This is a genomic window from Streptomyces sp. NPDC056835, assembly GCF_042789485.1.
GTDB lineage: Bacteria > Actinomycetota > Actinomycetes > Streptomycetales > Streptomycetaceae > Streptomyces.
In genome coordinates this window covers 1-56,126 of record NZ_JBHUBB010000031.1, presented here as the reverse complement: position 1 = coordinate 56,126, position 56,126 = coordinate 1, and the positions used below count along the sequence as shown (strand labels likewise).

The following is a 56,126-nucleotide window of genomic DNA, read 5'->3' as shown; positions in this document are numbered from 1 at the left end:
CCGCGAGGTGGTCAAGTTCGGCGCGGTGGGCGGCGCGGGGCTGCTGGTCAACCTGCTGGTCTTCAATCTCGTACGGCACACCACCACGCTCCCCGTGGTGCGGGCCAGCATCCTGGCCACCGTCGTCGCGATCGCCTTCAACTACGTGGGCTTCCGCTACTTCACCTACCGGGACCGGGACAAGAGCCGCCGCACGAAGGAGCTGACGCTCTTCCTGCTGTTCAGCGTGGTCGGCCTGGTCATCGAGAACGGTGTGCTCTACGCGGCGACGTACGGCTTCGGCTGGGACAGTCCGCTCCAGAGCAATGTGTTCAAGTTCCTCGGTATCGGGATCGCGACGCTCTTCCGCTTCTGGTCGTACCGCACCTGGGTCTTCCGTGCCCAGCCGGCGGCGAGCACGCGGCTGCCGGACGAATCGTTCCTGGAGCGGAAGCGCACGCGGCCCGACCGCGTCCGCGGCTGAGAAGCCATACCCCCGGGCTGAGAGAAGCCGTACACCCGGGCTGAGAAGCCATACACCCGGAAAGCCGTGTCCCCGGTCAGCGGACCGGTCGCTCCGGGGATTTCGGCGCCTTGCGGGTGACGGCCTCCCGGCTCAGGAAGAGCGCGAAGACCGGCGGCTGCTGCTGGAGCAGTTCCAGCCGGCCGCCGTCCGCCTCCGCCAGGTCGCGGGCCACGGCGAGGCCGATCCCGGTGGAGTTGCGGCCGCTGATGGTGCGCTCGAAGATCCGGGCCCCGAGGTCCGCCGGTACGCCGGGGCCCTCGTCGGTCACCTCGATGACGGCCTGGTTGCCGGTGACGCGGGTGCGCAGGGCGACCGTACCGCCCCCGTGCATGAGTGAGTTCTCGATCAGCGCGGCCAGCACCTGGGCGACCGCGCCCGGCGTGCCGACGGCCCGCATCCCCTGCCGCCCCGAGCAGACGATGGCCCGCCCGGCACTGCGGTAGGCCGGGCGCCACTCCTCGATCTGCTGTTTGACGACCTCGTCGAGATCGAAGGCGACGGCGGAGCCGGTACGCGGGTCGCGCGCGTTGGTGAGCAGCCGCTCCACCACATCGGTCAGCCGCTCGACCTGCGCCAGCGCGACCATCGCCTCTTCCTTGACCGTGTCCAGGTCGTCGGTGGCGGAGATCTCCTCCAGCCGCATGGACAGGGCGGTCAGCGGCGTACGGAGCTGATGCGAGGCGTCCGCGGCGAGCCGCCGCTCGGCGGTGAGCATCCGGGCGATGCGCTCGGCGCTGGAGTCGAGGACATCGGCGACCCGGTCCAGCTCGGGCACCGCGTACCGCTTGTGCCGGGGCCGCGGATCGCCGGAGCCCAGGCGCTCGGCGGTCTCGGCGAGGTCGGTGAGCGGGGAGGCCAGCTTGTTCGCCTGGCGTACGGCGAGCAGGACGGCGGCGATGACCGCGAGCAGCGCCACAGCGCCGATGATCAGGAGGGTGCGGCCGACCTCACGGGTCACGGAGGAGCGTGGCTCCTCGACGATGACGGTCTCGCCCTCCTCGCCCTTCGCCTTGCCACGGATGACGCTGCCGGTCGGCCGCTCACCGATCTGGACGACGGGCCGGCCCGGGATCTCGATCCGGGCGTACCGCGTCTGGTTGATCTGTTCGACCAGCACCTTGGCGCTGATGTGGTCACCGCCGAGGAGACGGCTGTCGACAATGCTCACCAGCCGCACCGCCTCGGAGTCCACGCTCTCCTGGGCGCTGCTGCTGATCGTGCGGGTCTCGACGATGACGAGCGAGACCCCGAAGACGGCGATGACGACGAGCACCACGGCGAGCGTGGAGTTGATCAGACGACGGCGCAAGGTGCCTTGGGCCCTAACTCTTCTCGAACCGGAAGCCGACACCCCGCACGGTGGCGATATAGCGCGGGTTGGCGGCGTCGTCACCGAGCTTCTTGCGCAGCCAGGAGATATGCATGTCGAGGGTCTTGGTCGACGACCACCAGGTGGTGTCCCAGACCTCGCGCATCAGCTGGTCACGGGTGACGACCCGGCCCGCGTCCCGGACGAGGACCCGTAGCAGGTCGAACTCCTTGGCGGTGAGCTGAAGTTCCTCCTCGCCCATCCAGGCGCGGTGCGACTCGACGTCGATCCGTACGCCATGGGTGGCGGGGGCGGGTACGGGGTCGGAGGCGCCGCGCCTGAGCAGTGCCCGTACGCGCGCCAGCAGCTCCGCGAGCCGGAAGGGCTTGGTCACATAGTCGTCGGCGCCGGCGTCCAGGCCGACCACGGTGTCCACCTCGTCCGCACGGGCGGTCAGCACCAGGATCGGCACGGCGTGGCCCTCGGCGCGCAGCCGGCGGGCGACTTCGAGGCCGTCCATCCCCGGTAGGCCCAGGTCGAGTACGACCAGGTCGACACCGCCCTGGAGGCCGGCGTCCAGCGCGGTCGGACCGTCTTCGCGGACCTCGACCTCGTAACCCTCCCGACGCAGGGCGCGGGCCAGCGGCTCCGAGATGGAAGCGTCGTCCTCGGCGAGCAGTACACGGGTCATGGGGTGATGGTAGACCGCACGGGGCGACGCTTGGGCCCTCCTCGACAACGCCTTCGAGTTCATGTGCGATCCGATGATCCACCTTCGAATATAAGAGCCCTGCTTCATCAAAACCTATGATCCATCTCTCAAATCCTTCCATATGGGCCTCTGTCATGTCGTATGGTGTCGAGACGCCTGTAGTACCACTAGGAGACCTTTGGCCTGCCGAGCGCCGGGGGTCTCCTCTCCGCGTCTCCGCGCCGGGGACGGCATGTCCCGATCCGGCCCGCCCCCCACACCGGGCGCGTCGCCGCTGACCAAGCGCCGCGTCCCGAGCAAGCAAGGATCGACCCATGGCGTCCAGCCTGACGAAGGACTCGCCCAGCGCACCCGCCGGACCCGAGAAGACCTTCTTCGGCCACCCCCGCGGACTGGCCACGCTCTTCATGACCGAGATGTGGGAGCGCTTCAGCTTCTACGGCATGAGAGCCCTGCTCACCATCTATCTGATCTCCGGTGGTCCCGATGCCTCGAAGGGGCTTCAGGGCGGCGGGCTCGGAATAGATCTGGCCACCACCACGGCCGTCTACTCCATCTATCTGTCCATGGTCTATCTGCTGGCGATGCCCGGCGGCTGGCTGGGCGACAGGCTCTGGGGGCCGCGCAAGACCGTCACGATCGCGGCCTGCACGATCATGCTGGGCCATCTCACCCTGGCCCTGCCGGGAACGGGAAGCTTCTTCGCCGGTCTGGCGCTGGTGGCGCTCGGCTCGGGTCTGCTGAAGGCCAATATCTCCACGATGGTCGGCCATCTCTACGACGGCCCCGACGACCCGCGCCGTGACGGCGGGTTCACCATCTTCTACATGGGCATCAACATCGGTGCCTTCTTCGCCCCGCTGATCATCGGCACCGTGGGCGAGACCTACAACTGGCATCTGGGCTTCGCACTCGCCGCCGTCGGCATGGGCATCGGCCTGATCATGTTCCTGCTCGGTACGAAGCATCTGAGCCCGCGGAGCAGTCGCGTCCCGACCCCGCTCTCCCGCGAGGAGCGCGTCACCTGGCTGCGCAAGGGCATGACCTGGCTGCTGATCGCCGCCGTCTTCTACGGCGCCGTCGGTCTCAGCGGCAACTTCACCCTCAACTGGGCGATGGTCCCGCTGACGCTCGCGGGCATCGTGATCCCGGCCACCGTGCTGATCAGGATCAAGCGCGACAAGGAGCTGTCGGAGACCGAGCAGACCAAGATGTCCGGGTACATCTGGTTCTTCGTGGCCGCGGCCGTGTTCTGGATGATCTACGACCAGGGCGGCTCCACCGTCCAGGCGTTCGGTACGACGAAGGCCTCGGGCGAGCTGTTCGGACTGGGCTTCCCGTCCTCCTGGTACCAGTCGCTGAACCCCGTGTTCATCATGGCGCTCGCGCCGGTCTTCGCCTGGTTCTGGCTCTGGCTGAACCGCCGGGGGCAGGAGCCGAGCACGGTCGTGAAGTTCGCCGCCGGTCTGTTCGTCGTCGGCGTCTCGTTCTTCTTCTTCCTGATCCCGCTGGCGATGGCGGCGGACGGCACGCTGGTCAGCCCGGTGTGGCTGGTGGGCATCTATCTGATCCAGACCGTGGGCGAGCTGTGCGTCTCCCCGGTGGGTCTGTCGGTGACGACGAAGATGGCGCCCGCGAAGTACGCGAGCCAGATGATGGGGGTCTGGTTCCTGGCGGTCACCGCGGGCGATTCCGTGACCGGTCTGCTCTCCATCGGCGGGGTCGATCTGAGCAGGACGGGCGTGGTGGCCCTGGAAGCGCTGCTGGCGTCCCTCGCCGGGTTCGCGATCTTCATGTACCGCAGGAAGGTGCGGGCGCTGATGGGCGACATCCGCTAGGGCCTGCGGCCCCCGGCATGCGAGGGGGCCGCCGCGCCGGGTAAGGGTGCGGCGGCTTCCTCGCGCGGGCTACGCGCGTTACGACGGAGCGGCCAGCTCCGCCCAGACCGTTTTGCCGGCCTCGCCCGGCGCCCGGACCACGCCCCAGTCGAGGCACAGCCGCTGGACGATGAACATGCCGTGGCCGCCGGGGCGTCCCGCGCGGTGCGGGGTACGGGGGGCCGGCTGGCCCGTACCCCGGTCGGTGACCTCAAGACGCAGCACCTTGGCGGTGTGCGCGACCCGCAGCCCCTCGGGGCCCTCCGCGTGCAGACACGCGTTGGTGACCAGCTCGGAGACGACCAGCAGCACGTCCTCCGCCGCCGCCCGCCGGTCCGCGGTCGAGGCGGGGAGCCAGCCCCAGTCGTAGAGCGCCTGGCGGGTGAAGTCGCGCGCGAGCGGTACGACACCGCTGGCGCCGGCCAGGGCGAGCGACCGTATCCGCGCGTCGGACGTCGCGGCAGCGGTCCCCGCACCGTCCGGCTCGGGGCCGAGTTCGCCCGGCGGAGGCTGCCGGGTGGTGCTCATCAGCGCTTCACCTCACCGATTCACCGAATTAGCCAGTTCTTGTGTACAGAGAGTGCGGGGTCCCGCTGGGTCCGCCGGGGGTCTTCTGCCCCTCCGAATCGTGACAACACCCACTTCACCGATCCGGAAATGGTGAGAAGCGCGACAGGACGGGGCAGGGCGAGGATCCGGGGACGGGACCCGGGGTGCAGAGTAGCGGCCGGAGTCAGTCGGCCAGGGCTTCTTCGAGGGAGTCATGGACGGTGAAGACCGCGTCCGCGCCGGTGATCTCGAAGACCCGGGCCACAACGGGCAGCATCGCGGCGAGATGGACCCCACCGCCGGCGGCATCCGCCTTGAGGCGGGCGCCCAGCAGGACATTGAGTCCGGTGGAGTCGCAGAATTCCAGTTGCGAACAGTCGATCACAAGGCGTGACCGGCCCTGTTCGAGTGCTTCGTCCAGAGGTGTCCGCAACAGGTCGGCCGTGTGGTGATCCAACTCACCGGCCGCTGTCACGACTTCGCTCCGGCCCTCGGTCCGAACCTCGACCCGAAGCCGGCCCCGGTTCGTGCTGCCGACCGTCTGGCGGTCCATGCCCGTCCCTCTTCGCCGTGTCGTACGCCGTCGTCAGATGGTGCCGTCTCGACGTCATCACATCCCGATGACGCCTGTCGAACATTACGCCTTTCACACGCCGACCGGTACCCAAAGTCCCCCACAATAAGGACATATGAAGCAATTCGCACTTGCAACTGTCCGTGCCTAGCGGGTAGGGCTTGTAGGGACACATCCGCCCACGACCGGCTTCGGAGGCGCCGCACACCGCAGCAGCGCGTATTGGCATCGGCAGCCATATGCCGAGAACGTATGGAGGAGACCCATGTCACCCCCGCTCGACGACACGCGTACCCAGCACGCGACGTCGGCACCTGCGCCCGCACTTTCCGAGACCGGCCTCACACCGCCGACCGGCGCCGAGAGCCCGGCCGAGGGCCTTGAGGACCTGCCCGAGATCCCGCCCTTCGACGAGGTGGGCGCGGTGGACGCCCGAGCCCTGTCGAAGACGCTCTTCGCCCGGCTGGAAGCCCTTGAAGAGGGCACCCACGAGCACGCGTACGTCCGCAACACCCTGGTCGAGCTGAATCTCGCCCTGGTGAAGTTCGCGGCCGCCCGGTTCCGCTCCCGCAGCGAGCCGATGGAGGACATCGTGCAGGTCGGCACGATCGGCCTGATCAAGGCCATCGACCGCTTCGAGCTGAGCCGAGGCGTCGAGTTCCCCACCTTCGCGATGCCGACGATCGTCGGCGAGATCAAGCGTTTCTTCCGCGACACGTCGTGGTCGGTACGCGTACCGCGCAGACTCCAGGAACTCCGCCTCGACCTCGCCAAGGCGGGCGACGAACTGGCCCAGCAGCTCGACCGGGCGCCCACCGTCGCCGAACTCGCCCACCGCCTCGACATCACCAACGAGGAGGTCGTCGAGGGCATGGCGGCGAGCAACGCGTACACCGCCAGCTCGCTGGACGCCCAGCCCGAGGACGACGACAGCGAGGGCGCGCTCGCGGACCGGATCGGCTACGAGGACCACGGGCTCGAAGGCATCGAGTACGTCGAGTCGCTGAAGCCGCTGATCGCGAGTCTGCCGTCGCGGGACCGGAAGATCCTCTCCCTGCGCTTCGTCGCCAATATGACGCAGTCGGAGATCGGCGAGGAGCTCAATATCTCGCAGATGCATGTGTCCCGGCTGCTCTCCCGCACCCTCAAGAGACTCAGAAAGGGTCTGACGCTGGAGGAGTGAGGCGCCGGCCCTCCCTGCTGCGGTGCTCCCGCGTCTACGCTCCCCGCTTCGGCGGCCTTATTGACGGCTCGTCCGTTATGGGACACATTGAGCCGGGCAGGGGAGCGTGGGGAGACGCGATGGCTCTTGGGGAGGGCTGCCCGGCGGAGCACTCCGCGTACGCGGCGTTGGAAACGCTGATGCGCCGTCGCCTCGGCAGGGAATGTCTGTATGTGCCGTCGTGCCGGCTGGGACTGTATGTGGCGCTGCGCCACTGGTGCAGGCCCGGCGGGCGCGTCCTGATGTCGCCGGTCAACGACGACGTCATCTTCTTCGTGGTGCTCGCCGCCGGACTGCGCCCCGTACAGGCGCCGTTGCACGCCCTGGACGGGTCCATCGACCCGGCGGGCCTACCGGAGTCCGGCTGGCGCGGGCTGTCGGCCGTGCTCACCACCAATCTCTACGGGAACCCCGACCCGGCGCCCGAACTGCGCGCCCGCTGCGACGCGTTGGGGATCCCGCTCATCGAGGACGCCGCGCACGCCATCGGCAGCGAGGTGGCGGGGCGGCCGGTCGGCGGCTTCGGGGACGCGTCCGTGTTCAGCCTCTCCAAGCATGTGGGGGCCAAGAGCGGCGGCTTCCTCGCCCTCGCGGATCCGGGACTGCGTACGGAGCTGGCGCGGGCCCGTGACGCGCTCCTCGAACCCTCCCGGCTCACCGCCGAACTCGCCTACGCGCTGCGCCCGTACGCCGAGGCCGGGGTCCGGGGGCTGCGGCTGGTACGGGCCGCGCGCGCCGCGCTGCGGCTGCTCGGGCGGGAGGAGCGCGCGGAGATCCGGATGCCGTTGCGGGGCGAGGAGTTACGGAAGGCCCTCGCCGGAACTCCCGGGCTCGGCGGGTTCCACTCCTGGATCCGGGTCGACATGCACGACTACCGGCTCCGCTCGGGCCGGTCCCGGCTGCGCCGTACGCGGCGGCTGCTCGACGGCCTCGACCAGCGGCTCGCCGCGCACCGGAGCGGGACGGAGAAGCTGCTGGCCAGTCCGTGGGGCGCCCCGGGAGACGTGGCCGGGGCACAGCCGCTCTTCCGGGTGCCGCTGCTGGTGGAGGACCGTGACGCGGCGATCGCCGCGCTCGCCGGGCGCCGCGTCACCACCGGTTATCTCTACGATCCGCCGCTCGACGACTACGCGGGCGAGGACTTCACCGATCCGTCGCCCTCCCCGGGACCGGCCGCCTGGTTCGCGCGGCACGCCCTGCCCGCCGACCCGCGCCGGGCTGATCAGGTGATCGCCGTACTCGACGGGCTCGGCGCCCGGCCCGCGCGCTGGGCGGAGAGCGGCGTCGGGCCTGGCGGCATCGGGCGTGGCGGCGGCGGGCGTGGCGGCGGCGGGCATGGCGGCGGCGGGCATGGCGCCGGTGGCTGACGCCGCCCGGTTACGCGGGCCCGGGGCCACCGGCCCCGACGCGGCCGACGGCGACTCCATGTTCCGTAACGCCTATGCCCTGATGCTCTCCACCGGCGTCTCCGCCGCCCTGGGCCTGGGCTTCTGGCTGGTCGCCGCGCGCTACTACACCGAGGAGGCGGTCGGTCAGGGCTCCGCCGCCATCGCCGCGATGCGGCTGCTCGCCTCGCTCACCGCCACCACCATGATCGGCGCGGTGGTGCGTTACGTACCGCGCGCGGGCCGGGCCACCGGCGCGTTGGTGTGGCGCGCGTACGCGGTCAGTTCGCTGGTGGTCTGCGCCGCCTGCGTGGTGTTCCTCGCGACGCTCGATCTGTGGGGTCCCTCGTACGCGCCGCTCGACGGGGTCACGGCCGGAATCGTCTTCACCGCGGCCTGTGTCGCCTGGGCGCTGCTCACCCTTCAGGACGGGGTGCTGACCGGGCTGCGCAGGGCGTTCTGGGTGCCCGTCGGCAATGCCGCGTTCTCCCTCGGCAAGCTGCTGCTGCTCGCCGCGTTCGCCACGGCGATGCCGGTCCTCGGGGTCTTCGTCTCCTGGGCGGCGGCCATCGCCCTGTCCGTCCTGCCGCTCGGCTGGCTGATCTTCCGCAGGCTCATCCCCCGTCAGGCCGCCGCCGACCATGACCGCGAGCCGCCGGGGGCGCGCGACATCGGACGGTTCCTCGCCGGGGACTCGCTCGGGGCGCTCTTCAGTCTGGCGATGATCAATCTGCTGCCGGTGCTGGTCGCGGTGCGCTTCGACGCCGCGCACAACGCCTTCTTCTACACCGCCTACACCGTCGGCGGCACGATGGAGTTCATGGCCATCAACATGGCCTCCTCGCTCACCGCGCACGCCTCGCACAGCCCGGACCGGCTCGCCGAGGGCGTGCGCGGGGCGCTGCGCCGGATGACGGTGCTGCTCGTGCCGGTGGTGCTGGTGCTGGTGGTCTTCGCGCCGCAGGTCCTCGCGCCGTTCGGGGCGGACTACGCCCGGCACGGCACGACGGTCCTGCGGCTGCTCGCCGCCGCGGCGCTCCCCCGGGTCGTCGTGGAGCTGTACATCGGGGTGCTGCGGGTCCAGGGGCGTACGGGCATGCTCGCGGCGCTCCAGGGCGCCATGTGTGTGCTCGTACTCGGCAGCGCCCTGTTCCTGCTCGGTCCTGCGGGGATCTCCGGCGCGGGTCTGGCGGTGCTGCTGTCCATGACGGTGATGGCGCTGATCGCGGCGCCGGGGCTGCGCGCGGCCCTGCGGAGCGCGGGCGGGAGGCGGGCGCCCCGTACGAAGGACACCGACGCGTACGGGACCAGCTGGGCCCGGGAGTCCGCGCGGCTCCGTGCGGAGGCCATGGCCGCCTCGGTCCGCCGCCTGCCCGTACCCGCGAACTCCCCGGCCTCAGGGGACTCCCCGCCCTCAGCGGACTCCCCGGCCTCAGTCGCCTCCGCCGTGGATGAGAGCCGCGTCATCACCGTGGTCTGGCTGCTGCTCGGGCTGGCGGGCGGACTGTTCTGGCCGCCGCTCGTCCGCCTCGGGGACATCGGCCGCGACCAGCTCACCGGTACGCAACTGCTCACCGCGCTCCCTCCGCTGACCCTCGTCGCGGGCATCCTGCTGATCGTCGTGCAGTGCGCCGCCGTCTCCCTCGTACGGCCGGGCCCGGCGCTGCTCACGCTCGGGCCGCTGGCCACCTTCGCCGCGCTGCACAGCGCGCCCGTACTGCTGGGCGTACGGCCCGACCGGGCATCGGGGCCCTGGCACGAGCCGGTCGCCGGCCTTCTCACCGGCCTCCTGGACGGCGTCTGGGACGCGGACGGTGTCCTGCGGGGCCTGCCCGTCGCCCTGCAACTGCTCTCTCTGGGGCTCGCCGCCGTCACCCTGCGGGCGCTGGGGACGGACGCGCGGGTCACGGCGGGGGCGGTGTGGGTGCTCGCGGTGGCGGGCTGGGCGGGGCAGAAGCAGTTCGCGGCGGTGGCTCTGCCCGTGTCCCTGGGGGTGTGCGCGCCGGCGGCGCTCGCGCTGGTCGTGCGGGTCGTGCTGGTCGTACGGCGGCGTCACCGCGCCGGGATCGGCTGACGGAAGTACGGGGCGCGCCCCGCCTCGCGGTAACCCTCCAGCGCCGGGCCCTCGTTGACCGTCAGATCGCAGCCCTCGCCCGGCACCGGCCGGTTCCAGTGCACCAGCGCCCGCACCCCCGGCAGCGTCGGCGCCACCGCCGGGATCTCCCGGTACCAGTCGCGCTGCCGGTCGGGCAGGGCCGGGTCGGGTGCCGTGCTGAACTCGGCGAGCATCATGGGTTTCGTATCGGACACGTTCGCGCGCAGCCACTCGTAGGACGGCCGCTGGCTGCGCTCGAAGTCCAGCCAGTTCTCGGAGTCGTGGCAGCCGAAGTAGTTGTACTGGTCCATGCCGATCCAGTCCACGTACTCGTCGCCCGGATAGAGGGCCTTCATCAGCGCGGCGTTGCCCAGATAGCCGGAGACGGTCCACACCCACACCACGTTGTCCACGCCCAGCCGCTCGAACCGGTCGTGGAGATGGCGGTAGGCGGCGATGAACTCCTCGGGCGTGCCCGCGTCCGGCGTACGGAAGTCGGTCTCCTGGTCGAAGGAGAGGAAGACGCGCTTGCCGTACGCCTTGATGCGCCGGGCCCCCGGATCGATGATCTCCTCGTCGAACGTCCCGTCCGCGACGGCCCGCCAGCCGAGCTGGGTCTCGGTCCAGTTCTCGTGGTGCGGCTCGGTCCATACGGTGGACTCCCACGCCAGCATCAGCAACCGGTCCCTGCCCAGCTCGCGTTCGTCGGGGGTGAGCAGCACTCCGTCCCGCTCGGTGTTGGACATGTCGTGGTAGTTGTGGACGAGATCGAGCTTGCGGCCGATCTTCTTCTCGAAGTCGTACACCGCGTCCTTGAGCGAGCCGTCGCGCGCGTAGGGGATGTACGCGCCCCACCAGGCTCCGCACGGGGGTTCCAGTGACGCGGTCGGCGCACACGCCCTGTTCGCCGCGTCCTGGTCCGCGTCCGCCGTGCCGTCCCGGGAGTGCCATACGCCGATCCCGGCGAGCAGGGCCCCCACGGCGGCCAGGACGAGGGCCAGATACGCCGTACCGCCGGCGCCGGGGGCGCGGCGCCCGGGAGTGCGGCGCCTGAGGGTGCGCCGCCGCATGCCCTCCGTATCCGTCATCGGTCGTCACCGGCGGCGCGTTCGGAGCGTTTGGCGCGTTTGGCGCGGGCGGTCCGCTGGGGACGCCGCTCCACCGCCCCACGGGTCGCGGCGGGCAGCGGCAGGGCGGGCAGCGGTGCCACGACCGTGCAGAAGGCGGCGAGCGACACCATGAACACCGTGGCCGAGAAGCCCCGCACCAGAAACAGCGAGGTGGCGGTGAGCGTCGCGAGGGACAGGCTCAGCGGCGCGGCCAGCGCCAGCGCCTCCAGCCGGGCGCCGGGCCGCAGGTCGCCCGGCAGCGGGAGGAGCAGCGCGCAGCCGGGGCCGAGGAGGACGAAGAGCAGGACGGGTATCCAGCGCAGCGGCACACCGTCGGGCAGTTCCGCCGCGGCGAGCGCGGGCCAGCCGGAGAGCGCGAGTGCGGCTCTGAGCCACGGCCGGGCCGGTGCCTTGGTGCCGTTCACCGTTGTGCCGTTCACCGTTGTGCCGTTCGCCGTTGTTCCGTTCGCCGTTGTTCCGTTCGCCGTTGTTCCGTTCGCCGTGGTGTCGTTCGCCGTGGGGTCCTTCACCGTGGCTTCTCCTCCGTGTCCGTACCTCGCGGGCCTCGGTCTCCAAGGGGTACGTGTTCCAGTTCGAGCCCGTGCTCGCTCTCCTCCACCACCCGGAAGTAGGGCGAGCGCTTCAGCGCCTCGCTCATCCGGTCGAAGCCGCCGGGCGGCAGATAGCCCTCGCCGGTGGTGGCCTCCTCCTGGGAGGGGGTGAGGATCACGAACGCGGGGCGTCCGTCCGGGATGCCTGCGTCGAGGTACCCGGCCGGGTCCCGGAGCATCTTCAGGTTCTCCGGCACTTCCTGTTCGGTGAAGAACCAGCGCTCGTAGTGGTCGTAGCGGTAGTACGCGCCGGGGAACGACCCGGTGGTGGCGAGGATCAGCGCCCCGTCCGGCGCCCGGTCGTAGGCCCGTTTCACGAACGCGGTCTCGGCGGGGGGCGCGTACTGCATGCCCTCCTTGCCGTAGTACGACGGCAGGAAGCCCGCCGACAGGGCGATCAGCGCCACGGGCAGCGCGACCACCGACGTGCCGCGTGCCAGTCGCCGCGCCCTTCCGGTGCCGGCGACCGTGGGGACGAGCGCGGCGGCGGCGAAGAAGGCCGTGCCCGGCAGCCCGAACAGATAGACGCGGAAGAGCATTTCGCCGCCGTAGTCGTTGACGGCGAACAGCGGGACGGGAGCCGCAGCGGCCAGCAGCAGCGGCAGGGCGCTCCGTACGAGCCGGCGTCTCAGCAGAACGGCCGCGCCCGCGAGTACGGCCAGCACCAGCACCATCAGGATATTGGCGCGCCCCACCAACTCCGGTCCCGGGCCGGTCGGTTCACCGGCGAATCCGGCGCGGGAGTTGTTCAGCAGATCGCCCGCCGAGTCGCGCAGGGTGCTCAGCGTGTCCAGGAACAGCACCCGCCCCATCGTCAGATCCCAGACGAGCATCAGGACGCCGGTGACCACGAGCAGCCCGAGATTGCGGTAGCGGCGGGTCAGGCAGAGGGCCATCAGGGTCATGCAGAGCATCACCGGGGTCAGCTGGTGCGAGGCGTTGACGGCCGCGATGATCGGAGCCAGTATCGCCACACCGACCGCCCGCTGACGCGTGGTGGTGGGCGGCGGTACGGACGCGGCCGCCGGGTCGAGCAGGGACCGGTCGCGCAGCCGCCCGGCGGATCCCGGCCGTACGAAATGCCGTACGACCACGGCGAACACGGTGAGGAAGAGCAGATAGGCGAAGCCCTGCGGGGACAGATAGTCCTGGCCCACCCAGTTGGCGAGCTGGAAGATCCAGACGGCGGCCCACACCAGCCGCCAGTCGTCGGTGAAGGTGCGGTAGATCAGTATCAGGACCGGCAGCGTCAGCAACCCGAACAGGACGGGCGCCCAGTTGGCGTACGCGGCCGCGCCCGGCACCCCGAAGGCCCGGATCAGGGCTCCGTTGAGCGAGAAGAAGCCCGGCCACTGGTCGTACGCGGACATGCCGCCGGACAGTTCCGCGTGCGGGTATACGGTCCCCTCGGCCAGCAGCCTGTCGATCACGGCGTCGTGCTTGGACGCCCAGGCGTAGCGGACGGAGTCGTAGAGGAGGGCGGGCGGTGCCTTGAGCGCCACCAGCATCGCGACGCAGTGGGCGAGCGGCCACCAGGGGGCGGTGCCCGCCCGGCGCAGGCTCAGCAGAAAGCCGATCGAGAGCACGACCAGCGAGGCGTAGAACGCGAGGGGGAAGCGGTCGAGGAGACCGAAGTCCCCGATGTCGCGGAACCCGATCCTCGGTAACGACCAGGTCCACAGCGCCGCCGCGACCGCCAACGGAAGCCATGCCGACGACTGTTGGGGACGGAACGCGGCGGACGGGCGGGGCTCCCGTGGCATGTCCCCGCCTATCCGGCGAACTCGGGCCCGCGCACGCGGGCACGCGCGCTTCGGTACAGCCGCCATCCCAGCGTGGCCGCCGAGTCCGGGAAGGGGGCGACCCTGCCCCGCTCGCCGCGCGCCCCCTCGCCCGCCATCCAGGACTCGATGTCCGCCACTGTGTGCGTACGGCGGACGATGAGCCGGGCGATGCGGTACGGCTCGTCGCGCCCCGAGCTGAGCGCGTGGCGGACGGCGACGGCGGAGGCGTACCCGGCGGCCTCGGCGGCCCGCCGGACCGCGCGGCTGTTGTAGCCGTGCGGATAGGCCAGCTGTGCCACCTCATGGCCGAGGACGTCCTCCAACGTGCTTTTGGATTCGCGTAGTTCACGGTGGAGCGCGGGGGCGGTGAGGGTGTCCAGCTGGGGATGGGTGACGGTGTGGGCGCCCACCTCGATGCCGTAGCCCTCCAGCGCGGTCGCCTGGGCGAGCGTCATCATCGGGGCGGGCGGCAGCAGGCAGCCGCCGCCCCCGCTGCCGCCGCCGCCGCTGCCAGGAGTGAGGGCGCCGGTGGTCAGATAAGCGGTGGCGGGCAGCGCGCGGGCGGCGAGCGCCTCGGCCGTGGGGCCGGGCAGATCGGCGAAGCCGTCGTCGAAGGTGAGGACGACGGGCCGGGGCGGCAGGGGCGTGCGGTGGACGAGATGGCCGGCCAGGTCGCTGACCGGGACCGGCGTACGGCCGCAGGCGACGACGGCGTCCAACTGGGCCGCGAAGTCCCGTGGGCTGACGGTGAATTCGGCGATCCAGTCGGGCGGGTCGTCCATGACGGCGTGGTAGAGCAGGACGGGGACACGGGCGGCGGCGGGCAGGTCCTTCACGCCTGGCCCCCGTCCCCGGATATCCGTCTGCGCGCCTTCGCGTAGCCGAGGGGGCCGTAGAGCATGCCCCTGCGTTCCAGCCGGGAGAGACGGCGCGGCCAGGGGTGTTGCTGAGCGCCGTGCACGCCGGGCGCGCCGGGCACGGACGCTTCCCCGTGCGAGCGGTGGGCGGTGATCGCGCGGGCGTGGGCCAGACCGCGCGGCAGCCTCGCCAGCAGGGCGGGCAGCAGCGCGGGGCGGCGGACCAGGATCGCGGTCAGATACGCGGTGAGGCCGGCGCCGTATCCGTACGCCTGGTCCTCCAGGTCCCGCCAGGTCTCGCGGTGGTGATGCCAGACGAGCGCCCATGGCGTGTAGCGCAGCCGGTGGCCCGCGGACAGGATCCGGACGAAGGCGTAGAGGTCGTCGCCGCCCCTGGCCGGGGTGCCGGTGCCGGTGGCCGGGTCGAATCCCCCGACGGCCCGCAGCGCGTCGGTGCGGAAGGCCATGTTCGCGCCGGAGCCGAAGCTGCCGGCGGTGAACGGGAAGAGCGGTTCACCGGCGGGCGGCCGGGCCGGGTCGTACAGGCGCTGCTCGAAACCCTTGGCGAAGCCTCCGTGGCTCTCCAGCAGGATCTGGGCGGGGGTGGTGAGCCGGGCGGGCAGGATCAGGCCGGTGACACACCCGAGGCCGGGGTCCGCCGCGAAGGGCGTGCTGAGCGCGGTGAGCCAGTGCGGGTCGGCGATCACGTCGTCGTCGGTGAAGGCGACGACCGCGCCGTCCGCGCCGTCCGTCTCGGCGAGACCGCGGTTGTGGGCGAGGGCCAGTCCGGGGCGCGGTTCATGGACGTAGTCGACGCGGCCCGCGTAGCGGGATGCCACGAGGTCACGGGTGGCGGACGTGACGGGCGCGTTGTCGACGACGAGGACACGGAAGTCCGGGTGGTCCTGTGCGAGGAGCGAGTCGAGGGCGCGGGCGAGCTGTCCGGCGCGCTCACGGGTCCCGACGACGACGGTGGTACGGGGCGGGGCGTGCGGGGTGTGCGGCTCGGCGGCGGGCGTTCGCTCGTTCCGGCCCAGGTCCTTCTGGTCCATCCGGCCCTTCTGGCCCGTCCGGCCCTTCTGGTCCGTCCAGCCCTGCCGCGCGCGGAAGGCGGCCCTGAGTACGTCGGCGGGGTCCTCCCCCGCCCCGACCCGGCAAAGCACGGTGGCTGCGGGGCGGCCCCGGAGCCGTACGAGCGCGTAGACGTACCCCTCGCCGGGGGGCGGGCCACCGGGCGCGGGGGCCAGGGACAGGACCGGGCCTTCGGGGCCGTCGAGATCGAGTTCGGCCACCGCGATGGACGCGAACGCGGCTGAGGCGAACGCGGCTGTGGCTGGATACGTCATCTGCTCCCCCGTAGGTCCCGCTGTCCAGGTCCCGCCGGTCAGCCGGTCCGCAGCCGGCCCAGCCGGTTCAGCGTCCGCCGCGCGTATCCCGCCAGCCTCGGCCTGCTCCGTACGAAGCCGTGCGCCCTGCGGGAGGGCTCCCTGCCCAGCCAGGCGAGCGCCGCCCGCGCGCCCGGCCGCGCCGCGGACCCCTCGTACACCCGTAGCCCGCCCGTCTTCAGCGCGTCCTTGTACTCCGCGCCGCCGCGCCCCAGGTCGAGCATGCCGATCCCCGCCGCCGCGGCGGCCTCGGCCATCCGCAGATGCAGGATCAGCCCCGGCGAGAACTTGGCGAACTCGGGGTCGTAGGACGGGAACCAGCAGGACAGCACCGTGCGCGAGCGCAGTCCGAAGTGCGCGGCGACGGGCCGGCCGGCGGCGTACAGCACGGAGAGGACCCCGGAACAGCCGGGCGTACGGGTGTCCGCGAGCAGCCGTACCAGCGCGCTGATCCACTCCTGGGCGAACCGGTCGCGGCGGCCGGTCCTGCGGTACTGCGCCGACTTCCACGCCATGAGCGCGCGCAGGGCGGCCGGATCGCGTTCGTCGAAGACGAAGCGGACCTCCCCCGCCTGACGGCCGAGCCTGCGCTCCTTCGCGAGGGTCGTACGGAGGAACTTGGGCGAGCGCGCGCGCAGGCCCGCCTCGTACGCGGCGTACCCCTCCCCGACCTCGATCACCGGCGACTCGAAACCCTCGGCCGCCGACGGCACGAACAGTCCTTGTCCCGCTTCCAGGTTGTCGAACTCCCAGGCCACGAGCGAGCAGCCGCCGAGCAGTTCGCGCGCTGTCAGCGGCAGACCGGTACGGAGTACCGCGCCCTGGCAGTCGGAGACCCCGAGACCGATCGCCCGCCCGTACCCCAGCGGGCCCCTCTCGTAGGGGAAGAAGCCGACGGGCCCGCCGTCCCCCTGTCGCTCCCGCAGGACCGCCACGCGCGACGCCGGTCGCACGCGGCCCACCGCTCGGCTGAACTCCGGTTCCATGAACGGGTTGGCAGGCGCGCCGGACGCGGCCCGTAACGCGCGCCAGGCCCCGATGTCCGGCTCGGCCAGCTCCCCCGGCGCCACCACCTCGATCTCGACGCGCGTGCGCGCGGCATCGCGTACATCGCTCAATTCGACCCCCCGGTCGCGTCCCGCCCCGAAAGGACGGTACCCGCCCAAATCACTCCGGGACAACGGGCGGGAACAGGCTGTAACAGGCCGGAACACGCTGAACCACGACGGAGGATTCCGGAAGAGCACCGCGAGAGGGTGGCAAGTGGCCCGTAAGAGACCCGGAAGAGGCCGGAACCGCTCCTGTGCCGGGCCACCCGGTCCCTCATAGGATCGGGAGCGACCCTGTACCAGGCATGCCGGGAGGGAGTGTCCCATGACCGCGTCATCCACGTCGCGGCCCGCGTCGCACTCCGCGCCCCACCGGATGGACTCGTCCGGCGGCTGCCCGCACGCCTCCAACGCCGCGCTGCTGGCGAAGGGCGCCGCGGCCGAGGTCCTGCTCCCGGGGGACGTACCGGCGGCGGCGGTGCTCGGGCACGAAGCGCTCAAGGAATTCATCGGCCGTCCGGATGTCGCCAAGAACGCCCGGCACTTCACCGCGCTGCGCGAGGGGCGGATTCCGGACGGCTGGCCGCTGCGGACCTTCGCGACCGTGCAGGGCATGGTCACCTCCGACGGCGATGACCACCGGCGGCTGCGGGCGCTGGTGAGCAAGGCGTTCACGGCCCGGCGGGTGGAGGCGCTGCGGCCCGGCATCGAGCGGCTGACCGATGAGCTGCTGGACGGTGTGGAGGCCGCGGCGGCCGCGGCGGCCGGAGCGCGCGGCGACGCGGCCGGCAGCCGGGCGGCTGACGGCGTGGTCGATCTGCGGGCGCTCTTCGCGCTGCCCCTGCCCATGAGCGTCATCAGTGAACTGCTCGGCGTGGACGCGGAGTTCCGGGACCGGCTGCATGTGCTGTCGAACCAGGTGGTCGCGACCGACATCGGGCCCGGGGAAGCGGTGGCCGCGAACCGGGAGATGGTGGCGGTGCTGGCCGCCGTGGCGGCTTCCCGTAAGGACCGTCCCGGTGACGATCTCACCAGCGCTCTGATCGCCGCGCGCGAGGAGGGCGGAGACCGGCTCGGCGAGGGCGGAGACCGGCTCGGCGAGGCCGAACTCATCGGCACGATGATCGTGATGATCATCGCCGGCCATGAGACCACGCTCAATCTGATCACCAACGCGGTACGCGCGCTCTGCGCCCACCGGGACCAGTTGGAGCTGATCAGGGCCGGTGGCGCCGACTGGGCGGACGCGGTCGAGGAGACGCTGCGCTGGGACAGTCCGGTCAGTTTCTTCCCGTTCCGTTATCCGACCCGGGACGTGACGGTGGACGGCACGCTGATCCCGGCGGGCACTCCGGTACTTGCGGGCTTCTCCGCCGCCGGCCGTGATCCCGCCGCCCACGGCCCGGACGCGGACCGCTTCGACATCACGCGACGTACGCGCTCCACCACGCGACATCTCTCTCTGGGCCACGGTGCGCACTACTGTCTGGGCGCACCGCTGGCGAGGATGGAGACGACGATCGCGCTGCGGCGGTTGTTCACACGCTTCCCTGACCTGAGGATCGCGGTCCCGGAAGAGGAGCTTCCACGCCATCGGAGCTTTGTGGGCAACAGCGTGCGGGAACTTCCTGTGGTGCTGGGGTAGTTGAGCCCGCCGCAGCCGTGATCGGCGACGAGAGGCTCTATAGGCGGAGCCCGACGGCCAGGGCGATGGTGAGCCCGAGCGTGCAGACCGCGACGACGAACCACGCCTGATGCTTCGCTTCCGGAGTCATGTTCGGTGTCGCCCTTCACGTTCGTGCAGATAGTCCATGAATGTGCGGCACATGCGGGCCAGGGCTCGCATGTGGACCCAGTTCGCCATGGCGCCATCGCCGGGCCCGCTGCCGGTCAGGTCGTACCAGTCCTTCAGCGCGCCCTTGGCCCGGACCGTGTGCTCGGTCTCGGGGATCCGCTCCACGAACCCGACGAGCAACGCCCCATGGTCGATCAGCCGGTTGGTGAGATCGGCGATCTCCACCGGCGGCGGCATCAGGCGATGCGGGGCGAGCGCGCGGTCGATGTTCAGGGCTATGACATCGAAGGCGATATCGTCATATGCCAATGCCTTCCTATGAGCGTTTTCCTCTGTGCCTCCGGCTCTGCGGTCTGTCACTGTGGTCACCTTGGCCCCCCGCTCTCTTCGTGTGTTCGGCGTCTACTTGAAGAGAAAACCGCGTTATTACCCTCCCCGGGTACCGTGGAGGGTAGGTCCGAGAATGAAAGCCATGAACGCTTGGGGGAGTTAAAGGCATGGCGAGTAACTCACGTCACTCACGCACACCCAATGCCGGGTTGGCGTCCCTGCTTGAGCAGGCGAAATGGTCCCGTGCGCAGTTCGCACAGATCGTCAATCGCATCGGCGCGGAAGCCGGGCTCCAGCTGCGCTACGACCAGTCCGCGGTCTCCCACTGGGTCGCGGGCACCACTCCGAAGGAGCAGGTCAGACCACTGATCGTGGAGGCGTTCGCGCGCAAGCTCGGACGTCCGGTCACCCATGCGGAGGCCGGTCTTCCGGTCGCCGCCTCCGCGCATGTCCCGGGGGGCTCCGGCGTACCCGGTGCCTACGGCTCCTACGGCACTTTCAGCACCTCCGGCACCTCCGGCGTCAACACGTTCGAAGAACTGGTCGACATGGGAAGGGCCGACATGGACCCATCGCGTCGCAGTTTGATTGCCGCAGGACTGTTCTCGGCCGCGATTGTGGTACCGCTGTTCCCTGATCTGGCGCACGCCGCCACCGCGCCGTCCGCGCCCCCCGGCAAACGGACGGCTCGGATCGGCGCGCCGCAAGTACAGGCCGTACGTACGATGACCGATCGAATAGCGGACATCCTCGATGAACTCGGCGGAGGGCACGCACGCCCGATGGCCGCCGCGTTTCTGGTGAACACGGTCATGCCGTGGCTCAAGGCCGAGGCTCCGGAGGGCGTACGGAGCGACATGCTGTCGGCGGCGTCCGATCTGGTCTATCTGACCGGGTGGATGGCGATGTACGAGCGGGCGCACGGGCTCGGCCAGCAGTACTACCTCAGGGCGCTGGAGCTGGCGGGCGCGGCCGAGGACCACACGACCTACTGCCGCACGCTGCGCGGCATGTCCCTCCAGGCGTCCAATCTCGGCTACGGCAAACGCGCGCTGGAGCTCGCCGACTCGGCCGCCGAGGCGTCCCCGCAGGCCGGGCCGCGGCTGCGGGCCTTCCTCTCCGGGCAGCAGGCCCACTCGGCGGCGATGGTCGGCGACAAGCGGCAGGCGTTCACCCGGCTCCGGGAGACCGAGACGGCGCTGACGAAGGCGGACAACCGGCGTGAGTCGGTCGGCGGCTACGACACGACGGCGTACCTGTTCCACACGTCCCATGTGCTGTACGAGTTCAAGGATCTGCCGGGATCGATATCAGCGCTCCAGCAGTCCCTGAAGGCGCAGCAGAAGAACGAGCGGCAGGGCAGGGTCCACTTCCTCGCGGTGCTGGCGCAGCGTCAGCTGGAGCTGGGGCATCTGGAGGCCGCGTGCGGGAGTTGGTGGCAGTTCCTGGAGGACTACGAGCATGTCTCGTCGGCGCGGGGTGACGAGCACTTCGAGACGATGCGGCGCAGGCTGAAGCCGTACGCGAAGACGCAGGCGGTGCGGAGGCTGCGGGCGAAGATCGACGAGGTCGCTGTCCTGAAGGGGTAAGAGGAAGGGGACCCGCGCCGCCGGGCCGCCGGGCGGCGCGGGGTCCGGGCGGCGGGGGTCCGGGCGGCGCGGGGGCCGGGCGGCGGGGGGCCGGGCGGCGGGGGTCCGGTCAGTTGGTCCGGTTGGTTGGCCCGGTTGGTTGGCCCGGCCTCAGTGGGTCCGGCCTCAGTGGGTCCCGGCGGGGGTCAGTGGACCCGCTCGCCGGCCCGCCAGACCGCCGTGACCAGGGGCACCCCCGGCCGGTAGGCCAGATGCACATGGCTCGGGGCGTCGAGGAGGGCGAGGTCGGCGCGCGCGCCCGGGGTGAGACGGCCGATGTCCTGGCGGCGCAGGGCCGCCGCGCCGCCCGCCGTGGCCGACCAGACCGCCTCGTCCGGAGTCATGCCCATGTCGCGTACGGCGAGCGCGACGCAGAACGGCATGGACGAGGTGAAGGACGAGCCGGGGTTGCAGTCGGTGGAGAGCGCGACGGTCGCGCCCGCGTCGAGGAGGCGGCGGGCGTCCGGCCAGGCGGCGCGGGTGGAGAACTCGGCGCCGGGGAGCAGCGTGGCCACGGTCGCGCTGTGGGCGAGGGCCTCCACGTCCGCGTCGGTCAGATGCGTGCAGTGGTCGGCGGACGCGGCGTCGAGTTCGACGGCGAGCTGGACGCCGGGGCCGTACGAGAGCTGGTTGGCGTGGACGCGGGGGTGCAGGCCCTTCGCGGCTCCGGCGGTGAGGATCGCGCGGGCCTGGTCGCCGTCGAAGGCGCCCTTCTCGCAGAAGACATCGATCCAACGGGCGTACGGGGCACAGGCGTCGAGCATTTCGCCGGTGACGAGGGCGACATACGCGGCGGGGTCGTCGGCGTGGTCGGGCGGGACGATATGCGCCCCGAGGTAGGTGACCTCGTCGGTGTGCGCGCGGGCGATACGGAGGGCGCGGGCCTCGTCCTCGACGGTCAGGCCGTAACCGGACTTGGTCTCCTGGGTGGTGGTGCCCTGGCGGAGCGCTTCCGCCAGATAGCGCGCGACGTTGGCGCTCAGCTCGGTGTCGGTGGCGGCGCGGGTCGCGGCGACGGTGGTGCGGATGCCACCGGCGGAGTAGGCGCGGCCGGACATCCGGGCGTTGAACTCCTGGGTGCGGTCGCCCGCGAAGACCAGATGGGAGTGGGAGTCCACGAAGCCCGGGATCACGGCCCGGCCACCGGCGTCGACGGCATTGTCAGTGGCGGGTGCTTTGCTTGATTCACCGACCCAGACCACGCGGTCGCCGTCGATGACGACGGCCGCGTCCTGGATCAGACCGATGGGGGTTCCGTCACCGAGGGAGGGGTCGTTGGTGACCAGACTGGCGATGTTGGTGAGGGCGGTGGTGCCCGCCGTGGTGGTGGTCGTCATCGTGACGCTGTTCTCCTTGGGCGGCGTCCGCGGCGTCAGCCGCGCAGGGCTGCGATCGAATCGGCGAGGGCCTTGGACACGTCCGGGACGAGGACGTGGACACCGTCCCGTACGATCCGGCGACCGCCGACCACGGTGTGGCGAACATCCGCCGCGGAGGCGGCGAATACGGCTGTCTCCGCTCCGAGCCGGGTGAGCGTGCCGGCTGTTCTGACCGAGTCCAGGGCGATGGTGGCGAGATCGGCGAGCGCGCCGCGCTCGATCCTGCCCGCCTCGGGCCGGCCGAGGGCCGCGTGGCCGTCTGCGGTCGCGGCGCGCAGGAGGGCGGAGGCCGTCCAGTGACCGCGGGTGCGGGTGCGCAGCCGTTCGTCGAGTTCCATCGCGCGGGCCTCTTCGAGGATGTCGATGACGGCGTGGCTGTCGCTGCCGAGCGACAGCGGCGAGCCCGCGCGCTGGAGCCGGACGGCGGGGCCGATGCCGTCGGCCAGATCGCGTTCTGTGGTGGGGCACATACAGGTGCCGGTGCGGGCGCCGCCCAGCAGGGCGATGTCCTCATCGGTGAGATGGGTGTTGTGCACGCCGGTGGTACGGGCGCCGAGTACGCCGTGGTCGGCGAGCAGACGCGTGGGGGTACGGCCGTGCACGGCGAGGCAGGCGTCGTTCTCCGCGGTCTGCTCGGAGAGATGCACATGCAGCGGGGCCCGGTGGGCCTCGGCCCAGGCGGCGACGGTCGCGAGCTGTTCGGCGGGTACGGCGCGTACGGAATGGATCGCCGCGCCGATCCGGGCGTGGGCGCTGTCCTTGTGGGCCGAGGCGAGGTCGGAGGCGCGCTCGGCCCAGGCGGTGGCCGTTCCGTCGGAGAAGCGGAGCTGGTGGCGGTCGGGGGGCGCGCCGCCGCGCCGCTTCGTGATGCCGGAGGAGAGATAGGCGGTGTCCAGGAGCGTGATCCTGATCCCGGCCTCGGCCGCCGCCGCGATCAGCGCCTCCCCCATCGCGTTCGGCTGGTCGTACGGACTGCCGTCCGGGGTGTGGTGGAGGTAGTGGAATTCCCCTACGGCGGTGATCCCGGCGAGCGCCATCTCGGCGTACACGGCGCGGGCGAGCGCGTAATACGAGTCGGGGGTGAGCTTGGCGGCGATTGCGTACATGATCTCGCGCCAGGTCCAGAAGGTGCCGGAGCCGACCTGGACGGTGCCGCGCAGGGCGCGGTGGAAGGCGTGGGAGTGGGCGTTGGCCAGCCCGGGGAGAGTCAGTCCGCGCAGGGCCGTGGCTCCGGGCGGCGGGGTCGTGACGCCGGTGCGGACGTCGGTGATCCGGCCGTCCGTGACGCCGACGGCGACGCCCGGTTCGACGTGCGTGCCGAGCCAGGCGTGCTCCAGCCAGTAGACGAGCTCGGCGGGCGCGCCCGGCACGGCCCGGCTCGGCTCGGCGTCCGGCCGGGGCTCGGTGGTCTTCCCGGTGTCCGTGACGCGTGTCCTGCCCGGTGCCGCTGTGGGGTGCGTCATGCGCACAGGAGTCCTTCCAGTACGTCGGCGAGTGCCAGGACCCCGGCCACGCAGTCGTCCTCGGCCGCGGATTCGGCCGGGGAGTGCGAGACCCCGGTGGGGTTGCGTACGAACAGCATGGCGGTAGGGATCGAGCCGGACAAAATACCCGCGTCGTGCCCGGCGCCGGTGCCGAGGACGGGTACGGGAGCGCCGCCGCCGGGCCGCTGCCCGAGGATCTTGCCCAGTTCGTCCCGCAGGGCGTGCTCGAACTCGACCACGGGGGTGAAGGACTCCCGTACGACAGACAGCTCGATACCGGCCCGGTCCGCGCACGCGCGGGCGGCGGCCTCGATACCGGCGACCACGGTGTCCAGCGCGGACTGGTCGGCGGCGCGGGAATCCAGCCAGCCACGGACGAGGGAGGGAATGGCGTTGACACCGTTGGGTTCGACGGAGATCTTGCCGAAGGTGGCGAGGGCTCCGGCGAGCTCGGCCTCGCGGCGGGCGGCGAGCACGGTCTCGGCATAGGTCAGCATCGGGTCGCGGCGGTCGGCGAGACGGGTGGTGCCCGCGTGGTTGGCCTCGCCCCGGAAGTCGAAGCGCCAGCGGCCGTGCGGCCAGATCGCCGACGCGATCCCGACGGGGTCGCCGGAGAGGTCGAGGGCGCGGCCCTGCTCGACATGCAGCTCGATGAACGCGCCGATCCGCGCGAGGCGTTCGGGGTCGGGCCCGAGGGTGGACGGGTCGTAGCCCGCGGCCTCCATCGCCCGGGGCAGCGTGACGCCGTCCCCGTCGCGCAGTTCATGGGCCTGCTCGGCGGTGAGCTGTCCGGCGGTGAGGCGGGAGCCGACGCAGGCGAGACCGAAGCGGGCGCCTTCCTCGTCACCGAAGTTGGTGATGGCCAGGGGCCTGCTGAACCGCGCGCCCCTGCTCCGGAGTTCATCGAGTGCGGCGAAGGAGGAGACCACACCGAGCGGCCCGTCGAAGGCGCCGCCGTCGGGTACGGAGTCCAGATGCGACCCCGTCACGACGGCGTCCCCGGCGAGCGGATCGCCGAGCCAGGCCCATTGGTTGCCGTTGCGGTCGAGTTCGTGGGCCAGCCCCCGGGCCTCGGCCTGCGCGCGGAACCAGGCGCGGCACTCGGCATCGGCGGCGGTCCAGGCGTACCGCCGGTAGCCACCGCTGCCGGAATCGCGACCGAGCGGCGCGAGTTCGCGCCACATCTCCTGGAAGGAAGGGGGCTCTTGGAAGGGGGGAGGCGCCTGGAAGGAAGGTGGCTCCTGGAAGGAAGGTGGCTCCTGGAAGGAAGGTGGCTCCTGGAAGGAAGGTGGCTCCTGGAAGGAGGGTGGTCGGCGGGCGTCCCCCGGGGTGCTTTCGGCGTGCCCCGGCTCGGGAGGGAGTGACGCGGTCACTCGCCCTCCCGCATCGGGACGCGGACGTGGCGCTCGTCGGCGACCTCTTCCGCGAGGTCGTAGCCCGCGTCGACATGGCGGATGACGCCCATGCCCGGGTCGTTGGTCAGGACGCGGCGGATCTTCTCGCCCGCGAGCTTCGTGCCATCAGCCACCGAGACCTGGCCGGCGTGGATGGAGCGGCCCATGCCGACGCCGCCGCCGTGGTGGATGGAGACCCAGGAGGCGCCGGAGGCGACATTGACCATGGCGTTGAGGAGCGGCCAGTCGGCGATGGCGTCGGAGCCGTCGAGCATGGCCTCGGTCTCGCGGTACGGGGAGGCGACCGAGCCGCAGTCCAGATGGTCGCGCCCGATGACCAGCGGTGCGGCGAGTTCACCGGAGGCGACCATGTCGTTGAAGCGCTCGCCCGCCTTGTCGCGCTCGCCGTAGCCGAGCCAGCAGATCCGGGCCGGCAGGCCCTGGAAGTGGACGCGCTCGCCCGCCATCTTGATCCAGCGGTGCAGGGATTCGTTCTCCGGGAAGAGGTCGAGGATCGCCTTGTCCGTCTTGTGGATGTCGGACGCCTCGCCGGAGAGCGCGGCCCAGCGGAACGGGCCCTTGCCCTCGCAGAACAGCGGCCGGATATAGGCGGGCACGAAACCGGGGAAGGCGAAGGCCCTGTCGTATCCGGCCAGTTGGGCTTCGCCGCGGATGGAGTTGCCGTAGTCGAAGACCTCGGCGCCCGCGTCCATGAAGCCGACCATCGCCTCGACATGCCGGGCCATGGACTCACGGGCGCGCTGGGTGAAGTCGGCGGGCTTCTCGGCGGCGTACGAGGCCATCTCGTCGAAGTCGACGCCGAGCGGCAGATAGGCCAGTGGGTCGTGGGCGGAGGTCTGGTCCGTGACGATGTCGATGGGGGCGCCCTCGGCGAGCATCCGGGGCAGCAGCTCCGCCGCGTTGCCGAGCAGGCCGATGGAGAGCGGACGGCGCGCGTCGCGCGCCTCGGTCGCCAGCTGGAGCGCGTGCTCCAGGCTGTCGGCCCGTACATCGAGATAGCGGTGCTCGATCCGGCGTTCGATGGCGCGCGGGTCGCAGTCGATACAGATCGCGACCCCGTCGTTCATGGTGACGGCCAGCGGCTGGGCGCCGCCCATGCCGCCCAGTCCGGCGGTGAGGGTGATCGTCCCGGCGAGGGTGCCGTCGAACTTCTTGGCGGCGACGGCGGCGAACGTCTCGTACGTGCCCTGGAGGATGCCCTGTGTGCCGATATAGATCCAGGATCCGGCGGTCATCTGCCCGTACATGGTGAGCCCGAGGGCTTCCAGGCGCCGGAACTCCTCCCAGTTCGCCCAGTCGCCGACCAGATTGGAGTTGGCGAGCAGCACGCGCGGCGCCCACTCATGGGTCTGCATCACCCCGACCGGACGGCCGGACTGGACGAGCATCGTCTCGTCCTGCTTGAGGGTGCGGAGCGTACGCACCATCGCGTCGAAGGAGCGCCAGTCGCGGGCGGCCTTGCCGGTGCCGCCGTAGACGACCAGTTTGTCCGGATGTTCGGCGACCTCGGGGTCCAGGTTGTTCTGGAGCATGCGGAGGGCGGCTTCCTGCTGCCATCCCAGGGCGCTCAGTTCCGTACCGCGCGGAGCCCGTACGGGTCGGGGTCCTGACATGGCGATGCCTCCTCCGTGATGAATCCGCCGACTGATCTGTTGGCCAATCTATTCACATCCTCGCGGTATGAATACTTGTAGTCAACAGCTGCGTGACCGGGCGGCGGATGATTGGCTGGCACTCATGGCTTCGGTTCAGCACAACGGTGGCACTACCCCGCACGGCACGAACGGCACCAACGGCTTCGCGGACGGCGGTACGGGCCCCGCCCCCGGCACGGCCCCCGGCACGGCGGCCGGCACGGCGGCCGACGCGGCCCTCGGCGCGGCGGCCCGCCGGGACCTCGCCGTACGGGCCGCCGTGGCGCAGGGTCTCATCAGCGAGGCCGAGCCCGTCGTCGCTCTGCTCGACGTGGCCGGAATCCGCGCCTCCGCCGCCGCGCTCCGCACCGCCTTCGACGAGGTCACCGCCCCCGGCACCGCCGTCCTGCACGCCTTCGCGGTGAAGGCCGCGCCCCTGGTGGCCGTGGTGCGCCTGCTCGGCGAACAGGGCATCGGCGCGGAGGTCGCCAGTCCTGGCGAGCTGGCCCTCGCCCGAGCGGCGGGCGTACGGCCCGAGCACACCGTCCTCGACTCCCCCGCCAAGACCACCGCCGAACTGCGTGAAGCCCTCGCGCTCGGCATCGCGATCAACGCCGACAACCCCCAGGAGCTGGCGCGGATCGACGCCCTGATCGACGCCGACGCCCTGATCGGCTCGGGCGCGGGTCCGGGCCCCGGACCGGCCTCAGGACCGGTCGCCTCCCCGCTCGGGCTGCGGATCAACGCGCAGGTCGGCGGCGGATCCATCGGAGCCCTGTCCACCGCCACCGCCACCTCCAAGTTCGGGATCGCGCTGCGTGACGAGGGCGCCCGCGCCTGGGTCGTCCAGGCGTATCTGGACCGCCCCTGGCTGACCCGGCTGCACACCCACTCCGGCTCGCAGGGCGTCCCGCTGGAGCGCATGACCGAGGGCGTACGGACGGTGTACGAACTGGCCGAGGAGATCAACGCGGCGGCCGGCCGCCGGCAGATCGACACCATCGACATCGGCGGCGGCCTCCCGGTCAACTTCGGCTCGGACGAGGAGACACCGACGTACGCGGCCTACGCCCGGCTGCTGAGGGAGACCGTCCCCGGGATGCTGGACGGCCGCTACGGACTGGTCACCGAATTCGGCCGTTCTCTGCTCGCCAAGCACGGCACGGTCCTCGCGCGCGTCGAATACGCCAAGTCCGCCGGTGGCCGCCCGATCGCGGTGACCCACGCGGGCGCACAGGTCGCCACCCGTACCGTCTACGACCCCGCCTCCTGGCCGCTGCGCATCGCCGCGTACGACGCCGGGGGGCGGCCCAGGACAGGCCCCGCCGTGGCCCAGGACATCGCGGGCCCGGCCTGTTTCGCGGGCGATCTGCTCGCCGAGAACCGGCCGCTGCCGTTGCTTGAGCAGGGCGATCTGGTGGCCGCCCTCGACACCGGCGCGTACTACTTCTCCAACCACTACGCGTACAACAGCCTGGCCAGGCCCGGCGTCCACGGTTTCGTGACGGCTCCCGGCACGGCCGGCGGCGAGGTGCGCTTCGCGACCGTACGGGCCGCGCAGACGGTCGCGGAGATCGTCACCGAGTCGGGCGGCGCACACGCCGACGCGCTCCTGCTGGAGGACTGACCCGGGCCGGGGCGACCGAGAGCACCGACACGACCGGGGACGGCCGGAAGTGGCCGGTCCCCGGCGGCCCGGCGCGCATGTTCCGATGGAAAATGCCAGAACCTCCTCCCCCCGCACCAACGTTGCGTAATCTCACCGTCACTGCCGCACAACAGTGCGCCCGCACGCCCGGCTGGTGGGAGGGGAGTCCGCGTGCCCGGAATCGACGCGTGCCTACAGGAGGCCATGAACCTGCCGGGAGCGCGCGGCGCGGCGATCGTGGACTGGACGAGCGGTCTCGCGCTCGGTACGGCGGGCGAGTCGCCCAACGGCGACCATGAGGCGACGGCCGCCGAAACGGCCGAACTGGCCAGAGCCGCCGCGGAGTACACGGCCTTCGCTCCCGCCGCCGCGGTCGGCCACAAGGGCCCGCCCGTCGAGGACGTCATCGTCACCACCCGTACCGGCTATCACCTCCTGAGCTTCGTCGAGACGACGTTCGACAGCAGCGTCTTCCTCCATCTCTGGCTCGACCGCGACACCGGAAACCTCGCCCTGGCCCGGTTACGGCTGGGGCAGTTGGCGGAACGGCTGGTACTGGGATGACGGCGGCGTCCGCACACTCCGGGAACTCCGGGCACTCCGCGGCCTCCGGGCACTCCGCGGTCTCTTCGGTCTCCCCGGTCTCCCCGGTCTCCCCGATGCTCGTCCGGCTGGCCGGCGAACGCGCCACCGGAGCGCTCCTGCGCGACCACGGCACGCTCTATCTCGCGGACGGCCGCGTCGTGCACGCGGAGAGCCCCGCCGCCCCCGGGATCGACGTCCTGCTCACCGCGGGCGGCCGGCTGCCGCGCTCGGGCTGGGAGGAGGCGGTCGACCGGGCGGGCACCCGCCGCGAGGTCGGCCGGTTCCTGGTCGACAGCGGCAGGATCGGCGGCGGGGAGCTGGAGATCTGCCATCTGGGCGCGCTGTTCGACGCCGCCTACTTCGCGCTCGCCCCCGGCAGCGGGCCCACCCGCTTCCGTTACGGCGTGGCGCACTGGATCGGTCCCGTACGGCCCGTCGCCGCCACCGCCGTCGAGCGCGAGACCCGGCGCAGACGCGAACTCCTCGACCAGGTCTGGCCGTACGCGGCCGTGGACACCGCGCCCGTACGGACGCGTGAACCGGCGCCGGGCCAGGCGGTCACCCGCCGCCAGCGCGTGCTGCTGGAGCTGGCGGACGGGGTACGGACACCGCTGGCCATCGCCTGGGCGCTGGGCAGACCCGCGTTCCACACCCTGCTGGACATTCGCAGGCTGGCCGCGGCCGGACTGGTCGAGACGCCCGCCGAACCGGCGGCGGCCACGCCCGCGGCGGTCCCCTCCTGGGTCGCGACGGTCTCGGCCGACCCGGACATCGCCCTGTTACGCCGGCTCCGCGACGCCCTGGAGGCAAGCCTGTGACTCCCCGTTCCATCCACCGGGCCCGGACAGGACCCGCCGTGTCCGACGTCGTGCCGGACCACGCCACGCCGTCATGAGGCGCGCGCTGCGGGCACGTGCCGAGAGGAGACAGCTGATGACGGCGGAAGCCGAGGTACTGGGCGAGCTGAGGCGCCTGCGGGCCCGCCTCCCGCAGCTCACCGGCGCGCTCGCGGCCAGTACCGACGGTCTGGTGCTGGCCCAGGACACGGCCGAGGTGGAGGCGGAGGGGGTGGCCGCGCTCACCGCCGCCGCGCTGGGCGTCGCGGTGCGCCTCACGGACACCACCGGCCAGGGCGGATTCCGGGAGCTGCTGATCCGGGGCGAGCTGGGGTACGTCGCGACGTACGCGGCGGGCTCCTCGGCGGTGCTGACGCTGCTGGCGGAGCCCCGGATCAATGTGGGCCGGCTCCATCTGGAGGCGCGGCGGTCCAGCACCCGGATCGGTGAACTGGTCGACGGCGCCCTGGAACGGCTGGAGAACGCCTGACCCATGACAACAGCCCCCAACTCACACGGAACACGCGTCACCCGGGCCCCGGGAACCCCCCGGACCGCCCGTACCGGAACGAAAGGAAGTGCGACCTCCATGGCCAACACCGAAGCCGCCCTCAAGCAGGCCACCACCGTCATCGACGGCGCGCTGGGAGCCGCCCTCGTCGACTACTCCAGCGGCATGGCCCTCGGCACGGTCGGCGGCGGCAAGGACCTCGATCTGACGGTGGCCGCGGCCGGCAACACCGATGTGGTCCGGGCCAAGGTCCGCGCCATGGAACTGCTCGGCATGAAGGACGAGATCGAGGACATCCTGATCACCCTCGGCAACCAGTACCACCTGATACGGCTGCTCAAGGGGCGTGCCAACAACGGTCTGTTCCTCTATCTCGCGCTGGACAAGTCACGGGCGAACCTCGCCATGGCCCGTCACCAGCTGATGAGAATCGAAGCCGAGCTGGAGGTCTGAGCGGTCCGCGCGCGGCACTCACGTCACGCACGGTCCGCGCCGCCGATCAGCCACGCTGCCGACCAGCCACGCCGCTGCTCAGCCACGCCGCTGTTCAGGTTCAGCCACACCGCTGCTCAGCGACGGCGCCGTGCCCCGCCGGGCACGGCGTCACCGGCCGCCGTCCCCGTGGTCCGGTAGCCCTTGACCTTCTTGCCCACGGGGTGCCCGGTGCCGGCCCAGTCGGTACGTACCCACAGCAGCACGTCGTCCCGGCGCTCCCGCCGCCCCAGCCAGGCCGCCTTGAGCCACAGCCCGACGCCCACGCCCGCCAGGGCCGGACCCCCGGCACCGGGCAGCGCGAACGAACTCCCCACCGCGACAAGGAAAGCGGCCAGCAGCCACCAGCGGTTCGCCCGGCGCCAGCCGCGCAACGTCACGGAGCGGTCCTGGAGGAAGTCGAACTTCCCCGCCCGCACGGCACGGTCCGCCCAATCGGTGTACCGGCGCCTGCGTACGAGCGCGACGACAGCGGCACACACCACGAACAGCGCCGCCCCGGTGTAGCCGCCGATCCTGCGCCCCGTCAGCCCGGGAAGCAGTACTCCAATGCCGGTGGCGAGGACCCCCAGCCACCACATCGGTACCGCACCGGCCCGTACGATCACGGCCACCCGTGCCAGAGACTGCCCTCCGCGCCCCACGATCCGCCTCCTCAAGCCTGTGTTGTGGCGCGCAGACTAATGACGTTCTCTGAGCATTTCCTGAGAACCGGCGAATCGGCCGGGTCAGAGGAAATGCCCGCTGGCGAGGTAAGGCGCTGGGACAGGCATTCCACGGACGGCGATGTAGCCCTCTTGACCGATGTCGAGACGGGCGGCCAGGCCGACATCGATCGCCCAGTCGTTCGGGGTGGTGACGCAGTTGACCAGAGTTCTTCCCCGCGATGAGGCCAGGGCTTCCCACAGCAGGTTCTGTGCGATCCCCGGGTGCGCGGCGGCCAGCAGTGAGGCCCGCCCGCGGTCGTCGATGTAGACGTATCCGGGCTTCGCCCTGTCACGGGACACGACCAGCCGCATGGTGCCGAGCATGTATTCGTGGTCGGGACCGTGGCCCGCGACGCGCAGGTCCTGGTCCAGCCGGTCCATCCACTCGAAGTCGTCGGGGCGCCCCTCCCGGAGGCCGTCGACCGTGGGAAGCGTGTGGCGGTCGACGGTGCCGACCATCCGCATCTGCGGGTGGAGGGAGAACCCCGCCAGCCGGTATCGACGGGTGGCACCCGGGTGGACGCTGGAGGAGAAGATGCCGGGGCGGCCGTCGGCATGATGGAGGGCGGCGTCCATCAGGCGCCTCCCGATGCCCTGAGCCCGATGGCCCGGCAGCACGCCATAGGTCGCGAGGAACCACAGACCGCGGCGGTTCTGGGAAATGGCGAATCCGACGACCTCGCCGGCACCGGCATCCTCACGCACCGCGACCCAGCAGCCTCCCGGGTCGACACCCAGAAAGAAGCGCATCCGGTCGATCCATTGCTTCGAGGCGACTGCCGAACGCGGCTCGACCTCCGGATCGCTGACCCGCCTGGTGCTCCGCTCCGCCTCGAAGAACGTCATCGCCGACGCCCGTTCCGCCGAGGCGAGATCGTCCTCACGCATCAGCCTGACCTGTACAGAGTCCATCGTTTCAGCGTAGGGATCAGCCAAGCGGGGCCGCACCCGATTATCTCGCGTAGCTCGCGGTCGCCTCGGTGGGCAGCCGGCCGGAGCACCGCTCGGCGCTCGGCTACTCGACTACTCGACGAACAGCCCCCGCGCCGCCGCCCGCGCGTCGAACTCCTCCAGCCGCGCCTGCGCGTCCGGCAGCCCGTCGCACATCGCCTCCAGCAGCACCCGCCCCAGCAGCATCGGCGCGCACGCCGTGTCGAAGGCGAGACCCGTACCGACCGCCGCCGGAATCAGCAGATCGCTGTGTTTGGCGACCGGCGCGAACGCCGAGTCGGCGACCGTCACCACCGTCAGCCCGGTCTGCCGGGCGTACGCCAGCGCGTCCACGACCTCCTTCGGATGGCGCGGCAGCGCGAAGCAGAGCAGCGCGCTCGCGCCCGCGGTCCCGGCCGCGTCGATCCGGTCGGCGAGCATCGTGCCGCCCTCGTCGAGCAGCCGTACGTCCGGATGGACCTTGGCCGCGAAGTAGGCGAAGCCGCGCGCCTGTGAGGAGGCGGCGCGCAGGCCGAGTACCGGCAGCGGACGGGAGGCGGCGAGCAGCCGGGCCGCCTGTTCGACCGGGCCCGGATCGGCGAGCAGTTCGGCCAGCTGGCGCAGGTTCTCGATCTCGCCGCGTACGGCCTGCTGGTACTCGTTGTACGTGGACTCGCCCTCCTCCGGGCCCACGGGCGCGACATCGCGCAGATGTCGGCGCAGCGCCGGATAGCCGTCGAAGCCGAGCGCGACCGCGAAGCGGGTGACGGACGGCTGACTGACTCCCGCCAGCTCCGCCAGCTCGACGCTCGACAGGAAGGGCGCGTCCGCCGGCCGCCGCACCATGCTGTGCGCGATGCGCCGCTGAGTGGGGGTCAGCCGGTGGCCCTCGAAGAGCTGCTGGAGTCGGGCGGCCGGGCTGTCGCTCATGCGATCCCCCTTGTCGGTTCGGTTGGGTCGGTCGGGTCGGTCGGGTCGGTCGGGTCAGCCATGGTCGAGCGGGTCGTGCCGGTCGAGCCGGTCGTGGACGGGTCGTTCACCGGATGTGTCACCGGACGTGTCACCGGATGTGTGACCAAATCCGTGACCAGATCCGTGACCAGATCCGTGAACCGGTCGAGCAGCGCGGCGGCGGCTGTCACATCATCGGTCAACGGCCGGTCGGCGGCCTCGTCCTGGAGTACGGTCTCGGCCAGTTCGAAGGCCCTGCCGACCGGAAGCCCCGGGTCCGGCCGCAGTCCGCGCTGGCGCAGGGCCCTTACGGCGGCGACCAGTTCGCAGCCGACGACCAGCCGGTACGCGCTCCCCAGGCGCAGGGTCTGGCGTGCGGCGAGCGAGGCGAAGCTCGCCTGCTCCTCCACGCCTCGGGACAGTACCGCGTGCCCGAGGGAGGCCGGCGCGGAGAACGCCCGCAGATCGCCGAGGGCCGCCCCGGCCGCGTACTCCAGGATCATCACCCCGGAGCTCGCGGGCTCGGCGTCGGCGAGGAAGGGCCGCAGCCGGGTGAAGGCGGGCTCGTTGAGCGCGGAGAGCCGGGAGGTGGAGAGCCGCGCCGTCTGCACCAGCGAGAGCCTGAAGTGGTCGAGCGCCAGCGCGACCTGGGCCAGATAGAAGCCGCCGTGGTGGTACGCGGCGGGGATCGGGTCCGGCTCCGTGCCGGGGCGGATCAGCGGGTTCTCGGCGGCGGCGTTGATCTCGACGGCGAGGGCGTTCTCCAGCGCGTCGGCGGCGTCGCGTGCCGGGCCGTGGATCTGCGGGACACAGCGGAAGCCGTACGGGTCCTGGATCCGGCCGAGCGGCGGTCCCGGCCGTTCGGGTGCGCCGAGAATCGCCCGCATGTCGGCGGCGACGGCGTACGAACCGGGGTGCGGGCGCGCGGCGTGCACGGGCTCCGCGTACGCCTCGTACGAGCCGTCGACGGCCAGCAGCGAGAGCGCGGCGACCAGTTCGGTGGCGGTGGTGAGCCGGCGCAGTTCGTGGAGGGCGAGCGCGGACTGCCCGAGAGTGAGGGCGTTGCTGCTGATCAGGGCGAGGGCGTCGTTGTTGTCGAGTGGCTGCGCCTCGGGCGCCCGGCCACCCTCCCAGGGGTGTTCACCGGCAAGGGCCAGCCCCATCTGGGCGAGGGCCGCGATGTCGCCCGTACCGACCGAGCCGAACTCGTTCACCACCGGGTACGCGCCGGACTCCAGCGCCTCGCAGAGGGCGGTGACGACGGTCGGCCGCAGTCCGGCGCCGCCCGCGAGGAGCTGGTTGGCCCGTACGGCGAGCATGGCGCGGACCTCGCGGGCGGGCAGGGGGTCGCCGATGGCGCCGGCGTGGCTGCGCAGCAGCCGCAGTCCGTGGTCGGCGGCGGCCTCGGTGGGCACGGCCTCGGTGCGGTTGGCGCCGACGCCGGTGGAGCGCCCGTACACCCGTCCTGAGGCGGCCAGCTCGCGCGCGAGATGCCAGCTCTGTTCGACACGCTTCATCGCGTCGGTTCCGGGTACCGGACGAGCGGCGCCCTCGGCCAGCCGTACGACATCGGTCACCGGGAGGCTCTGTCCGTCCAGTACGACGATGGCCGTGCTCGGGGTGGTGCGCGAGACCGATGAGTCCGTCATGTGGGACGACATCATGCGCGAACGCCTCCTTATCGGACGCTATGTCTTGCCCTGCGGCCATCCGTAACGAGTGATTTACCCGGGGGCATTGACAATCTATTCAGACAACGAGAACTCTGCATGACTATATGCAGCCGGGCAAGGGACGCGGGGCAAGGGACGACTGATGATCAAATTCGACGCGGTGAACAAACGCTTCCCCAGCGGCACCACGGCGGTTCACGACCTCACGCTGGAGATGCCGGAGGGCGGGATCACGGTCCTCGTCGGCTCCTCGGGCTGCGGCAAGACCACCACCCTCCGCATGATCAACCGGATGGTCGACCCGACGTCCGGGACCATCCGGCTGGGCGGCCGGGATGTACTCGAACAGGACGCCGCCGAGCTGCGGCGCGGTATCGGCTACGTGATCCAGCAGTCGGGCCTCTTCCCACACCGTACGGTCCTCGACAACATCGCGACCGTGCCGCTGCTGCTGGGCTGGGGACGCGGGAAGGCCCGTGCCCGCGCCGCGGAACTGCTGGAGACGGTCGGACTGACCGCCGAGGCGGGCAAGCGCTACCCGCACCAGCTCTCCGGCGGCCAGCAGCAGCGCGTCGGGGTGGCCAGGGCGCTGGCGGCCGATCCGCCGGTGCTGCTGATGGACGAGCCGTTCGGCGCGGTCGACCCGGTCGTGAGGACCCAGCTCCAGGACGAGCTGATCCGGCTCCAGCGCGAGCTGAACAAGACCATCGCGTTCGTCACCCACGACATCGACGAGGCGGTACGGCTCGGCGACCGGATCGCCGTCTTCCGGACCGGCGGCCATCTGGTGCAGTGCGCCGCCCCCGCCGAACTGCTGGCCCGCCCGGCCGACGACTTCGTCGCGGACTTCCTCGGCGCGGAGCGCGAGCTGAAGCTGCTCTCGCTGACGACGCTCGCCGAGGTCCCGCTCCAGCGGGCCACGACGGTACGCGAGGACGCGCCGGCGCCACCGGCCGGCTCGGGACCGCATCTGGTCGTCTCCGCGCGGAACGAACCGCTGGGCTGGCTCGACCCGTACGGCACGGACGCCACATCCCCCGGCGCCGCTGCCTCCCCCGGCGCCGCCGCCTCCCCCGGCGCCGCCACCTCCCCCGGCACCCCGCTCACGCCCGTACGGCCGCTGCGCGACACCGACTCCCTGCTCGCCGCGCTGAACGAGTCGATCGCCTCCCCGTCCGGTCTGATAGCCCGGGTCGACGCCGACGGCGTGCTGACCGGGGTCACCTCGCGCGAGGCGATCCACGAGCACGCGGGGCGCAGGCACCAGGAGGCGGCGCGGGCGGCCGTACACCTCACCGAGACCCCGGCCCTGTCGGAGACCCCGGGCGGGACCGTATGACCATCGAGTGGGCGTGGATATCCGACCACGCGGGCGATCTCACCACCCTCACCCTCTCCCATCTCCAGGCCGCCCTGACCGCCGTGCTCCTCGGGCTGCTGATCTCGCTCCCCCTGGCGGTCCTCGCCCATCGCGTCCGGCCGCTGCGCGGCTTCCTCCTCGGGCTCTCCAACGTCCTGTTCACGATCCCGTCCATCGCGGTCTTCGTCCTGCTGCTGCCCGTCTCCGGGCTGACCAGGACCACCACCGTCATCGGCCTGACGATCTACACGCTGGTCGTCCTGCTGCGGAACACCGTCGAGGGACTGGACTCCGTCCCGGCCAAGGCGCGCGAGGCCGCCGTCGCGATGGGCACGCGCCCGCTGCGTACGCTCCTCACCGTCGAGCTGCCCCTCGCGCTCCCCGTGATCATGGCGGGCGTAAGGATCGCCACCGTCATGTCGATCTCGCTGGTCAGCGTCGCGACGTATATCGGCGACGGCGGCCTCGGCCAGCTCTTCACCGACGGCTTCCAGCGCAACTTCCCCACCCCGGTGGTCGTGGGCGTCGCCTTGACCCTGCTGCTCGCGCTGGTCGCCGACGCGCTGCTGGTGGCCGTGCAGTACGTACTCACCCCCTGGACCAGGCAGCGACAGGGGCAGCGGCACCCGAAGAGTGGGAGGGCCTGACCCGACATGTACGAGCTCTTCAAGGACCTCGGCTCCTGGCTGGTGTCGAGCGAGCAGTGGACGGGCCCGGACGGCATCGGGCACCGGCTCGCCGAACACCTCCAGTACTCGCTGATCGCCACCGCCATCGCCGCGGTGATCGCGCTGCCCCTCGGACTGCTCATCGGGCACACCGGCCGGGGCGCGTTCCTCGCCATCAACCTCGCCTCGTTCGGCCGCGCCCTGCCCACGGTCGGGCTCGTCGTGCTGGTCTTCCTGGCCAGCGGGCTGTCCATGACCCCGGTGTACGTGGCACTGGTGGCCCTCGCCGTCCCGTCCATCGTGACCAACACGTACGCGGGGATGACCGCGGTCGACCCGGAGGTGAAGGACGCGGCCAGGGGCCAGGGCATGCGCGGCCGTCAGGTGCTCCTCCAGGTCGAGATCCCGCTCGCGCTGCCGCTGATCATGACCGGGCTGCGGCTCGCGCTGATCCAGGTGGTGGCGACGGCGACCATCGCCGCGTACGTCAGTTTCGGCGGGCTCGGCCGGTACGTCTTCGACGGCCTGGCCCAGCGCGATCTGATCCAGGTGCTGGGTGGAGCCGTGCTGGTCGCGGTCGTCGCCGTGGCCCTCGATCTGGCGCTGTCAGGGCTTCAGCGCGTCCTCTTCCGCCACCGCTCCGCCGCCTAGGGAGACCACTCCAGTGACCTCGAACTCACCCATGAACCCGCACACGAACCCGCCCGCGAGCCCGCATACAAGCCCGCATACGAGCCGGCCCACGAAGAGCGCCATGAACCGGCGCAAGCTCCTCGGCGGACTGTTCGCCGCGGCCTCCGTCCCCGCGCTCGCCGCGTGCAGCGGCGGAATCACCTCCCTCGACGGCCAGGGCAGCGGCGGAAGCGGGAGCGGCGGCGGCTCCAGCGCGGACGGCATCACCATCGGCACCGCCAACTTCACGGAGAACCAGATCCTCGGTCACCTCTACGCGGCCGTGCTCGGCGCCGCCGGGGTGAAGACGAAGGTCCGCCCCAACCTCGGCACCCGCGAGATCCTGATCCCGGCGCTCAAGGGCGGCGACATCGATCTGCTCCCCGAATACCAGGGCGCGCTGCTGCACTACCTCGACCCCAAGGCGACCGCCACGGAGGAGGGCGAGATGCAGAACGCCCTCGCCGTCGTCCTCCCCACGGGCCTCCAGATCCTCCCGTACGGCAAGGCCGAGGACTCCGACGCCTTCGCCGTCACCCGCGAGACCGCCGACAGATACGGCCTCAGGACGCTGGCCGATCTGAGGAAGCAGAACGGCAAGCTGGTCATCGGCGCGGCGCCCGAGGTGAAGAAGCGGGTCGTGGGCATCGTCGGGCTCAAGGACGTGTACGGCGTGGAGTTCAAGGAGTTCAAGTCGCTGGACTCCTCGGGACCACTGGTCAAGGGCGCGTTGAAGAAGGGCGATGTGGATGTCGCCAATCTCTTCACCACGGACACGGACATCGCCGCCGAGGGCTGGGTGGTCCTGACGGACCCCAAGAACCTCGTCCCCGGCCAGCACATCGTCCCGCTGATCGCCGACCGCAAGGCCGACTCCACCGTGCGCAAGGCGCTGGCCCGGCTGGGCAACGCCCTGACGACCGAGGCCCTGACGGAGCTCAACCGCCAGGTGGACAAGGACAAGAAGGACCCGGAGGACGTCGCGAACACCTGGGCGGCGGACCACGGTCTGAGGACTTCCACAGGGAAAAACGGGGGCTAGCCCCAATGCGCGCAGGACGTCCCGCTACGTACCGTCGCCCCTATGGAAGCCCGCGACCCTGAGCTCAAGAAGGAGCTCGACGCCACCCTTCAGGCCCGTAACGAGCTGGGGGCGGACTACGAGCCCGCACTGATCGAATCGTTCCTCGAAAAGGTGGAGCAGCGCATGGACGGGATGACCGACCGTCATGTCCGGCGGCGACTCGCCGAGCAGCAGATGGTGGCCGCCCGTGGCGGCGCCCCGCGCCCGGCCGGCCCCGGGGAGGGGTTCGGCGAGCGCTTCGGGTTCGGCATCATCTCGCTGGTCCTCGCCATTCCACTGACCGCGATAGCCGTGACGAACGCCGATTTGAAGGGACTGGTCGTCTGCTGGCTGGGCATCGTCGCGGTGAACGTGGTGCACGCCGCCCGCGGCCGGTCCTGGGCGGACCGGAAGCGGCGCGAGGCGTCCGACTGGGAGGACTGACCGGGGAGGCGGCCTCCGCCGCGGGAAGGACCACGCGAAAGAGGTATGCCGCGAAATATGTCGCGAAGTATGAAGTATGTCGCGGGGACCGCCGCACCCCCGTTACCGGGGGGCGGGACGACGGCGGTCCCCGCGAGGGACACGTTCCGGGTCAGGGCCGGTCTCGTGTCCAGGCGTCCATGGAGGTCCGGGAGCCGCTCCGGAGGTCCTTGACGCCGACAACAACCAATGTGCCGGATCCGTGTTAAGCCGGTGCTGCGCTGACGTGTCGCGCTCGTACCACTTTCGCGAACCCGCGCCTTCGCGCCCCCCGCCGACCGGTCCCCGGCGTTACTTCACGTCCTTCGAGAGGTACGCCAGCAGATCCTGCCTGCTCACGACGCCTGTCGGCTTGCCCTCCACCAGCACGATCGCGGCGTCGGAGCCCTTCGAATCGCTCAGCGCGGCCATCAGATCGGCCACCGGCTCGCCGGAGCCCACCTGCGGCAGCGGGGAGGACATGTGCTTCTCCAGCGGGTCACCGAGCGAGGCGCGCCGGGTGAACAGCGCGTCCAGCAGCTCCCGCTCCACGACCGAGCCGATGACCTCCGCGGCCATCACGTCCGGGTGGCCGGCGCCCGGCTTCACGATCGGCATCTGCGAGACGCCGTACTCCCGCAGCACGTCGATGGCCTCGCCGACCGTCTCCTCCGGGTGCATATGGACGAGCGTCGGGATGGCGCCCTCCTTGTGCCGCAGGACGTCACCGACGCTCGCCGCGTCGCCGCCCTGCTCCAGGAAGCCGTAGTCGTTCATCCACTCGTCGTTGAAGATCTTGCTGAGGTAGCCCCGGCCGCTGTCCGGCAGCAGGACGACCACGACATCGTCCGGGCCGAGCCCTTCGGCGACCTTCAGCGCGGCCACGACCGCCATGCCGCAGGAGCCGCCGACGAGCAGGCCCTCCTCCTTGGCGAGGCGCCGGGTCATCTGGAAGGAGTCCTTGTCGGACACGGCGATGATCTCGTCCGTGACCGTACGGTCGTACGCCGTCGGCCAGAAGTCCTCGCCGACGCCCTCGACCAGATAGGGCCGGCCGGAACCGCCCGAGTAGACCGACCCCTCCGGGTCCGCGCCCACGATCCGTACGCGCCCGTCGCTCGCCTCCTTGAGGAAGCGGCCGGTCCCGCTGATGGTGCCGCCCGTGCCGACGCCCGCGACGAAATGAGTGATCTTCCCGTCCGTCTGCTTCCACAGCTCGGGACCGGTCGTCTCGTAGTGCGAGCGCGGGTTGTTCGGGTTGCTGTACTGATCCGGCTTCCAGGCCCCGGGCGTCTCATGGACCAGCCGGTCGGAGACGTTGTAGTAGGAGTCGGGGTGTTCGGGATCGACGGCCGTCGGGCAGACGACGACCTCGGCGCCGTAGGCCCTGAGCACATTGATCTTGTCCGTGGAGACCTTGTCGGGGCAGACGAACACGCACTTGTAGCCCTTGCGCTGGGCCACGATGGCGAGACCGACGCCGGTATTGCCGCTCGTCGGTTCGACGATCGTGCCGCCGGGCTTGAGCTCCCCGCTCTCCTCGGCGGCCTCGATCATGCGCAGGGCGATCCGGTCCTTCACCGAACCGCCGGGGTTGAAGTATTCGACCTTGGCCAGGACTGTCGCCTGAATGCCTTCGGTCACGCTGGTCAGCTTCAGCAGCGGGGTATTGCCAACCAGACTGATCATCGAGTCGTGGAATTGCACCGTAGTCTCCGGGGTCTCCGTGATGGTCCGGCCAGCGTATGCGCACACGCGTGAGATTGGGCGACAGTCCTTACGGGGCAGTTAGCTGGTGTACGCACACGTACTCGTGCGTACGGCGGCTCGGAGGAGGTGGCTCGGACTGTGTCGAGGGCGAGGGTGGCGCGGCGGATCGCCGCGGGTGCGGCCTACGGAGGCGGCAGCATCGGCCTGCTGGGAGCGGCGGGCGTCGGAGTGCTGCTGGCGGAGGTCCAGCTGGCGAAGCGGTCGGTGGGCGGCGGGACCGCCCCCGTACCGCCCAGCGGTGACGGATGGTACGGACTGGCCTACGGGCAGACGGAGCCGCTGCGCATGGGCATGCTCGGCGATTCCACGGCCGCGGGACAGGGCGTACGGCGGGCGGGGCAGACTCCCGGAGCGCTGCTCGCCTCGGGGCTCGCCGCGGTCGCCGAGCGCCCCGTCGAGCTGTGGAATGTGGCGCTGCCCGGGGCCAGGTCGGACGATCTGGACCGGCAGGTGACCCTGCTGCTGTCGGACACGGCCCGGGTCCCGGACGTCTGCGTGATCATGATCGGCGCGAATGACGTCACGCACCGGCTGCCCGCGACCCAGTCGGTGCGGTGTCTGGCGGCGGCGGTACGGCGGCTGCGTACGGCCGGGGCGGAGGTGGTCGTCGGCACCTGCCCGGATCTCGGCACGATCGAGCCGGTGTACCAGCCGCTGCGCTGGCTGGCGCGCCGGGTGAGCCGGCAGCTGGCCGCAGCCCAGACGATCGTGGCGGTCGAGCAGGGCGCCCGTACGGTCTCGCTGGGCGATCTGCTGGGCCCGGAGTTCGCGGCGAATCCGCGGGAGCTGTTCGGCCCGGACAACTACCACCCGTCGGCCGAGGGGTACGCGACGGCCGCGATGGCGGTCCTGCCCACGCTGTGCGCGGTGCTCAACCTGTGGCCGGAGACGGACCGCCTCGACGCGACCCGCGACGAGGACATGCTGCCGGTGGCGAAGGCGGCCTCGGCCGCGGCGTCCCAGGCGGGCACCGAGGTCACCGGCGCCCGTGCCCCGTGGGCCCTGCTGAAGCACCGTCGCCGCCGTCATCTGCCGACAGCGGCGGAAGCGACCCCGGCGGGGGCCGTCCCGCCGGATGCGACGGCTCCGGACGTACCGCCGGACGTACCCCCGGACACCGAGGAGACCTGGCAGGTGGGCCGGGAGGCATGACAGCACCGGCGCCCGGCGCCCGGCGCCCGGACCTCGGTCCCGCTCACCGCCCCGCCCGCCGCCGTCCCCGCGTGAGCAAGCGCTTAGAAAAGAGGCCCGCATCACATGTCCCGCCCAGTGCCCCCGGCACTACGTGCGGGTAACTTCCCAGACAGACCTGCCCTTTCCCACCCGCCAACGCCCAGTCCTGGTCCTCCTTGGTCCTCCCTGGTCCTCTAGTCCTCATGGAGCCGTGATGCCCGAAGCCGTGATCGTCTCTGCCGCCCGTTCCCCCATCGGCCGGGCCTTCAAGGGCTCGCTCAAGGAGCTGCGGCCCGACGACCTGACCGCCACGATCATCGAGGCCGCGCTCGCCAAGATCCCTGAGCTCGACCCGCGCGACATCGACGACCTGATGCTCGGCTGTGGCCTGCCCGGCGGCGAGCAGGGCCACAACCTCGGCCGGATCGTCGCCGTACAGCTGGGCATGGACCATCTCCCCGGCTGCACCATCACCCGCTACTGCTCCTCGTCCCTCCAGACCTCCCGGATGGCGCTGCACGCCATCAAGGCGGGCGAGGGCGATGTCTTCATCTCGGCCGGGGTCGAGATGGTCTCGCGCTCGGTGAACGGCTCCTCGGACGGCATGCCGGGCACCCACAACCCGCTCTTCGCGGACGCCGAGGCCCGGACGGCGGAGGTCGCCCACAGCACGGGCGCCGAGTGGCACGACCCGCGTGAGGACGGCCTGGTCCCCGACGCCTATATCGCGATGGGCCAGACCGCCGAGAGTCTGGCCCGCCTCAAGGGCGTCACCCGCCAGGACATGGACGAGTTCGGCGTACGGTCCCAGAACCTCGCCGAGGAAGCCATCAAGAACGGCTTCTGGGAGCGCGAGATCACGCCCGTGACGACCCCGGACGGCACGGTCGTGGCGAAGGACGACGGCCCGCGCGCGGGCGTCACGATGGAGGGCGTCCAGGGCCTCAAGCCCGTCTTCCGCCCCGACGGCCTGGTGACGGCCGGCAACTGCTGTCCGCTCAACGATGGCGCGGCGGCGCTCGTGATCATGTCCGACACCAAGGCGCGCGAGCTGGGTCTGACACCGCTGGCCCGGATCGTCTCCACCGGCGTCACCGGCCTGTCGCCCGAGATCATGGGATACGGCCCGGTCGAGGCGTCCCGCCAGGCGCTCTCGCGCGCCGGGCTGAGCATCGACGACATCGATCTGGTCGAGATCAACGAGGCGTTCGCCGCCCAGGTCATCCCGTCCTACCGGGACCTGGGCGTCCCGCTGGAGAAGCTGAACGTCAACGGCGGCGCCATCGCCGTCGGCCACCCCTTCGGCATGACCGGCGCGCGGATCACCGGCACGCTGATCAACAGCCTCCAGTTCCACGACAAGCAGTTCGGACTGGAGACGATGTGCGTAGGCGGCGGCCAGGGCATGGCCATGGTCATCGAGCGCCTGAGCTGACCCGGACCGGGCCGATTCATAGCGGAGAGTAGTCGCGCGAGTCGGATAAGCGCACCTCAACCCCCTCGATCCCCAGTTGTGACTGAATCTCCCCCAGGATGTGACCTACGCCCGGGGGAGATTCCTTTGCCCAGGTCAGAGCCGCATTCGGGATAAACATAAGGCCCAAAGACCTGTCCAATTCGTGACGTAATGCACTGACGGGCGGTGCTCGCCCACGACAAGCTGAGGTAGGAAGTCGGGGGTATCGATCGGAATCGGGAGTAGTCAGTGAGCGCCATGTCTTTTGCCCTGCTGCTGACCACAGCCACCGCCACGGCCGTGGGCGTGGCCGCCCTGCACGCCGTCCACGGGCTGCGCAGGCAGGTCAGCGCGCTGCGCGGTGAACTGGCCGCGTCGACCCCGGGCGACTTCACCGCAGCCGTACCGCAGGCCAGAAGCGCCACCCACGCCGACGACATACGGACCGCCGTCGCCGAGGCTCTTGCCGAGGAGCGCGAGCGCGAGCTCGCCGAGGCGCGCGCCTTCTGGGCCGCCCAGGAGGCCCGGGACGCCGCCGACACCCCGTCGCTGCTGGGCGGGCTGCCCGGCTTCGGCACCGAGGAGAGCCCGTACTACGTGCCCCGCCAGGTGGATTTCGCCGGGCTGGAGGCGCTGGACCTCGACGCCGCCGACGCGCTCGACGAGTTCGCCGACTACCCGGAGCTGACCGAGGTCAGCGAGGTGAGCGGGGTGGGTGAGGCCGGTGAGTTCACCGAGGAGTCCGCCGAGCTGGCCGCCGCCCGTCGCCGGCACCCCTCGCACCCCGACTTCGTACCGGTGCAGACCCCCGTCGTCACCGACCACGAGCGCACGGTGTCGCGGCTCGACGAACTCGCCGAGACCGGTACGGCACTCGCGGACGTACGTCCCGGCCCGCTGGGCACCCTCGACGTCTACGTCTTCTCCGACGGCACGACGCTCTGCATGACCCCGGGCCACCGCGAGACCGCCGAGCGGCTCGCCGAGGCGCTGCGGGAGGGCGACGCCCCGGTCCTGCTGGGCGGTTCCGGAGTCTCCGGCGCGTACGCCCTGACCTTCTCCTGCGGCGGCGAGCACGTCTACATCCTCGCGGACCGCGTCATCGCGTCCCTCTGAGTCCTGCTAAGTCCCGCTAAGGGCCCTGCGGGCCTGGACGCGCCAAGCGCTCCTCAGAGCGCGGCGCGCACCGCCGCCCGCTCCACCGATCTCACGGCCTCGTCCAGCTCCGCCAGGGACGGGGCCGTTCGCAATGCCTCCGCCAGATCCCCGGCCGCGACCGTGAGCTGGTCCGCGACCACGAAGACGCCGGAGTCCGGCATGATCCGGGGCTCCTCGCCCGGGGCGTCCAGCCGCTGGGCCCGTACGGAGAGTTCCCTGGCCAGCGCCAGTGCCTCGGCGGCGGCTCCGCGCTGGAGCCGGCTCTGCGGCGCGGCCCGCAGCCGGTCGGCGAATCGGTCCACTGCGGCCGTCAGCGGCGTTGTATCGAGCACCCAGCGACCTTACGCGAACGGACAAGGGCCCCTCCAGGGCTGCCGCCAACAGGTCCAGGACTGTTGCCAACAGGCGAACGCTCAGGCACGGTGGCGTGAAGGACCAGTACGCGCAAAGCGTCCGGAGGCGCCGATGTCCCTTGTCTTCTCCGAAGAGACCCATCGCAACATGCTCTCCCGCATCCCTCATTGCACCGGCAGAGAGATCTCCGACTGGCTTCGCACGGTCGAGGAAGGTCCAGCCCTCCTCCGCTTCGAGGAGAAGGTCAGCTGGCTGAGGGGCGAGCACAACCTCGCGTACGGACACGCGAAGGCGATCATCCACGAGTACGACCTGCGTCGGGCGGCCCGCCGCCTGCTCTGACGCACTGAGGCGAACACAACGAAAGGGGCCCGCGGGCACAGTGCCCGCGGACCCCTTCGTGCTGCTCGGCCGTGCTACCCGGCCGTGCCGCGTCAGTCGTTGCCTTGGAGGATCGACAGCAGCCGCAGCATCTCCAGGTAGATCCACACCAGAGTCAGCGTGAGACCGAAGGCCGCGAGCCAGGACTCCTCGCGCGGAGCGCCGTACGTGACGCCGTCCTCGACCTGCTTGAAGTCGAGCGCGAGGAAGCAGGCGCCGAGGATGATCCCGACGATGCCGAAGATGATGCCCAGACCGCCGCTGCGGAAGCCGAGGCCGTCACCGCCGCCGAAGACGCTGAAGAGCAGGTTGGCGACCATCAGGAGCACGAAGCCCATGGCGGCGGCCATCACGAAACCGTAGAAGCGCCGGGTGACCCGGATCCAGCGCATCTTGTAGGCGATCAGCACACCGGCGAAGACCGCCATCGTGCCCATGACGGCCTGGACGACGACACCCGGCGAGAGGTACGTGCTCACCGCGGAGCTGATCACGCCGAGGAAGACACCCTCGAAGGCCGCGTACGCCAGGATCAGCGCGGGCGTCGGCTTGCGCTTGAAGGACTGGATCAGCGAGAGGACCATCGCCACCAGCGCGGCACCGATCGCGATGCCGTACGACTTGGCGAGGTTGGCGGGGTCCACCGGCAGCAGGACCCACGACAGGACGGCGGTGAGCACGACCGTGCCCAGCGTCATGCCGGTACGGCTCACGACGTCGTCGATCGTCATGACGTCGGGGCGCGCGGGCGCCTGCGGGCCGCCGAGCTGGGTGCCCTGCTGCGGGGCATAGGGGTTGGTGGCGTACGGGTTGGTCGCGTACGGGTTGGTTCCTACAGCGGGGCCCCCGGCCTGCGGCGCCGCGTTGAAGCCCGCGTGGCCGTTGTCGCGGCTGAAGCCCCGTCGCGAGAAGACCGGGTTACTGCTCCTCATCTCACTCCTCCATGGCCGCCCTGCGCGGCCTTGGGACAAGAGTAATGGGAGCGCAAAGCGTACGCCCTAGTGCTCTGGGAGGATCTTTCCAGGATCGTGACGTCCGGCGGGGTGTGTCGTGTCACACCGCTTGTCACACCGGAGCGCTCCCGTCACACCGGAGCGCTCCCGGACCGGCGCGTCCACCGGCGCCGGCCGCCCGGCCTTCGCCGGTGATGTGCCCGGAGCCGGACTTGAACCGGCACGCCCCCGAGGGGCAGCGAGGTTTAAGCTCGCCGTGTCTGCATTCCACCATCCGGGCAAGGCGCGCGACGCCGCGTTGGCACAGGAGCCTATCGGGGCACACCACTCGAACAGCCGAGCGGCTACCCGATGTTGTCTTATTTTATTGACGTCTGAGGGTGCGTCAGACCACGTAACGAGTCGTCGGCACATGCCGGGCGCGGGTGGTCATCTCCGATCGAGGCGTGCAGAAATGACGAAAAGTCGCCGCCCGGTCACGCATTTGGCATCGTCGGCGCGTACGCGCGGCGCCCGGCGACTTATGGCGGAGTCGTCTCAGGGGTTGTGTCATCCCCGAGGAGGAGGGCGCGGCCCGGCGGTCAGACCCAAGAGGGCCACGGGAACGGTTACCACGACGGACGACTCACGCTCTGCCCGCCGTGAGGATGGAGAAGTCCTCACAACGCACCGGCAGGAGAGTCCACCCGTGACCACCACCCCGCTCGCCCACCGCGCAACCGCCGTGGCCGCACGCGCCTCCGATCTGTCGAAGGTCTACGGCCTGGGCGAGACCCAGGTGGTCGCCCTCGACCGGGTCTCCGTGGACTTCCGGCAGGGAGAGTTCACCGCGATCATGGGCCCGTCCGGCTCCGGCAAGTCCACGCTGATGCACTGCGTGGCCGGCCTCGACAGCTTCAGCAGCGGTTCCGTACGGCTCGGCGAAACCGAGTTGTCGACCCTCAAGGACAAGCAGCTCACGCAGTTGCGCCGGGACAAGATCGGCTTCATCTTCCAGGCGTTCAACCTGCTGCCGACCCTGACCGCCCTGGAGAACATCACGCTTCCGATGGACATCGCGGGCCGCAAGCCCGACAAGCTGTGGCTGGAGCAGGTGATCTCGATGATCGGGCTCGCCGACCGGCTCGGCCACCGGCCCACCCAGCTCTCCGGGGGCCAGCAGCAGCGTGTGGCCGTCGCCCGCGCGCTGGCCTCCCAGCCCGAGATCATCTTCGGTGACGAGCCGACCGGGAACCTGGACTCGCGCTCCGGCGCCGAGGTGCTGGGCTTCCTGCGCAACTCCGTACGCGAACTGGGCCAGACCGTCGTCATGGTGACGCACGATCCGGTCGCCGCCTCCTACGCGGACCGTGTCATCTTCCTCGCCGACGGCCGGATCGTCGACGAGATGCTGCACCCGAGCGCCGACGGTGTGCTCGACCGGATGAAGGCCTTCGACGCCAAGGGCCGTACGAGCTGACGCCGACGGCGACGCCGGCTCCGTTCCGCCCGTACGCGGCCCCTGGCCCGTCACCGTACGACCCGTACGACCCCGACTCGTACAGCCCCGACTCGTACAGCCCCGTAGGACCCGTACAACCCCGTACGTGACCGTTAACCCGTACGTGGCGCTTTTCCCGTGCGTGGCCCTTGACCCGTACGTGGCCCACTCGCGCCGACGCTCCGCCGGTCGGCCCCGCATCCGCCCCCTCGGTCCGGTCCGTCGTGTCGGCCCGTCTCTCCGGCCTGCCCTCTCCGCCCACCCTCACCAGGACTTCCACCATGTTCCGTACCGCCTTGCGCACCGTGCTCGCGCACAAGGCCAGGCTGCTGATGACCGTCCTCGCCGTCATGCTCGGCGTCGCCTTCGTCTCCGGCACCCTGGTCTTCACCGACACCCTCGGCAACGCCTTCCAGAACCAGTCGGCCAAGAGCTACAAGGACGTCGCCGTCGGCGTCACCTCGTACGACAAACGAGACTCCGGCGAAGGCTCCGACGCGAAGTCGGACCCCGGGGTCAGCCAGCAGACCGTCAGCGAGATAGGGGCCCTGGACGGGGTCGCCTCCGTCACCGGCCGGGTCAACGGCTTCGCCGGGGTCGCCGACCCCGACGGCAAGCTGATCGGCGACGGCTGGTCCAACAACGGCTCCAACTTCGCGCCTGGCAAGGACGGCAAGGACCCTTCCTACACCTTCACCCAGGGATCGGGGCCCACCGAGGACGGTGAGATCGCGCTCGACAAGGCGACGGCGACCGAGGGGAAGTACGAGGTCGGCAAGCCGGTACGGGTCGCCTCCAACGGGCCGGTGAAGGAGTACACCCTCTCCGGTGTCTTCACCACCGAAGACGGAGAGGTCAACGCGGGCGGCAGCCTGGTCCTCTTCGACACCGCCGTGGCGCAGAAGCTCTATCTGGAGCCCGGCTTCTACAGCGATCTCACCATCACCGCCAAGGCCGGCGCCTCCGCGAGCACGATCCTCGCCAAGGTCGAGCCCCTGCTGCCGGACAACGCCGAGGCGAAGACCGGTGAGCGACTCGCCTCCGACCAGGCCGACCGGATCGAGACGAGCCTGAGCGGCATCAACCAGATGCTGCTGGCCTTCGCCGCCATCGCGCTCTTCGTCGGCATCTTCCTGATCTCCAACACCTTCACCATGCTGGTCGCCCAGCGCACCAAGGAACTGGCGCTGCTGCGCGCCGTCGGCGCCTCCCGCCGCCAGGTCAAGCGCTCGGTGCTGGCCGAGGCCGCGGTGGTCGGCGCGATCGCCTCCACGATCGGATTCGTCCTCGGCATCGGGCTCGCCGTGGGGCTGCGCTGGGCGATGAACACGGCGGGCGCGAAGATGCCCGCGGGCGCGCTGGTGATCTCGCCGACCGCCGTCGGCTCGGCCTTCGGTGTCGGGGTGCTGATCACGCTGCTCGCCGCCTGGCTGCCCGCCCGCCGGGCCGCGAAGATCCCGCCGGTGGCCGCGATGAACAGCGTCCACGGCGTGGCCACCACCAAGTCCCTCGTCGTACACAACTCGATCGGCGGCGCGCTGGCCCTGATCGGCTCCGCCGTGATCCTCGCGGGCGCCGCGGCCGGTTCCGACGGCCGGCTGCTCATCGGCGCCGGCGCGTTCCTGACGATGGTCGGTGTGATCGTGCTGATCCCGCTGCTGTCGCGTCCGGTCATCGCGCTGGTACGGCCGCTGCTGCTGCGGGTCTTCGGGGTGTCGGGCAAGCTGGCCGGGCTGAACGCCGTTCGCAATCCGCGGCGTACCGGTGCCACCGCCTCCGCGCTGGCCATCGGACTCACGCTGGTCACCGGGCTGACGGTGCTCGGTGTCACCATCGGCCAGGCCGTGGACAGGATGACCACGGACAACATCAAGGCCGACTACATGGTGACGATGGCGGGCGGCGGCCAGTTGGACGAGTCCGCGCTCACCGCGCTGGAGAAGGCGCCCGGCGTGAGCGCGGTCTCCCCGCAGCAGGCCGCCTCGGTCGAGGTCAAGGGCCGCTTCCACTCCGCCTCCGCGGTCACCCCCGGCGACATCGAGAAGGTCATCAACATCGCCTCGGTCTCCGGCTCGCTGGACACCCTCGCCCAGGGCGGGATCGCGGTGGCAGAGGACACCGCCAAGTCCAACGGCTGGAAGGTCGGTGACACCCTGTCGGTCACCTACAACGACGGGAAGACCGGCAAGCTGAAGGTCGGCGCCACCTTCAAGAAGAACGATTTCCTCTCACCGGTGCTGATGTCGACCGAGCTGGCCGCCGTGCACGAGGCCAGGCCGCACATCCCCGAGGTGTGGGTGAAGATGGACGGCGGCGCGAGCGACGCGCACGAGCAGGCGCTGGTGGACTCGCTGGGCAAGAACCCGGCGATCACCATCATGGACCAGCAGGACATCAGGAACCAGTTCGGCGGCCTCATCAACACCGCGCTGAACATCATGTACGGCCTGCTGGCCATGGCCCTGATCATCGCGATCCTGGGGGTCGTCAACACGCTGGCGATGTCCGTCTTCGAGCGTCAGCAGGAGATCGGCATGCTGCGGGCCATCGGCCTCGACCGGACCAAGGTCAAGCGGATGATCCGGCTGGAGGCCGTGGTGATCTCGGTCTTCGGCGCGGTGATCGGGGTGGGTCTCGGATCCTTCCTGGCCTGGGCGATCGGTCAGACCATCGCGGACGCGATCCCTGGTTACGCGCTGGTGATCCCGTGGGACCGGGTCGGGCTGTTCCTCGTACTCGCCGGTTTGGTGGGGGTGCTGGCCGCGCTGTGGCCGGCGCGCAGCGCCGCGAAGCTGAACATGCTGACAGCAATCAAGACCGAGTAGCGCGGGGCGGCGAGCGGGACAGGGCGGTGAGCGGGAGAGGGCGGGACCCCAGGGCGGGGGCCCGCCCTCTCCCTTGCGCGACCTCGTACTCCCTCGTGCTCAGGTGCCGGCGCAGTACCGCATCAGATGGTCGTGGTTGGCCTTGTACTGGTCGTGGATGGCGTCGTTGTCGATCTTCAGCAGGGTCTCGTCATTGGAACGCAGCGCCTGCCACGAGTAGTTGTGGCTGCCGGTCCAGACGATCTTCTGGTCGGCGACACCGTCGTACGTACCCTTCACCAGCACGTACTTGGAGTGCAGCCCGATCTTCGGCGCCCCGCTCGTGGGCGGGTTCTCCCAGCACTCCACGCGCTGGGTCAGCTTGCCGGAGAGGATGGCGGTGACGGCTTTGCCGAGCGACGGTACGCCGACGCCCCCGCCGTTCGGATTGCCGTCGCCCGCGAGATACACCAGGCAGCCCGCGTTCTTCATCGCCACGAGCTTGCTCGCGATCTGGTCGCGGTAGAAGAGGTTCGCCGCCATCCGCACCTCCGAGTGCCGCGTCGACGAACAGGCGACCTTGTCGAGGAGGAGCTTGACCGTGTCGGTGGCCGGGTCCTTCCGGTAGTCCGTGCCGGAGGTCTCCCGGCGCGGGAAGAAGTACGCCTTGTACGCGGGGTCGGTCGCGCTGGACGGCGTCCGGTAGTACGTCGCGAGACCCGCGCCGGAGGCGCCGTGCTTCAGCTGGTCCGCGAAGTACGCCGCGTAGTTGTCGTAGAGACCGGGGTCGGCGATCGTCACGGCGTTGTTGAAGAGATCGGTGCGCTGGGTGCCGGTCATATTGGCCGAGGTCTGGACGACGACCTTCGCCGCGCCTCCGGTGCGGGAGAAGAGGAAGAACTTGTTGTGGTCGATCGCGCGGCTGCCGATCGTGCGGTTGCCGATACACGAGCGGGTCGACGGACAGGACATCACCCAGGACGGCCGGGCGCGGTCGGTGCCGAGGCCCGCCGCGAGGTTCTCGTACTCACCCCCGGCGGTCACCGTCTCGTGTGACTTGTAATCCAGGATCGCCCGGACGGCGACGCCGCGTTCCTTGGCGGCGATCAGGGCCTTGCGGACGCTGTCGTCGGTGAAGGTGTACAGGGACAGGGTGATCGAACCGCCCGCGTCGGAGCCGTCGATCAGCGAGACGACATGGTCCCTGATCCTGTCCCGCTGGGCGGTGGTGCCGGCGGGGTCGTTGAAGATCGCGCCGGTGGTGACCGGGGCGGCGGGCGCGCCGGCCGGTAACGGGGACGGCGACGGGGACGCGGCCCCGGACGGGGACTCGGCCTCGGACGGGGCCCGGAACTCGGACCCGTCGTCCCCGTCGGCCCACGCGGCGCCGGGAACGGCCACGACGGACATCAGGGCGACGGCCAGGCCCAACAGCCGGATTCTGTGGTGGCGATGGCGGTGGCGATGGCGGTGCACACCGGCCTCCTGTTCGGTTTCGGCTCGGGGAGCGCGTACATGCCATGCCAGTGCATGGCATGCCGGTACCTGACATGCCGGACCCGGTGAAACCCCGTGGGAAGCGGAAACGGAGCCGCTGGGCAGGCGTGCGCCCAGCGGCTCCGTCATCCGGGCCCGGACGGCAGAACGTACCAACTCCCCGTCCTCATCCGGGACCGGTCACCTCTTTGTCACCCGCACGATGTCCCGCGTCAGCCGCCCCACACACGCGCTCGCGCCGGCATCCCGGAGGCACCGCTCTCCGGGGTCTTCACGGCCAGGATCTGGTTGACGCCGATCTTGTTCCGCTCGAAGGAGAGCGCGGACGCCGCCATGTAGAGGCGCCAGACGCGGGCGCGTCCGGCGGAGGTGAGGCGTACGGCCTCGGCCCAGTGGTCCTCCAGGTTGGTCACCCAGCGGCGCAGGGTCAGGGCGTAGTGCTCCCGGATCGACTCGACGTCGCGGGCTTCGAAGCCCGCCTCCTCCAGCGTGGCGACAGTCCTGCCGAGCGGCGCCAGCTCGCCGTCCGGGAAGACGTACGCGTCGATGAACTCGTCGATTTGGTACTTGCTCTCGTCCGTCTCGGGCCTGCGGGCGATCTGGTGGTTGAGCAGCCGGCCGCCCGGCTTGAGCAGGGCGTACAGATCGTCGGCGTACTCGCGGTACTTGACCGAGCCCACGTGCTCGGCCATCCCGATGGACGAGATCGCGTCGTACGGTCCGTCCCTGACGTCCCGGTAGTCCTGGACCCGCAGCTCGACCCGGTCGGTAAGGCCCTCCTCCGCCACCCGCTTGCGCGCGTAGGCGGCCTGCTCCCGGGAGAGGGTGACGCCGGTGACGCGGGCGCCGTACTCGCGGGCGGCGTGGATGGCCATCGAGCCCCAGCCGCAGCCGACGTCGAGCAGCCGGTCACCCTCCTTGAGGCCGAGCTTGCGGCAGATCAGATCGAGCTTGTCGCGCTGTGCGTCCTCAAGGGTGAGACCACCGCCGTCGCCGTCGCCGTCGCCCCAGTAGGCGCACGAGTAGACCATCGAGGGGCCGAGCACCAGCTCGTAGAAGTCGTTGCCCACGTCGTAGTGGTGGCTGATCGCCGCCCGGTCGCGGCGCTTGGTGTGCAGCGCGCCCTGGCGTCGCCGGATCTCCTCGGCGGGCGGGGCGGGCGGCGGCCAGGGTCCCACGAGCTGTACGAGCCCGCGCGCGACGGCCCGCATCCGGGGGTCGAGTGCGGGGTGCACCTCGTCCCCGCTGCCGGCGTCGCGCTCCCAGATGAGCCCGGCGAGGAGCCCAAGGGCCTCGAAGAGATCGCCCTTCACATCGATCTCACCGGCCACCCAGGCACGCGCGAGCCCCAGTTCGCCCGGTTTCCACAGGAGACGACGCAGGGCACGACGGTTACGGATGATCAGGGTCGGAGCGTCCGGAGGACCCGATTCGCTGCCGTCCCAGGCACGGATACGGACCGGGAGCGGGGCCCCCAGCAACTCTTCGGCAAGAGTGGTCAGCCGCAGTGCGGCGTCGGCCATGGCGTACACCTCCGTGATGAGGAATACCGGAAGTACTCAACACCACGTAAACACCGGTCGAGTGCGGACGCAGTCCCGGCGACGCGCAATGGGACGGCAAAATACCTGCACCTACCACGCACTTTGGGATGGATGTGCACCCTTTCGCACCCCGGGGGCACACGAAAGGGCCGCCCGCACCACGGATGGCGGACGGCCCTTTCGGGGTTCGGCGCGGCGGCGTCAGGAAGCCTTCGCCTTCTCCGGCGCGGACGGCGCCACGGCTGCCGCCGGGGTCGGCTTGGCGGCCTCGTAGAACTCCTCGCGCGGCGTCTCCATGGCGCCGAGCGAGACGACCTCGCGCTTGAGGAACATCGCGAGCGTCCAGTCGGCGAAGACCCGGATCTTGCGGTTCCAGGTCGGCATGGCCATGCCGTGGTAGCTACGGTGCATGTACCAGGCCAGCCGGCCCTTGAGCTTGATCTTCATCTTGCCCATGACGACCATCGCGACGCCCTTGTGCAGGCCGAGACCGGCGACCGCACCCTTGTTGGCGTGGCTGTACTCCTTCTGCGGGAAGCCCCGCATACCGGAGATCACGTTGTCGCCGAGGACCTTCGCCTGCCGCAGCGCGTGCTGAGCGTTCGGCGGGCACCAGGCGTTCGGGTTGCCGGCCTTGCGGCCGATGACGTCCGGGACCTGGGCGTTGTCACCGGCGGCCCAGATGTAGTCGGTGCCCTGCACCTGAAGCTTCTCGCTGGTGTCCACATGGCCACGGGGGCCGAGCGGCAGACCGTAACGGGCGAGCGCCGGGTTCGGCTTGACGCCGGCCGTCCACACGATGGTGTTCGAGTCGACCTCAAGGCCGTTGTTGAGCACCACGTGGCCGTCCACGCAGGAGTCCATGCCCGTCTTCAGATAGACCTCGACACCACGGCTCTCCAGGTGCTCCTTGCCCCAGGCGCCCAGCTTCGGGCCGACCTCGGGAAGGATCTTGTCGGCGACGTCGACGAGAAGGAAGCGCATGTCCTCGCGCTTCACGCTCGTGTAGTACTTGGCCGCGTCGCGCGCCAGGTCCTCGACCTCACCGACGGTCTCCGCGCCGGCGAAGCCGCCGCCCACGAAGACGAAGGTCAGCGCCTTGCGGCGGACCTCCTCGTCGGTGGTCGAGTCGGCCTTGTCCAGCTGCTCAAGTACGTGGTTGCGCAGCCCGATGGCCTCCTCGATGCCCTTCATGCCGATGCCCTGCTCGGCGAGGCCGGGGATCGGGAAGGTACGGGAGACGGCGCCGAGCGCGACGACGAGGTAGTCGAAGGGCAGCTCATAGGCCTCGCCGACGAGCGGCGCGACCGTGGCGACCTTGCGGTCCTGGTCAATGGTCGTGACCCGGCCGGTGAGCACCTCAGCCTTGGGCAGCACGCGTCGCAGCGGGACGACGACATGCCGAGGCGAAATGCTGCCGGCGGCGGCTTCGGGGAGGAAGGGCTGGTACGTCATGTACGAGCGAGGGTCGACAACCGTGACGGTCGCCTCCCCGTAGCGCATCTTCTTCAGAATGCGACGAGCTGCGTACAGGCCTACGTACCCACCGCCTACAACGAGGATCCTGGGACGCTCCGTGGTGCTCATGCCATCGAGTATCCACCCCTCTCAGGGGGGTGGCTCGTGAGCCCCTTCACAAGGTTAGGGGCCCCTAGTGCTACACTGCGCGGCCCGCGTGATCGAGGTCATGGTCCACAGGGGGAACCAGACGGCGGGTTTAGTCGTTGCCCACCCCTCGTGAGCTGGCCCTCAGCACCCAACCAGGGGTGAACCGCCCGGCCCCATTCATACGCGCGTAACGTGCCCGGAACCGCCCGGTATAAGGGCGCGGGGCCCCCTTGGGGCTAACAGACCGCCATCAGGAACAGCCCCGCCACCCCCCAGGGCCGATTTCCTTGTGAAGAAGTTCACGAACTTTCTCGCGACGCCCTCAGGACCACCCGCCGACGGGGGTCAGGACCGAGGGGTAGCCGGGGTGGGCCGGTGCGTTCGATGGCGAGTGGGGGCCGCCCCTGAGCTCTGAGTTTCGCGGCTCCGGGCCGGGCGTCAAGGGCGCTCCTACGTCGCGTCGGCAAGCCGATGACCTGCGGTCACCCTTGACCCCCGCCCCTCCACCGCAAGTGCAGCTTTGAGGGGGGCGGCCCGGGGGTAGACCGTACACCCTGGGAGTTGGGAATCACCAGGTCAGAGCACAGGAAAGAGCCCCGCCCGGCATGTCTTGAGTTCTAGTGGTCCTCGCAACACCCCAGCTCAGGGGATGCGATGGACTTCGAGATCCGGGACCGGACGGTCAACCGGGGGCGTAAGAAG

The 56,126-nt window shown here is 70.8% G+C and carries 48 protein-coding genes and 1 tRNA gene (1 of these 49 running past the window's edge); 23 read left to right on the top strand and 26 right to left on the bottom strand.

Going from position 1 to position 56,126, the window contains the following annotated elements; translation table 11 throughout:
- Positions 1-463, top strand: partial view of a GtrA family protein gene (locus ACFRMN_RS29815; RefSeq protein WP_383025102.1) — the 3' portion only. The gene continues 44 nt to the left of window position 1, outside the view; 463 of the gene's 507 nt are visible here — the last part of the coding sequence; its start codon lies off the left edge, out of view; the stop codon is at positions 461-463.
- A 76-nt stretch (positions 464-539) separates the two neighbouring features.
- Here ACFRMN_RS29815 and ACFRMN_RS29810 read toward each other — a convergent pair whose 3' ends face one another.
- On the bottom strand, positions 540-1,814 hold the full coding sequence (locus ACFRMN_RS29810; protein ID WP_383025099.1) for an ATP-binding protein: 1,275 nt from the start codon (positions 1,812-1,814) through the stop codon (positions 540-542).
- A 13-nt stretch (positions 1,815-1,827) separates the two neighbouring features.
- On the bottom strand, positions 1,828-2,505 hold the full coding sequence (locus tag ACFRMN_RS29805) for a response regulator transcription factor (RefSeq protein WP_383025097.1): 678 nt from the start codon (positions 2,503-2,505) through the stop codon (positions 1,828-1,830).
- A 335-nt stretch (positions 2,506-2,840) separates the two neighbouring features.
- Between ACFRMN_RS29805 and ACFRMN_RS29800 the strand changes: the two genes are divergently transcribed.
- The gene (locus ACFRMN_RS29800) at positions 2,841-4,364 is read left to right on the top strand and encodes a peptide MFS transporter (RefSeq protein ID WP_383025094.1); all 1,524 of its coding nucleotides are present in this window, start codon (positions 2,841-2,843) and stop codon (positions 4,362-4,364) included.
- 78 nt (positions 4,365-4,442) lie between these two features.
- Here the strand turns inward: ACFRMN_RS29800 and ACFRMN_RS29795 are convergent, their stop codons facing one another.
- Positions 4,443-4,931, bottom strand: coding sequence for an ATP-binding protein (locus ACFRMN_RS29795; protein ID WP_383025091.1), 489 nt, complete (start codon positions 4,929-4,931; stop codon positions 4,443-4,445).
- A 205-nt stretch (positions 4,932-5,136) separates the two neighbouring features.
- Positions 5,137-5,505, bottom strand: a complete 369-nt coding sequence (locus tag ACFRMN_RS29790; RefSeq protein WP_129769972.1) for an STAS domain-containing protein — start codon at positions 5,503-5,505, stop codon at positions 5,137-5,139.
- Positions 5,506-5,791: 286 nt separating this feature from the next.
- Between ACFRMN_RS29790 and ACFRMN_RS29785 the strand changes: the two genes are divergently transcribed.
- The 3 genes from ACFRMN_RS29785 to ACFRMN_RS29775 all read left to right on the top strand — a co-directional run bounded on the left by ACFRMN_RS29785 (position 5,792) and on the right by ACFRMN_RS29775 (position 10,207).
- On the top strand, positions 5,792-6,709 hold the full coding sequence (locus ACFRMN_RS29785) for an RNA polymerase sigma factor SigF (protein ID WP_383025088.1): 918 nt from the start codon (positions 5,792-5,794) through the stop codon (positions 6,707-6,709).
- Positions 6,710-6,828: 119 nt separating this feature from the next.
- Complete coding sequence (locus ACFRMN_RS29780) at positions 6,829-8,115, top strand: DegT/DnrJ/EryC1/StrS family aminotransferase (RefSeq protein ID WP_383025085.1); 1,287 nt, start codon at positions 6,829-6,831, stop codon at positions 8,113-8,115.
- On the top strand, positions 8,084-10,207 hold the full coding sequence (locus ACFRMN_RS29775) for a lipopolysaccharide biosynthesis protein (RefSeq protein ID WP_383025205.1): 2,124 nt from the start codon (positions 8,084-8,086) through the stop codon (positions 10,205-10,207). The genes ACFRMN_RS29780 and ACFRMN_RS29775 overlap by 32 nt, the downstream gene beginning before the upstream one ends.
- Here ACFRMN_RS29775 and ACFRMN_RS29770 read toward each other — a convergent pair.
- From ACFRMN_RS29770 to ACFRMN_RS29745, 6 genes are read right to left on the bottom strand one after another with little or no spacing between them, the layout of a single operon-like run.
- A complete protein-coding gene (locus ACFRMN_RS29770) occupies positions 10,186-11,316 on the bottom strand; it encodes a glycoside hydrolase family 26 protein (protein WP_383025082.1) in 1,131 nt (376 codons plus the stop codon). The two genes, ACFRMN_RS29775 and ACFRMN_RS29770, sit on opposite strands and share 22 nt — an antisense overlap.
- A complete protein-coding gene (locus tag ACFRMN_RS29765; RefSeq protein ID WP_383025079.1) occupies positions 11,313-11,867 on the bottom strand; it encodes a hypothetical protein in 555 nt (184 codons plus the stop codon). The genes ACFRMN_RS29770 and ACFRMN_RS29765 overlap by 4 nt, the downstream gene beginning before the upstream one ends.
- On the bottom strand, positions 11,864-13,711 hold the full coding sequence (locus tag ACFRMN_RS29760) for a hypothetical protein (RefSeq protein ID WP_383025077.1): 1,848 nt from the start codon (positions 13,709-13,711) through the stop codon (positions 11,864-11,866). The genes ACFRMN_RS29765 and ACFRMN_RS29760 overlap by 4 nt, the downstream gene beginning before the upstream one ends.
- 8 nt (positions 13,712-13,719) lie before the next feature.
- Positions 13,720-14,514 carry a polysaccharide deacetylase family protein gene (locus ACFRMN_RS29755; RefSeq protein WP_383025203.1) on the bottom strand — a complete coding sequence of 265 codons (795 nt, stop codon included), beginning with the start codon at positions 14,512-14,514 and terminating at the stop codon, positions 13,720-13,722.
- Positions 14,515-14,564: 50 nt separating this feature from the next.
- The gene (locus tag ACFRMN_RS29750; RefSeq protein WP_383025074.1) at positions 14,565-15,935 is read right to left on the bottom strand and encodes a glycosyltransferase; all 1,371 of its coding nucleotides are present in this window, start codon (positions 15,933-15,935) and stop codon (positions 14,565-14,567) included.
- A 38-nt stretch (positions 15,936-15,973) separates the two neighbouring features.
- The gene (locus ACFRMN_RS29745) at positions 15,974-17,092 is read right to left on the bottom strand and encodes a GNAT family N-acetyltransferase (RefSeq protein ID WP_383025072.1); all 1,119 of its coding nucleotides are present in this window, start codon (positions 17,090-17,092) and stop codon (positions 15,974-15,976) included.
- 256 nt (positions 17,093-17,348) lie between these two features.
- Between ACFRMN_RS29745 and ACFRMN_RS29740 the strand changes: the two genes are divergently transcribed.
- On the top strand, positions 17,349-18,668 hold the full coding sequence (locus tag ACFRMN_RS29740) for a cytochrome P450 (protein ID WP_383025069.1): 1,320 nt from the start codon (positions 17,349-17,351) through the stop codon (positions 18,666-18,668).
- Positions 18,669-18,794: 126 nt separating this feature from the next.
- Here ACFRMN_RS29740 and ACFRMN_RS29735 read toward each other — a convergent pair whose 3' ends face one another.
- Positions 18,795-19,127 carry a DUF6415 family natural product biosynthesis protein gene (locus ACFRMN_RS29735; protein WP_383025066.1) on the bottom strand — a complete coding sequence of 111 codons (333 nt, stop codon included), beginning with the start codon at positions 19,125-19,127 and terminating at the stop codon, positions 18,795-18,797.
- A gap of 188 nt (positions 19,128-19,315) precedes the next feature.
- On the opposite strand from ACFRMN_RS29735, the gene ACFRMN_RS29730 reads away from it, so the two are divergent.
- Positions 19,316-20,737 carry a hypothetical protein gene (locus ACFRMN_RS29730; RefSeq protein WP_383025063.1) on the top strand — a complete coding sequence of 474 codons (1,422 nt, stop codon included), beginning with the start codon at positions 19,316-19,318 and terminating at the stop codon, positions 20,735-20,737.
- A gap of 185 nt (positions 20,738-20,922) precedes the next feature.
- Here the strand turns inward: ACFRMN_RS29730 and hutI are convergent, their stop codons facing one another.
- From hutI to hutU, 4 genes are all read right to left on the bottom strand, one after another.
- A complete protein-coding gene (gene hutI / locus ACFRMN_RS29725) occupies positions 20,923-22,113 on the bottom strand; it encodes an imidazolonepropionase (RefSeq protein WP_383025060.1) in 1,191 nt (396 codons plus the stop codon).
- 35 nt (positions 22,114-22,148) lie between these two features.
- The gene (locus tag ACFRMN_RS29720; protein ID WP_383025057.1) at positions 22,149-23,618 is read right to left on the bottom strand and encodes a formimidoylglutamate deiminase; all 1,470 of its coding nucleotides are present in this window, start codon (positions 23,616-23,618) and stop codon (positions 22,149-22,151) included.
- The gene (locus tag ACFRMN_RS29715; RefSeq protein WP_383025055.1) at positions 23,615-24,823 is read right to left on the bottom strand and encodes an allantoate amidohydrolase; all 1,209 of its coding nucleotides are present in this window, start codon (positions 24,821-24,823) and stop codon (positions 23,615-23,617) included. Before ACFRMN_RS29715 ends, ACFRMN_RS29720 begins: the two co-directional genes overlap by 4 nt.
- 185 nt (positions 24,824-25,008) lie before the next feature.
- Complete coding sequence (gene hutU, locus ACFRMN_RS29710; RefSeq protein WP_383025052.1) at positions 25,009-26,667, bottom strand: urocanate hydratase; 1,659 nt, start codon at positions 26,665-26,667, stop codon at positions 25,009-25,011.
- Positions 26,668-26,791: 124 nt separating this feature from the next.
- Between hutU and ACFRMN_RS29705 the strand changes: the two genes are divergently transcribed.
- From ACFRMN_RS29705 to ACFRMN_RS29685, 5 genes are all read left to right on the top strand, one after another.
- Complete coding sequence (locus ACFRMN_RS29705) at positions 26,792-28,315, top strand: diaminopimelate decarboxylase (RefSeq protein WP_383025049.1); 1,524 nt, start codon at positions 26,792-26,794, stop codon at positions 28,313-28,315.
- Positions 28,316-28,507: 192 nt separating this feature from the next.
- Positions 28,508-28,900: a hypothetical protein gene (locus tag ACFRMN_RS29700; RefSeq protein ID WP_383025046.1), complete on the top strand. Its 393-nt coding sequence runs from the start codon at positions 28,508-28,510 to the stop codon at positions 28,898-28,900.
- Positions 28,901-28,995: 95 nt separating this feature from the next.
- Positions 28,996-29,739, top strand: coding sequence for a transcriptional regulator (locus ACFRMN_RS29695; RefSeq protein ID WP_383025200.1), 744 nt, complete (start codon positions 28,996-28,998; stop codon positions 29,737-29,739).
- Positions 29,740-29,812: 73 nt separating this feature from the next.
- Positions 29,813-30,247, top strand: coding sequence for a roadblock/LC7 domain-containing protein (locus tag ACFRMN_RS29690; RefSeq protein WP_383025044.1), 435 nt, complete (start codon positions 29,813-29,815; stop codon positions 30,245-30,247).
- Positions 30,248-30,346: 99 nt separating this feature from the next.
- Entirely contained in the window at positions 30,347-30,721 is a 375-nt protein-coding gene (locus ACFRMN_RS29685; RefSeq protein ID WP_383025041.1) for a hypothetical protein, read from the top strand.
- A gap of 116 nt (positions 30,722-30,837) precedes the next feature.
- On the opposite strand, the gene ACFRMN_RS29680 is transcribed toward ACFRMN_RS29685, so the two are convergent.
- The 4 genes from ACFRMN_RS29680 to ACFRMN_RS29665 all read right to left on the bottom strand — a co-directional run bounded on the left by ACFRMN_RS29680 (position 30,838) and on the right by ACFRMN_RS29665 (position 35,009).
- Positions 30,838-31,404, bottom strand: coding sequence for a hypothetical protein (locus ACFRMN_RS29680; RefSeq protein WP_383025038.1), 567 nt, complete (start codon positions 31,402-31,404; stop codon positions 30,838-30,840).
- An 84-nt stretch (positions 31,405-31,488) separates the two neighbouring features.
- Complete coding sequence (locus ACFRMN_RS29675) at positions 31,489-32,379, bottom strand: GNAT family N-acetyltransferase (RefSeq protein WP_383025035.1); 891 nt, start codon at positions 32,377-32,379, stop codon at positions 31,489-31,491.
- A gap of 111 nt (positions 32,380-32,490) precedes the next feature.
- Positions 32,491-33,327, bottom strand: coding sequence for a MurR/RpiR family transcriptional regulator (locus tag ACFRMN_RS29670; RefSeq protein WP_383025031.1), 837 nt, complete (start codon positions 33,325-33,327; stop codon positions 32,491-32,493).
- Positions 33,324-35,009: an aromatic amino acid ammonia-lyase gene (locus ACFRMN_RS29665; RefSeq protein WP_383025197.1), complete on the bottom strand. Its 1,686-nt coding sequence runs from the start codon at positions 35,007-35,009 to the stop codon at positions 33,324-33,326. Before ACFRMN_RS29665 ends, ACFRMN_RS29670 begins: the two co-directional genes overlap by 4 nt.
- Before the next feature lie 154 nt (positions 35,010-35,163).
- Between ACFRMN_RS29665 and ACFRMN_RS29660 the strand changes: the two genes are divergently transcribed.
- From ACFRMN_RS29660 to ACFRMN_RS29640, 5 genes are all read left to right on the top strand, one after another.
- Positions 35,164-36,360 (top strand): ABC transporter ATP-binding protein, encoded by a 1,197-nt coding sequence (locus ACFRMN_RS29660; protein WP_383025028.1) that lies wholly within the window; start codon positions 35,164-35,166, stop codon positions 36,358-36,360.
- Positions 36,357-37,028: an ABC transporter permease gene (locus ACFRMN_RS29655; protein WP_383025026.1), complete on the top strand. Its 672-nt coding sequence runs from the start codon at positions 36,357-36,359 to the stop codon at positions 37,026-37,028. The genes ACFRMN_RS29660 and ACFRMN_RS29655 overlap by 4 nt, the downstream gene beginning before the upstream one ends.
- Positions 37,029-37,034: 6 nt before the next feature.
- Positions 37,035-37,700 (top strand): ABC transporter permease, encoded by a 666-nt coding sequence (locus ACFRMN_RS29650; RefSeq protein WP_383025023.1) that lies wholly within the window; start codon positions 37,035-37,037, stop codon positions 37,698-37,700.
- 103 nt (positions 37,701-37,803) lie between these two features.
- A complete protein-coding gene (locus ACFRMN_RS29645; RefSeq protein WP_383025020.1) occupies positions 37,804-38,763 on the top strand; it encodes an ABC transporter substrate-binding protein in 960 nt (319 codons plus the stop codon).
- 42 nt (positions 38,764-38,805) lie between these two features.
- On the top strand, positions 38,806-39,228 hold the full coding sequence (locus ACFRMN_RS29640) for a hypothetical protein (RefSeq protein ID WP_383025017.1): 423 nt from the start codon (positions 38,806-38,808) through the stop codon (positions 39,226-39,228).
- Positions 39,229-39,558: 330 nt separating this feature from the next.
- Here the strand turns inward: ACFRMN_RS29640 and ACFRMN_RS29635 are convergent, their stop codons facing one another.
- The gene (locus tag ACFRMN_RS29635; RefSeq protein ID WP_383025015.1) at positions 39,559-40,953 is read right to left on the bottom strand and encodes a cystathionine beta-synthase; all 1,395 of its coding nucleotides are present in this window, start codon (positions 40,951-40,953) and stop codon (positions 39,559-39,561) included.
- A gap of 156 nt (positions 40,954-41,109) precedes the next feature.
- On the opposite strand from ACFRMN_RS29635, the gene ACFRMN_RS29630 reads away from it, so the two are divergent.
- The 3 genes from ACFRMN_RS29630 (at position 41,110) to ACFRMN_RS29620 (ending at position 44,761) form a co-directional block, all read left to right on the top strand.
- Positions 41,110-42,168, top strand: coding sequence for an SGNH/GDSL hydrolase family protein (locus ACFRMN_RS29630; RefSeq protein WP_383025194.1), 1,059 nt, complete (start codon positions 41,110-41,112; stop codon positions 42,166-42,168).
- Between the two features lie 235 nt (positions 42,169-42,403).
- Complete coding sequence (locus tag ACFRMN_RS29625) at positions 42,404-43,624, top strand: acetyl-CoA C-acetyltransferase (protein WP_383025013.1); 1,221 nt, start codon at positions 42,404-42,406, stop codon at positions 43,622-43,624.
- A gap of 279 nt (positions 43,625-43,903) precedes the next feature.
- Entirely contained in the window at positions 43,904-44,761 is an 858-nt protein-coding gene (locus ACFRMN_RS29620; RefSeq protein WP_383025191.1) for a hypothetical protein, read from the top strand.
- Positions 44,762-44,814: 53 nt separating this feature from the next.
- On the opposite strand, the gene ACFRMN_RS29615 is transcribed toward ACFRMN_RS29620, so the two are convergent.
- Positions 44,815-45,135 (bottom strand): hypothetical protein, encoded by a 321-nt coding sequence (locus ACFRMN_RS29615; RefSeq protein WP_383025010.1) that lies wholly within the window; start codon positions 45,133-45,135, stop codon positions 44,815-44,817.
- 133 nt (positions 45,136-45,268) lie between these two features.
- Here ACFRMN_RS29615 and ACFRMN_RS29610 point away from each other — a divergent pair, with 133 nt between their 5' ends.
- The gene (locus ACFRMN_RS29610) at positions 45,269-45,499 is read left to right on the top strand and encodes a DUF4287 domain-containing protein (RefSeq protein ID WP_249952595.1); all 231 of its coding nucleotides are present in this window, start codon (positions 45,269-45,271) and stop codon (positions 45,497-45,499) included.
- A 92-nt stretch (positions 45,500-45,591) separates the two neighbouring features.
- Here ACFRMN_RS29610 and ACFRMN_RS29605 read toward each other — a convergent pair whose 3' ends face one another.
- Complete coding sequence (locus ACFRMN_RS29605) at positions 45,592-46,470, bottom strand: Bax inhibitor-1/YccA family protein (RefSeq protein ID WP_383025007.1); 879 nt, start codon at positions 46,468-46,470, stop codon at positions 45,592-45,594.
- Positions 46,471-46,688: 218 nt separating this feature from the next.
- Positions 46,689-46,771, bottom strand: a tRNA-Leu gene (locus ACFRMN_RS29600).
- Positions 46,772-47,179: 408 nt separating this feature from the next.
- Between ACFRMN_RS29600 and ACFRMN_RS29595 the strand changes: the two genes are divergently transcribed.
- Positions 47,180-47,950 carry an ABC transporter ATP-binding protein gene (locus ACFRMN_RS29595; protein WP_383025004.1) on the top strand — a complete coding sequence of 257 codons (771 nt, stop codon included), beginning with the start codon at positions 47,180-47,182 and terminating at the stop codon, positions 47,948-47,950.
- Between the two features lie 302 nt (positions 47,951-48,252).
- Complete coding sequence (locus ACFRMN_RS29590; protein ID WP_383025002.1) at positions 48,253-50,796, top strand: ABC transporter permease; 2,544 nt, start codon at positions 48,253-48,255, stop codon at positions 50,794-50,796.
- A 99-nt stretch (positions 50,797-50,895) separates the two neighbouring features.
- On the opposite strand, the gene ACFRMN_RS29585 is transcribed toward ACFRMN_RS29590, so the two are convergent.
- The 3 genes from ACFRMN_RS29585 to ACFRMN_RS29575 all read right to left on the bottom strand — a co-directional run bounded on the left by ACFRMN_RS29585 (position 50,896) and on the right by ACFRMN_RS29575 (position 55,403).
- Positions 50,896-52,251 (bottom strand): phospholipase D-like domain-containing protein, encoded by a 1,356-nt coding sequence (locus ACFRMN_RS29585; RefSeq protein WP_383024999.1) that lies wholly within the window; start codon positions 52,249-52,251, stop codon positions 50,896-50,898.
- 233 nt (positions 52,252-52,484) lie between these two features.
- Positions 52,485-53,795, bottom strand: a complete 1,311-nt coding sequence (locus ACFRMN_RS29580; protein ID WP_383024997.1) for a class I SAM-dependent methyltransferase — start codon at positions 53,793-53,795, stop codon at positions 52,485-52,487.
- Positions 53,796-54,017: 222 nt separating this feature from the next.
- Complete coding sequence (locus ACFRMN_RS29575) at positions 54,018-55,403, bottom strand: NAD(P)/FAD-dependent oxidoreductase (RefSeq protein ID WP_383024994.1); 1,386 nt, start codon at positions 55,401-55,403, stop codon at positions 54,018-54,020.
- Positions 55,404-56,126: the final 723 nt, after the last annotated feature.

Excerpts from the sequence above, each read along its gene's own strand:
- ACFRMN_RS29795 (WP_383025091.1), bottom strand. The coding sequence starts at position 4,931 with ATGAGCACCACCCGGCAGCCTCCGCCGGGCGAACTCGGCCCCGAGCCG.
- ACFRMN_RS29650 (WP_383025023.1), top strand. The coding sequence starts at position 37,035 with ATGTACGAGCTCTTCAAGGACCTCGGCTCCTGGCTGGTGTCGAGCGAG.
- ACFRMN_RS29750 (WP_383025074.1), bottom strand. The coding sequence starts at position 15,935 with ATGACGTATCCAGCCACAGCCGCGTTCGCCTCAGCCGCGTTCGCGTCC.
- ACFRMN_RS29695 (WP_383025200.1), top strand. The coding sequence starts at position 28,996 with ATGCTCGTCCGGCTGGCCGGCGAACGCGCCACCGGAGCGCTCCTGCGC.
- hutU (WP_383025052.1), bottom strand. The coding sequence starts at position 26,667 with ATGTCAGGACCCCGACCCGTACGGGCTCCGCGCGGTACGGAACTGAGC.
- ACFRMN_RS29780 (WP_383025085.1), top strand. The coding sequence starts at position 6,829 with ATGGCTCTTGGGGAGGGCTGCCCGGCGGAGCACTCCGCGTACGCGGCG.
- ACFRMN_RS29670 (WP_383025031.1), bottom strand. The coding sequence starts at position 33,327 with ATGAGCGACAGCCCGGCCGCCCGACTCCAGCAGCTCTTCGAGGGCCAC.
- ACFRMN_RS29755 (WP_383025203.1), bottom strand. The coding sequence starts at position 14,514 with ATGGACGACCCGCCCGACTGGATCGCCGAATTCACCGTCAGCCCACGG.
- ACFRMN_RS29610 (WP_249952595.1), top strand. The coding sequence starts at position 45,269 with ATGTCCCTTGTCTTCTCCGAAGAGACCCATCGCAACATGCTCTCCCGC.
- ACFRMN_RS29620 (WP_383025191.1), top strand. The coding sequence starts at position 43,904 with ATGTCTTTTGCCCTGCTGCTGACCACAGCCACCGCCACGGCCGTGGGC.
- ACFRMN_RS29770 (WP_383025082.1), bottom strand. The coding sequence starts at position 11,316 with ATGACGGATACGGAGGGCATGCGGCGGCGCACCCTCAGGCGCCGCACT.
- ACFRMN_RS29590 (WP_383025002.1), top strand. The coding sequence starts at position 48,253 with ATGTTCCGTACCGCCTTGCGCACCGTGCTCGCGCACAAGGCCAGGCTG.
- ACFRMN_RS29790 (WP_129769972.1), bottom strand. The coding sequence starts at position 5,505 with ATGGACCGCCAGACGGTCGGCAGCACGAACCGGGGCCGGCTTCGGGTC.
- ACFRMN_RS29575 (WP_383024994.1), bottom strand. The coding sequence starts at position 55,403 with ATGAGCACCACGGAGCGTCCCAGGATCCTCGTTGTAGGCGGTGGGTAC.
- ACFRMN_RS29740 (WP_383025069.1), top strand. The coding sequence starts at position 17,349 with ATGACCGCGTCATCCACGTCGCGGCCCGCGTCGCACTCCGCGCCCCAC.
- ACFRMN_RS29785 (WP_383025088.1), top strand. The coding sequence starts at position 5,792 with ATGTCACCCCCGCTCGACGACACGCGTACCCAGCACGCGACGTCGGCA.
- ACFRMN_RS29705 (WP_383025049.1), top strand. The coding sequence starts at position 26,792 with ATGGCTTCGGTTCAGCACAACGGTGGCACTACCCCGCACGGCACGAAC.
- ACFRMN_RS29730 (WP_383025063.1), top strand. The coding sequence starts at position 19,316 with ATGGCGAGTAACTCACGTCACTCACGCACACCCAATGCCGGGTTGGCG.
- ACFRMN_RS29720 (WP_383025057.1), bottom strand. The coding sequence starts at position 23,618 with ATGACGCACCCCACAGCGGCACCGGGCAGGACACGCGTCACGGACACC.
- ACFRMN_RS29685 (WP_383025041.1), top strand. The coding sequence starts at position 30,347 with ATGGCCAACACCGAAGCCGCCCTCAAGCAGGCCACCACCGTCATCGAC.
- ACFRMN_RS29675 (WP_383025035.1), bottom strand. The coding sequence starts at position 32,379 with ATGGACTCTGTACAGGTCAGGCTGATGCGTGAGGACGATCTCGCCTCG.
- ACFRMN_RS29640 (WP_383025017.1), top strand. The coding sequence starts at position 38,806 with ATGGAAGCCCGCGACCCTGAGCTCAAGAAGGAGCTCGACGCCACCCTT.
- ACFRMN_RS29660 (WP_383025028.1), top strand. The coding sequence starts at position 35,164 with ATGATCAAATTCGACGCGGTGAACAAACGCTTCCCCAGCGGCACCACG.
- ACFRMN_RS29645 (WP_383025020.1), top strand. The coding sequence starts at position 37,804 with ATGAACCGGCGCAAGCTCCTCGGCGGACTGTTCGCCGCGGCCTCCGTC.
- ACFRMN_RS29775 (WP_383025205.1), top strand. The coding sequence starts at position 8,084 with ATGGCGGCGGCGGGCATGGCGCCGGTGGCTGACGCCGCCCGGTTACGC.
- ACFRMN_RS29800 (WP_383025094.1), top strand. The coding sequence starts at position 2,841 with ATGGCGTCCAGCCTGACGAAGGACTCGCCCAGCGCACCCGCCGGACCC.
- hutI (WP_383025060.1), bottom strand. The coding sequence starts at position 22,113 with ATGACGACCACCACCACGGCGGGCACCACCGCCCTCACCAACATCGCC.
- ACFRMN_RS29805 (WP_383025097.1), bottom strand. The coding sequence starts at position 2,505 with ATGACCCGTGTACTGCTCGCCGAGGACGACGCTTCCATCTCGGAGCCG.
- ACFRMN_RS29665 (WP_383025197.1), bottom strand. The coding sequence starts at position 35,009 with ATGTCGTCCCACATGACGGACTCATCGGTCTCGCGCACCACCCCGAGC.
- ACFRMN_RS29715 (WP_383025055.1), bottom strand. The coding sequence starts at position 24,823 with ATGTGGCGCGAACTCGCGCCGCTCGGTCGCGATTCCGGCAGCGGTGGC.
- ACFRMN_RS29580 (WP_383024997.1), bottom strand. The coding sequence starts at position 53,795 with ATGGCCGACGCCGCACTGCGGCTGACCACTCTTGCCGAAGAGTTGCTG.
- ACFRMN_RS29690 (WP_383025044.1), top strand. The coding sequence starts at position 29,813 with ATGAGGCGCGCGCTGCGGGCACGTGCCGAGAGGAGACAGCTGATGACG.
- ACFRMN_RS29655 (WP_383025026.1), top strand. The coding sequence starts at position 36,357 with ATGACCATCGAGTGGGCGTGGATATCCGACCACGCGGGCGATCTCACC.
- ACFRMN_RS29605 (WP_383025007.1), bottom strand. The coding sequence starts at position 46,470 with ATGAGGAGCAGTAACCCGGTCTTCTCGCGACGGGGCTTCAGCCGCGAC.
- ACFRMN_RS29625 (WP_383025013.1), top strand. The coding sequence starts at position 42,404 with ATGCCCGAAGCCGTGATCGTCTCTGCCGCCCGTTCCCCCATCGGCCGG.
- ACFRMN_RS29760 (WP_383025077.1), bottom strand. The coding sequence starts at position 13,711 with ATGCCACGGGAGCCCCGCCCGTCCGCCGCGTTCCGTCCCCAACAGTCG.